Annotated in this window: 62 protein-coding genes, 2 pseudogenes and 1 riboswitch (2 of these 65 only partly in view); of the genes and pseudogenes, 26 read left to right on the top strand and 38 right to left on the bottom strand. The window is 36.0% G+C overall.

Annotation, left to right across the window (positions count from 1 at the left end; translation table 11 throughout):
- The 6 genes from ACQKIM_RS00615 to ACQKIM_RS00590 form a co-directional block, all read right to left on the bottom strand.
- Positions 1-801, bottom strand: partial view of an ABC transporter substrate-binding protein gene (locus ACQKIM_RS00615; RefSeq protein ID WP_427537498.1) — the 5' portion only. 183 nt of this gene lie to the left of the window's left edge; 801 of the gene's 984 nt are visible here — the first part of the coding sequence; its start codon is at positions 799-801; the stop codon falls past the left edge of the window.
- 542 nt (positions 802-1,343) lie between these two features.
- Positions 1,344-2,165, bottom strand: coding sequence for a helix-turn-helix domain-containing protein (locus tag ACQKIM_RS00610; protein WP_427537495.1), 822 nt, complete (start codon positions 2,163-2,165; stop codon positions 1,344-1,346).
- The gene (locus tag ACQKIM_RS00605; RefSeq protein WP_427537492.1) at positions 2,147-2,641 is read right to left on the bottom strand and encodes a DinB family protein; all 495 of its coding nucleotides are present in this window, start codon (positions 2,639-2,641) and stop codon (positions 2,147-2,149) included. The genes ACQKIM_RS00610 and ACQKIM_RS00605 overlap by 19 nt, the downstream gene beginning before the upstream one ends.
- A gap of 16 nt (positions 2,642-2,657) precedes the next feature.
- On the bottom strand, positions 2,658-3,107 hold the full coding sequence (locus ACQKIM_RS00600) for a nucleotidyltransferase family protein (RefSeq protein WP_427537489.1): 450 nt from the start codon (positions 3,105-3,107) through the stop codon (positions 2,658-2,660).
- Between the two features lie 146 nt (positions 3,108-3,253).
- The gene (locus ACQKIM_RS00595) at positions 3,254-3,445 is read right to left on the bottom strand and encodes a hypothetical protein (RefSeq protein WP_427537486.1); all 192 of its coding nucleotides are present in this window, start codon (positions 3,443-3,445) and stop codon (positions 3,254-3,256) included.
- Positions 3,430-3,576 carry a hypothetical protein gene (locus tag ACQKIM_RS00590; protein WP_427537483.1) on the bottom strand — a complete coding sequence of 49 codons (147 nt, stop codon included), beginning with the start codon at positions 3,574-3,576 and terminating at the stop codon, positions 3,430-3,432. Before ACQKIM_RS00590 ends, ACQKIM_RS00595 begins: the two co-directional genes overlap by 16 nt.
- A gap of 258 nt (positions 3,577-3,834) precedes the next feature.
- On the opposite strand from ACQKIM_RS00590, the gene ACQKIM_RS00585 reads away from it, so the two are divergent.
- Positions 3,835-4,635, top strand: a complete 801-nt coding sequence (locus tag ACQKIM_RS00585; RefSeq protein ID WP_427537480.1) for a sulfite exporter TauE/SafE family protein — start codon at positions 3,835-3,837, stop codon at positions 4,633-4,635.
- On the opposite strand, the pseudogene ACQKIM_RS00580 reads toward ACQKIM_RS00585, so the two are convergent.
- The 3 genes and pseudogenes from ACQKIM_RS00580 to ACQKIM_RS00570 all read right to left on the bottom strand — a co-directional run bounded on the left by ACQKIM_RS00580 (position 4,624) and on the right by ACQKIM_RS00570 (position 6,916).
- Positions 4,624-4,982, bottom strand: a pseudogene (locus ACQKIM_RS00580) (YybH family protein). The gene ACQKIM_RS00585 and the pseudogene ACQKIM_RS00580 sit on opposite strands and share 12 nt — an antisense overlap.
- Positions 4,983-5,057: 75 nt before the next feature.
- Positions 5,058-5,927, bottom strand: coding sequence for a DMT family transporter (locus ACQKIM_RS00575; RefSeq protein ID WP_427537477.1), 870 nt, complete (start codon positions 5,925-5,927; stop codon positions 5,058-5,060).
- 29 nt (positions 5,928-5,956) lie between these two features.
- On the bottom strand, positions 5,957-6,916 hold the full coding sequence (locus tag ACQKIM_RS00570; RefSeq protein ID WP_427537474.1) for a proline dehydrogenase family protein: 960 nt from the start codon (positions 6,914-6,916) through the stop codon (positions 5,957-5,959).
- 113 nt (positions 6,917-7,029) lie between these two features.
- Here ACQKIM_RS00570 and ACQKIM_RS00565 point away from each other — a divergent pair, with 113 nt between their 5' ends.
- Both ACQKIM_RS00565 and ACQKIM_RS00560 read left to right on the top strand, forming a co-directional pair.
- Positions 7,030-8,430, top strand: coding sequence for a PLP-dependent aminotransferase family protein (locus tag ACQKIM_RS00565; protein WP_427537471.1), 1,401 nt, complete (start codon positions 7,030-7,032; stop codon positions 8,428-8,430).
- Positions 8,431-8,641: 211 nt separating this feature from the next.
- Positions 8,642-9,133, top strand: a complete 492-nt coding sequence (locus ACQKIM_RS00560; RefSeq protein WP_427537468.1) for an SRPBCC family protein — start codon at positions 8,642-8,644, stop codon at positions 9,131-9,133.
- A 144-nt stretch (positions 9,134-9,277) separates the two neighbouring features.
- On the opposite strand, the gene ACQKIM_RS00555 is transcribed toward ACQKIM_RS00560, so the two are convergent.
- The 3 genes from ACQKIM_RS00555 to ACQKIM_RS00545 form a co-directional block, all read right to left on the bottom strand.
- A complete protein-coding gene (locus tag ACQKIM_RS00555; protein ID WP_427537465.1) occupies positions 9,278-10,105 on the bottom strand; it encodes a hypothetical protein in 828 nt (275 codons plus the stop codon).
- Positions 10,106-10,172: 67 nt separating this feature from the next.
- The gene (gene abc-f, locus ACQKIM_RS00550) at positions 10,173-11,804 is read right to left on the bottom strand and encodes a ribosomal protection-like ABC-F family protein (protein WP_427537462.1); all 1,632 of its coding nucleotides are present in this window, start codon (positions 11,802-11,804) and stop codon (positions 10,173-10,175) included.
- Between the two features lie 348 nt (positions 11,805-12,152).
- Positions 12,153-12,602: a hypothetical protein gene (locus ACQKIM_RS00545; RefSeq protein WP_427537459.1), complete on the bottom strand. Its 450-nt coding sequence runs from the start codon at positions 12,600-12,602 to the stop codon at positions 12,153-12,155.
- Between the two features lie 430 nt (positions 12,603-13,032).
- Between ACQKIM_RS00545 and ACQKIM_RS00540 the strand changes: the two genes are divergently transcribed.
- The gene (locus tag ACQKIM_RS00540; RefSeq protein WP_427537456.1) at positions 13,033-13,893 is read left to right on the top strand and encodes an endo alpha-1,4 polygalactosaminidase; all 861 of its coding nucleotides are present in this window, start codon (positions 13,033-13,035) and stop codon (positions 13,891-13,893) included.
- Between the two features lie 21 nt (positions 13,894-13,914).
- On the opposite strand, the gene ACQKIM_RS00535 is transcribed toward ACQKIM_RS00540, so the two are convergent.
- Entirely contained in the window at positions 13,915-14,433 is a 519-nt protein-coding gene (locus ACQKIM_RS00535; RefSeq protein WP_427537453.1) for a DNA-deoxyinosine glycosylase, read from the bottom strand.
- 18 nt (positions 14,434-14,451) lie between these two features.
- Positions 14,452-15,246, bottom strand: coding sequence for a DUF2268 domain-containing protein (locus tag ACQKIM_RS00530; RefSeq protein ID WP_427537450.1), 795 nt, complete (start codon positions 15,244-15,246; stop codon positions 14,452-14,454).
- A gap of 108 nt (positions 15,247-15,354) precedes the next feature.
- Between ACQKIM_RS00530 and ACQKIM_RS00525 the strand changes: the two genes are divergently transcribed.
- Entirely contained in the window at positions 15,355-15,615 is a 261-nt protein-coding gene (locus ACQKIM_RS00525) for a hypothetical protein (protein ID WP_427537447.1), read from the top strand.
- Positions 15,616-15,675: 60 nt separating this feature from the next.
- Here ACQKIM_RS00525 and ACQKIM_RS00520 read toward each other — a convergent pair whose 3' ends face one another.
- From ACQKIM_RS00520 to ACQKIM_RS00505, 4 genes are all read right to left on the bottom strand, one after another.
- On the bottom strand, positions 15,676-16,413 hold the full coding sequence (locus ACQKIM_RS00520; protein WP_427537444.1) for a polysaccharide deacetylase family protein: 738 nt from the start codon (positions 16,411-16,413) through the stop codon (positions 15,676-15,678).
- Between the two features lie 259 nt (positions 16,414-16,672).
- Complete coding sequence (locus ACQKIM_RS00515) at positions 16,673-17,545, bottom strand: RNA polymerase sigma-70 factor (protein WP_427537441.1); 873 nt, start codon at positions 17,543-17,545, stop codon at positions 16,673-16,675.
- Positions 17,546-17,559: 14 nt separating this feature from the next.
- Positions 17,560-18,216, bottom strand: coding sequence for an FAD-dependent oxidoreductase (locus ACQKIM_RS00510; RefSeq protein ID WP_427537816.1), 657 nt, complete (start codon positions 18,214-18,216; stop codon positions 17,560-17,562).
- Between the two features lie 13 nt (positions 18,217-18,229).
- On the bottom strand, positions 18,230-18,724 hold the full coding sequence (locus ACQKIM_RS00505) for an FAD-dependent oxidoreductase (protein ID WP_427537438.1): 495 nt from the start codon (positions 18,722-18,724) through the stop codon (positions 18,230-18,232).
- Positions 18,725-18,900: 176 nt separating this feature from the next.
- On the opposite strand from ACQKIM_RS00505, the gene ACQKIM_RS00500 reads away from it, so the two are divergent.
- From ACQKIM_RS00500 to ACQKIM_RS00490, 3 genes are all read left to right on the top strand, one after another.
- A complete protein-coding gene (locus ACQKIM_RS00500) occupies positions 18,901-19,203 on the top strand; it encodes a YunC family protein (RefSeq protein ID WP_427537435.1) in 303 nt (100 codons plus the stop codon).
- 187 nt (positions 19,204-19,390) lie between these two features.
- A complete protein-coding gene (locus ACQKIM_RS00495) occupies positions 19,391-20,014 on the top strand; it encodes a DUF2238 domain-containing protein (protein ID WP_427537432.1) in 624 nt (207 codons plus the stop codon).
- A 43-nt stretch (positions 20,015-20,057) separates the two neighbouring features.
- Positions 20,058-20,708 (top strand): SIMPL domain-containing protein, encoded by a 651-nt coding sequence (locus ACQKIM_RS00490; RefSeq protein WP_427537429.1) that lies wholly within the window; start codon positions 20,058-20,060, stop codon positions 20,706-20,708.
- Positions 20,709-20,759: 51 nt separating this feature from the next.
- On the opposite strand, the gene ACQKIM_RS00485 is transcribed toward ACQKIM_RS00490, so the two are convergent.
- Both ACQKIM_RS00485 and ACQKIM_RS00480 read right to left on the bottom strand, forming a co-directional pair.
- A complete protein-coding gene (locus ACQKIM_RS00485; protein ID WP_427537426.1) occupies positions 20,760-21,407 on the bottom strand; it encodes a uridine kinase family protein in 648 nt (215 codons plus the stop codon).
- Positions 21,400-21,957: a histidine phosphatase family protein gene (locus ACQKIM_RS00480; protein ID WP_427537423.1), complete on the bottom strand. Its 558-nt coding sequence runs from the start codon at positions 21,955-21,957 to the stop codon at positions 21,400-21,402. The genes ACQKIM_RS00485 and ACQKIM_RS00480 overlap by 8 nt, the downstream gene beginning before the upstream one ends.
- 292 nt (positions 21,958-22,249) lie before the next feature.
- Between ACQKIM_RS00480 and ACQKIM_RS00475 the strand changes: the two genes are divergently transcribed.
- Positions 22,250-23,026, top strand: coding sequence for a hydralysin-2 (locus ACQKIM_RS00475; protein WP_427537420.1), 777 nt, complete (start codon positions 22,250-22,252; stop codon positions 23,024-23,026).
- 80 nt (positions 23,027-23,106) lie between these two features.
- On the opposite strand, the gene ACQKIM_RS00470 is transcribed toward ACQKIM_RS00475, so the two are convergent.
- From ACQKIM_RS00470 to ACQKIM_RS00460, 3 genes are read right to left on the bottom strand one after another with little or no spacing between them, the layout of a single operon-like run.
- Complete coding sequence (locus tag ACQKIM_RS00470) at positions 23,107-23,967, bottom strand: DUF4097 family beta strand repeat-containing protein (protein WP_427537417.1); 861 nt, start codon at positions 23,965-23,967, stop codon at positions 23,107-23,109.
- A gap of 28 nt (positions 23,968-23,995) precedes the next feature.
- Positions 23,996-24,694, bottom strand: coding sequence for an ABC transporter permease (locus tag ACQKIM_RS00465; protein ID WP_427537414.1), 699 nt, complete (start codon positions 24,692-24,694; stop codon positions 23,996-23,998).
- Positions 24,687-25,610 (bottom strand): ABC transporter ATP-binding protein, encoded by a 924-nt coding sequence (locus ACQKIM_RS00460; protein ID WP_427537411.1) that lies wholly within the window; start codon positions 25,608-25,610, stop codon positions 24,687-24,689. Before ACQKIM_RS00460 ends, ACQKIM_RS00465 begins: the two co-directional genes overlap by 8 nt.
- 158 nt (positions 25,611-25,768) lie before the next feature.
- Here ACQKIM_RS00460 and ACQKIM_RS00455 point away from each other — a divergent pair, with 158 nt between their 5' ends.
- Positions 25,769-26,491, top strand: a complete 723-nt coding sequence (locus ACQKIM_RS00455) for a response regulator transcription factor (RefSeq protein ID WP_427537408.1) — start codon at positions 25,769-25,771, stop codon at positions 26,489-26,491.
- Positions 26,482-27,573: a sensor histidine kinase gene (locus ACQKIM_RS00450; RefSeq protein ID WP_427537405.1), complete on the top strand. Its 1,092-nt coding sequence runs from the start codon at positions 26,482-26,484 to the stop codon at positions 27,571-27,573. The genes ACQKIM_RS00455 and ACQKIM_RS00450 overlap by 10 nt, the downstream gene beginning before the upstream one ends.
- A gap of 55 nt (positions 27,574-27,628) precedes the next feature.
- Here ACQKIM_RS00450 and ACQKIM_RS00445 read toward each other — a convergent pair whose 3' ends face one another.
- Entirely contained in the window at positions 27,629-28,540 is a 912-nt protein-coding gene (locus ACQKIM_RS00445) for a DMT family transporter (RefSeq protein ID WP_427537402.1), read from the bottom strand.
- Between the two features lie 128 nt (positions 28,541-28,668).
- Here ACQKIM_RS00445 and ACQKIM_RS00440 point away from each other — a divergent pair, with 128 nt between their 5' ends.
- Together ACQKIM_RS00440 and ACQKIM_RS00435 are read left to right on the top strand one after the other, a co-directional pair.
- The gene (locus ACQKIM_RS00440; RefSeq protein ID WP_427537399.1) at positions 28,669-30,006 is read left to right on the top strand and encodes a PLP-dependent aminotransferase family protein; all 1,338 of its coding nucleotides are present in this window, start codon (positions 28,669-28,671) and stop codon (positions 30,004-30,006) included.
- Positions 30,007-30,083: 77 nt separating this feature from the next.
- On the top strand, positions 30,084-30,326 hold the full coding sequence (locus ACQKIM_RS00435; protein WP_427537397.1) for a group-specific protein: 243 nt from the start codon (positions 30,084-30,086) through the stop codon (positions 30,324-30,326).
- 50 nt (positions 30,327-30,376) lie between these two features.
- Here the strand turns inward: ACQKIM_RS00435 and ACQKIM_RS00430 are convergent, their stop codons facing one another.
- The 8 genes from ACQKIM_RS00430 to ACQKIM_RS00395 form a co-directional block, all read right to left on the bottom strand.
- Positions 30,377-30,535, bottom strand: a complete 159-nt coding sequence (locus ACQKIM_RS00430; RefSeq protein ID WP_283869956.1) for a DUF1540 domain-containing protein — start codon at positions 30,533-30,535, stop codon at positions 30,377-30,379.
- Positions 30,536-30,822: 287 nt separating this feature from the next.
- The gene (locus ACQKIM_RS00425; RefSeq protein WP_427537393.1) at positions 30,823-32,088 is read right to left on the bottom strand and encodes an erythromycin esterase family protein; all 1,266 of its coding nucleotides are present in this window, start codon (positions 32,086-32,088) and stop codon (positions 30,823-30,825) included.
- Positions 32,089-32,118: 30 nt separating this feature from the next.
- Positions 32,119-32,856: an ABC transporter permease gene (locus ACQKIM_RS00420; protein ID WP_427537390.1), complete on the bottom strand. Its 738-nt coding sequence runs from the start codon at positions 32,854-32,856 to the stop codon at positions 32,119-32,121.
- Positions 32,857-33,567, bottom strand: coding sequence for an ABC transporter permease (locus ACQKIM_RS00415; RefSeq protein WP_427537387.1), 711 nt, complete (start codon positions 33,565-33,567; stop codon positions 32,857-32,859).
- The gene (locus tag ACQKIM_RS00410; protein WP_427537384.1) at positions 33,564-34,475 is read right to left on the bottom strand and encodes an ABC transporter ATP-binding protein; all 912 of its coding nucleotides are present in this window, start codon (positions 34,473-34,475) and stop codon (positions 33,564-33,566) included. Before ACQKIM_RS00410 ends, ACQKIM_RS00415 begins: the two co-directional genes overlap by 4 nt.
- A 141-nt stretch (positions 34,476-34,616) precedes the next feature.
- A complete protein-coding gene (locus ACQKIM_RS00405; RefSeq protein WP_427537381.1) occupies positions 34,617-36,002 on the bottom strand; it encodes a sensor histidine kinase in 1,386 nt (461 codons plus the stop codon).
- Positions 35,999-36,667, bottom strand: a complete 669-nt coding sequence (locus ACQKIM_RS00400) for a response regulator transcription factor (protein WP_427537378.1) — start codon at positions 36,665-36,667, stop codon at positions 35,999-36,001. Before ACQKIM_RS00400 ends, ACQKIM_RS00405 begins: the two co-directional genes overlap by 4 nt.
- 207 nt (positions 36,668-36,874) lie before the next feature.
- Positions 36,875-37,315, bottom strand: a complete 441-nt coding sequence (locus ACQKIM_RS00395) for a VOC family protein (protein WP_427537375.1) — start codon at positions 37,313-37,315, stop codon at positions 36,875-36,877.
- 292 nt (positions 37,316-37,607) lie between these two features.
- Here ACQKIM_RS00395 and ACQKIM_RS00390 point away from each other — a divergent pair, with 292 nt between their 5' ends.
- Complete coding sequence (locus tag ACQKIM_RS00390) at positions 37,608-38,453, top strand: aldo/keto reductase (RefSeq protein ID WP_427537372.1); 846 nt, start codon at positions 37,608-37,610, stop codon at positions 38,451-38,453.
- Between the two features lie 55 nt (positions 38,454-38,508).
- Here ACQKIM_RS00390 and ACQKIM_RS00385 read toward each other — a convergent pair whose 3' ends face one another.
- Positions 38,509-38,892, bottom strand: coding sequence for a winged helix-turn-helix transcriptional regulator (locus ACQKIM_RS00385; RefSeq protein WP_427537370.1), 384 nt, complete (start codon positions 38,890-38,892; stop codon positions 38,509-38,511).
- Between the two features lie 109 nt (positions 38,893-39,001).
- Between ACQKIM_RS00385 and ACQKIM_RS00380 the strand changes: the two genes are divergently transcribed.
- The 5 genes from ACQKIM_RS00380 (at position 39,002) to ACQKIM_RS00360 (ending at position 45,171) form a co-directional block, all read left to right on the top strand.
- Positions 39,002-40,186, top strand: coding sequence for an MFS transporter (locus tag ACQKIM_RS00380; RefSeq protein ID WP_427537367.1), 1,185 nt, complete (start codon positions 39,002-39,004; stop codon positions 40,184-40,186).
- Between the two features lie 148 nt (positions 40,187-40,334).
- Positions 40,335-41,300 carry an ABC transporter substrate-binding protein gene (locus tag ACQKIM_RS00375; protein WP_427537364.1) on the top strand — a complete coding sequence of 322 codons (966 nt, stop codon included), beginning with the start codon at positions 40,335-40,337 and terminating at the stop codon, positions 41,298-41,300.
- Positions 41,301-41,370: 70 nt separating this feature from the next.
- Complete coding sequence (locus ACQKIM_RS00370; protein WP_427537361.1) at positions 41,371-42,945, top strand: AraC family transcriptional regulator; 1,575 nt, start codon at positions 41,371-41,373, stop codon at positions 42,943-42,945.
- Between the two features lie 608 nt (positions 42,946-43,553).
- A complete protein-coding gene (locus tag ACQKIM_RS00365) occupies positions 43,554-43,853 on the top strand; it encodes a hypothetical protein (RefSeq protein ID WP_427537358.1) in 300 nt (99 codons plus the stop codon).
- A 357-nt stretch (positions 43,854-44,210) separates the two neighbouring features.
- Positions 44,211-44,316: riboswitch (SAM riboswitch) on the top strand.
- A 117-nt stretch (positions 44,317-44,433) separates the two neighbouring features.
- Positions 44,434-45,171: a cyclase family protein gene (locus ACQKIM_RS00360; protein ID WP_427537355.1), complete on the top strand. Its 738-nt coding sequence runs from the start codon at positions 44,434-44,436 to the stop codon at positions 45,169-45,171.
- A 45-nt stretch (positions 45,172-45,216) separates the two neighbouring features.
- Here the strand turns inward: ACQKIM_RS00360 and ACQKIM_RS00355 are convergent, their stop codons facing one another.
- Positions 45,217-45,807: a DedA family protein gene (locus ACQKIM_RS00355; RefSeq protein ID WP_427537352.1), complete on the bottom strand. Its 591-nt coding sequence runs from the start codon at positions 45,805-45,807 to the stop codon at positions 45,217-45,219.
- 235 nt (positions 45,808-46,042) lie between these two features.
- Positions 46,043-46,816: a Cof-type HAD-IIB family hydrolase gene (locus tag ACQKIM_RS00350; RefSeq protein ID WP_427537349.1), complete on the bottom strand. Its 774-nt coding sequence runs from the start codon at positions 46,814-46,816 to the stop codon at positions 46,043-46,045.
- Positions 46,817-47,176: 360 nt separating this feature from the next.
- Between ACQKIM_RS00350 and ACQKIM_RS00345 the strand changes: the two genes are divergently transcribed.
- The 3 genes from ACQKIM_RS00345 (at position 47,177) to ACQKIM_RS00335 (ending at position 49,857) form a co-directional block, all read left to right on the top strand.
- Positions 47,177-47,872 (top strand): DUF2225 domain-containing protein, encoded by a 696-nt coding sequence (locus ACQKIM_RS00345; protein WP_427537346.1) that lies wholly within the window; start codon positions 47,177-47,179, stop codon positions 47,870-47,872.
- A gap of 22 nt (positions 47,873-47,894) precedes the next feature.
- Positions 47,895-48,248 (top strand): hypothetical protein, encoded by a 354-nt coding sequence (locus tag ACQKIM_RS00340; protein ID WP_427537343.1) that lies wholly within the window; start codon positions 47,895-47,897, stop codon positions 48,246-48,248.
- A 184-nt stretch (positions 48,249-48,432) separates the two neighbouring features.
- Positions 48,433-49,857, top strand: a complete 1,425-nt coding sequence (locus ACQKIM_RS00335; protein ID WP_427537340.1) for an erythromycin esterase family protein — start codon at positions 48,433-48,435, stop codon at positions 49,855-49,857.
- A 48-nt stretch (positions 49,858-49,905) separates the two neighbouring features.
- Here ACQKIM_RS00335 and ACQKIM_RS00330 read toward each other — a convergent pair.
- Positions 49,906-51,081: pseudogene (locus tag ACQKIM_RS00330) on the bottom strand (DUF4272 domain-containing protein).
- A 28-nt stretch (positions 51,082-51,109) separates the two neighbouring features.
- A complete protein-coding gene (locus ACQKIM_RS00325) occupies positions 51,110-52,387 on the bottom strand; it encodes an SMI1/KNR4 family protein (RefSeq protein ID WP_427537337.1) in 1,278 nt (425 codons plus the stop codon).
- 288 nt (positions 52,388-52,675) lie between these two features.
- On the opposite strand from ACQKIM_RS00325, the gene ACQKIM_RS00320 reads away from it, so the two are divergent.
- Positions 52,676-53,317 (top strand): TetR/AcrR family transcriptional regulator, encoded by a 642-nt coding sequence (locus ACQKIM_RS00320; protein ID WP_427537334.1) that lies wholly within the window; start codon positions 52,676-52,678, stop codon positions 53,315-53,317.
- A 70-nt stretch (positions 53,318-53,387) separates the two neighbouring features.
- Positions 53,388-54,797, top strand: a complete 1,410-nt coding sequence (locus ACQKIM_RS00315) for an alpha/beta hydrolase family protein (RefSeq protein ID WP_427537331.1) — start codon at positions 53,388-53,390, stop codon at positions 54,795-54,797.
- A 48-nt stretch (positions 54,798-54,845) separates the two neighbouring features.
- Here ACQKIM_RS00315 and ACQKIM_RS00310 read toward each other — a convergent pair whose 3' ends face one another.
- Positions 54,846-55,676 carry a MerR family transcriptional regulator gene (locus ACQKIM_RS00310; protein WP_427537328.1) on the bottom strand — a complete coding sequence of 277 codons (831 nt, stop codon included), beginning with the start codon at positions 55,674-55,676 and terminating at the stop codon, positions 54,846-54,848.
- Between the two features lie 85 nt (positions 55,677-55,761).
- Between ACQKIM_RS00310 and ACQKIM_RS00305 the strand changes: the two genes are divergently transcribed.
- Both ACQKIM_RS00305 and ACQKIM_RS00300 read left to right on the top strand, forming a co-directional pair.
- Positions 55,762-56,229: an N-acetyltransferase family protein gene (locus ACQKIM_RS00305; protein WP_427537325.1), complete on the top strand. Its 468-nt coding sequence runs from the start codon at positions 55,762-55,764 to the stop codon at positions 56,227-56,229.
- Positions 56,216-56,803 carry the 5' portion of an MATE family efflux transporter gene (locus ACQKIM_RS00300; RefSeq protein WP_427537322.1) on the top strand. Its footprint extends 753 nt past the window's final position, so only the first 588 of its 1,341 coding nucleotides appear in the window; the start codon lies at positions 56,216-56,218; its stop codon lies beyond the right edge, outside the window. The genes ACQKIM_RS00305 and ACQKIM_RS00300 overlap by 14 nt, the downstream gene beginning before the upstream one ends.

Here is a 56,803-nt window from a genome sequence, read left to right as displayed (position 1 = left end):
TTCCTCAAACTGAAGGAAAATGGCGTCTGGATTTACTTGCGCTAATGTTTCAAGAGAAAGTTCAGCCTGAGCTTTTGTTGTTTTAAGACTTTCAGGAATTGGTGCTCCTAAATCCTCATATAAAACCGGATTTAAGTAAACGCCTGCTGGATAAATATACATTACTCCGCCACGTACTCGAATAACTAATACTTGTTTGTCTATAAGTTGCTCTTTCGATTTAGCTTGTGCATCAGCCACCTTGGTATCATAATCTGCAATGATTTTTTTAGCATCATCCTCTTTACCAGTAAGCTGTGCAAGTAATGTTAGGTTTTCCTTCCAATTTGTAGAGATATGTGAATATGGAATCATTGTTTGAATTTTGTTGAGCTTTTCAGCAGTTTCTTCAGGGAATTTGGAAGTACCTACAATTACATCTGGATCAAGATCAAGAATGGCTTCTGCGTTAGGCTCCATTTTATTCCCCACAAGCTTAGCACCCTCAAATTCAGAAACAAGATAAGAAGGAATTTTACCACCAATTTCAAGTACTCCGACTGGCTTAATACCGAGCATCGCAGCATCCTCCATGGATTCCAAGCTTGCCGCTACAATATTATTCACTTTAGCAGGAAGTTCATATTTTTCCCCTAGATAAGTGATTGTCTGAGTTTTAGTCTCATTTGCTTGTGATTCTGTTGCACTTGTTTCCGCTGTATTATTTGAAGATGCATTGGACTCTTCTGCTTTATCTGTTCCACATGCTGCCAAGGATAAAGCTAATAAAGCAGGTGCACACATTTTAAAATATTTATTCATTTATATTCTCTCCCTACAACTCTCTATTGATAATGATAATCGTTTTCATTATTAAGTCAATAGAAATCAATAATTTAATTGATACTCATTATCATTTACGGATATTATCCTAACAAAGAGAAAAACAGTTGTGAATGGATAATTTCATGAATCACATGGACTTTTGCCGTTTTTACTTCACAAAAAAAGCTATTTCTTTTTCAAGAAATAGCTTTCATAGTGTTGAAAAATTAAATAGTCAAGGGACTCTTTGTGAATATTTAGTCAAAATGAAGGTGATTTCCGTTCCAGGCTACTCGCTTTCCTGTGGGCGAGCGACGAGCCGCTTCCTGCGCTGACGCTCCGTGCAGGGTCTCGTCTGTCTCGCTATCCCACGGGAGTCGAGTAGCCTTGCACTCCAATCAGCAATAGTGTAGAACTTTAAATATTTTCTTCCTTCAAAAGTAAAGTAAAAGATCTTACTCACCATCATTAAATGGATACAATAGTGACACAATTCTATAGTTGTTGTCCTGCATTTTATGGATAAAACCACTTTGACTTTACATAAAGTCACTTATTGCTTTCCGATAGACAGTTGGGGACATTCCCGTACATTTTTTGAAAACCCGGCTAAAATAAAAGCAATCTACGTAACCTACACATTCTGCTATCTCCGCTATCGTAGAATCGTGATATTCCAATAAATCCTTCGCTCTCCGTATACGGTATTCTGTTAAGTACGTGCTAGGATTCATACCCGTATGTTGCTCAAATAAATAAGCAAATCTACGACGCTCTACACCGAATTCCTCAGCTATCTTTGAAACTGATATTTGCTTAGCGTAGTTCTCATGTATATACTGTAAAGCTTGCTCCATAATGTCACTTGCTGTATCAAGAATCTTCACTTTTGCCGAAATAAGGATAGTCTCCAAGAGATTCATAAATAATGTTTTAGATTTCAATATTGCCATATTTCCAGGCAATGATTGACTCTCTATTAATTGCTGGACATAATCTATAATTTTTGTATGATAGCCTGTATCAATTAAAAAATGCTGATTTGCTAAAGGGTATTTGTTGATTTCTTCTATAGGGATATAATAATGGACAACTGCATATTCCCAAATCTGATTACCAATAACCTTAATTTCAATTGGCATTTGGGGTCCTGCATGTATAACCATACCAGGCTCCATTATGTATGGTACGCCATTGAAACTAAAGCTAGCATTTCCTGCAAGTGGAACAACTAGACCACACTTACCAGGGGCAGTTGTTCGCCCTCTATCTACTTGATTAGGCATCATCCTATTTGAAAAAATATCCGTAAATTTCACAGTTGCATGTGCATAGTAGTCAATTAAATGCTTGATATCCATTTTTCAGCTCCCACATTTTTTAAAGCACTTTGGATTTGTGAAAAATGATGAAGATCGTGATCTATTAAACCAGTAAAGTAACTTAATAATGTTAATTCAGAAGCCCCTATTTTCAATGATTGCTGCCATCGTTGGTCTTCTATCTGATGAATTGCACCAATTAGTAAATTTCTATTTTCTAAAAAAATTTCAATCGTTTCCTCTTTACTTTTTAACCGACTTTCCTTTGCGGCATGTGCATTTATTTCTTCAGCATTTGGTCCCTTTGGTAGAATTTCATCAGCCAAAAGAAATGGTAGCCGGTGATGGTACACGAATTCATCCCATGGAGTAAGATGTCCAATTACTTCTGCCACTGTCCATTTTCCAGGTTCAATAGGTAAACGCCATTGTTCCTCCGTCAGTTCCACTAAACCTTCCACAAATTGTAGAGACGCTTCATAATGAATGAGTATTTGATTTTTATCGTGATACAAACGCTATAGCTCCTTCCTAATCGTTAACAATCTGTAGCTTTGGCCAAATAGATGTCCAATTTTTCTGCTGAATTCTGCGCTTATAAATTTCATGCATTAGCGTGTCTTTCTGAAAATACGGTGTAGGAGCAACAATCCCAGAAATTAAATGCTGAATACCATGGGGTGCAGCGATTTGAAGAATTCCATTGGTAAGTCTTATACCAATAGCTGTTGGCGTTTCGGGAAAATGAGCAACTCCATCCATCGAAGAATGATAAGGTTTAGTGTTATTCACTACATGCATTCTCGCTTGATTTTTCACAGACCATGGCTCATTTGGTAATAATTCTCTCAGCTTTTGCTCATACTTTTTTTCATCTTTTTCTGAAAGACTTGCTTTATCAAAATATATCACATCAATATCAGCTAAAGGTGTTCTGCTTTCATAATGATGAAGATAATCCCATACCTTTGAACGAATCAATTTCGCCTTGGCGTAATTGCGTCCGGATTTTGAATTGTGCCCGCACAATTCATTCCTTTGAAAATCCGTGACATCCGCCGGAGGCTTTATCTTCATTCAGTAGGTGTTTGGACGCTCACTAAAAAGGAATCAAAACCTCATTCATCTCACTCTGTAGAGGTGGGAGTCTTCTGCTGAATGAAGATAAATCCAGCACAAATCCAGGAATCTGGTAACTCTAGTCTCTCCACAGCTGCTACTATTTCCATCATCCAACTATCTGCTTCAATTAAGTATTTTAACTCTGCTTCTGTTTTTAAAATCATCGTATCAACCCCAATTTTCAACAATAAATCCATTTCTTTATTTCTGTAGCAACACTGTGTCCAGCAACAGTAATAGGCGCCACTTCTAGATCATATAGACTAGCATGTAAAAAGATTAAAGTTGGATTTTCGATGTTTCCCCATTGATAGACATGTTGCTGCATAATAATTCTCCTCTACATTCTGTTCCGAAATTTTTTCCATTAATTACTATAGTAATGATAATATTTGTTTTATCCAAGGATTGATATTATTTTTGCTCTACGTTATTAGGAATGAGTGAAAGTTGACTTCTTATAGCTATACCTTATAGCAATTAAGAGAAAATACATAAATTTTATTTATAGAAATCTAAAAATAATATATTAGATTTATCAATCAATTCCATCTACCCTTTAACTACAACGCTAAAGGAGATGCTTATGAAAAAATCTTTTATTTTAATTGTCACTCTTATCATTGTAATAGGACTTTTTTATACGAGGCTTTCACTAACACTTGTTAGTATAGGGGTTATTGCTGCTTTTATTGGTACCCTTGCTGGGGGTGGCGGGCTTATAACAATCCCAGCCATGATGCTTGTGGGTATACCTATCCATACAGGCATTGCTACAAATAAATTTTCTACAGGCGTCGCAGCATTATCTAGTATCTTTTTTCTCCTTTATCAGCAGGAGCTTCGTCTAGCTTCTATTGTGAAATATGTCGCTATCGCATTTACTGGAGGAGTTTGCGGGGCACTTTTAACAGTAGCCATGTCAGAGCAGATCATGAATATGATTGCTTGTATACTACTCATTCTCGTATTGTTTCTAACGTTAAAAAGAAAAGAATGGACTGCACAGTCAGATGGAAATAAGGCAAATCATAGCTATACATTATGGCAGCCATTTTTTATTTCGGTATATGATGGTGGCTTTGGTCCCGGCTCTTCAACCTTCAGCATATTACACTATTTACGCCAGCATCATTCTTACATAAAGGCTGTACAGCTTACACGCGTGCTTCTGTTTGGAAGCTGTACAGGGGCATTTTTAGTCTTTTATCAAACTGGTTTTATACAATGGAAATATGCGATTGCAATGGCAGTAGGCTCTATTATTGGCTCTCAGCTAGGGCTATTAGTTTTACCAAAAATTCCTATGAAAGCGGCGAGAATACTACTAACACTAATCATTTCATTGTTGCTAATTCAAGTTATAGTAAAAATCTTAACTACTTAGATGCTCATGAATTAACTTCCATTTATCATTTTCTTTTATAAATATATTTGTTGCTCTTCCGCTACCTGCTGCAAATTTTCCATTATGGTAGCCTTCATAGTGGTATGTATAAATACAGGCAGCAGATTTTTCATCCACCGTCAACCATTGTACATCAGTAGCGGAATATACTTCTTGCTCGATTACCTTCCATGCATGATTAAAATAATTGCCTATGTCCTCTAAGGTTGTGCATGTTTTATCGGTAAACCAATAGACCGCCTGTGGATGCAATATTTCCTTTACATTTTAAAATCATGGGAATTCGTATCTGTAATATATTGCGTTAAAGCTTGCTGATACGTCAAGATAACCCCTCCTTTTTTAACAAAAATAACGGAAAATAAGTCACTATAAAATATTTATTATCTCACCCAAGCGATTCACTGAGTTTCTTCCATTTGAATCTGAGTCGATGGCCTTGGCAGTAAATAAAGGGCTCCCAAAATAAATACAAATCCTCCACATTGAAAGAATGAAATTTTTTCATCTAAAAATAACGAGGATAACACGATGCTACTAATCGGTAAAAAGCTTGTTAGGATACCTGCTCTTGTTGCAGAGATCCTTGCGAGTCCTTGCTGTATAAGAATAAATGCCAGCACGGTTACAATAAGCCCGAAATAGACTACTAACCCCCATTCAGCAAAAGTTACTTCTTTAAAGGCAAAGGAGCGACTTTCTGCTATGGCAAAAGGAAAAAATAGCACAGCTCCAAAGCAGCTTACCATTGTAGCAACCGTAAGTGCACTTACTCGCAAAGAGAGAGATTTGCCCAATATGATAAATAAAGATTCACAACAAATAGCTCCTAAAATAAGTAGATTACCCACTAATGAGATCAAATCTATCGTAGATAAGCTAGTAATATTTATTAACACTGTTCCAAAAACAGCCATTAGTACACCAAGCCCGTTATTTCTCGTAAAACTTTCCTTTAATAAAAGAACTGACAGAACAGCTGTACATGCCGGCAGTGTGCTCGTAATAATACCTGCCTCGATAGCTGTCGTTTGTGAAAGACCCTTGAGCATTAGAACATTAAATAGAAAAACACCAAACAATGCCTGTAGGAAGATTGATAAATAATCTTTTCCTTTCAGCACTGAAAATCCCTCTACTTTCAACCATAAAGGTACTAGAACAGCAGATGCTACAAGAAATCTCAGTTCATTTGCTAAAAATACAGGAAAGCTTTGTATGATGACCTTACCAGCTACAACCGAGCTACCAACAATACTCATCGCCAGCATAACTTTCCCACTTGCCCACATTTGCTTATTCAGTAATCCTCACTATTTTCTAAGATTGAGGGATTTATTATATCTGTTACGGCAAGATATAAATTTTCAGGATATTCTGCAATACGGTGGCATAAGTATAAAAACCACTCAGTTCCATAAGTCAAATAAACTCTGCATGGGTACCCGTTCTTTTTTAATTGCTGTATCAATGCTGGCTGTACACCATATAGCATCTCTATCTCCACATTTGGCTGTTGAAAGTATTGACGCTTCTCCATTTCTAAAATAAGCCCTTCATCATGTGTAGCAATTGAAATTGGATGCTTTGCTTCTAGTAACTGTCCAACAAAATGAAGATAACGTTCGTTTAATTCCTTTGATCTTGCCATCGCAATATCGTCAGGCTCCTGAAAAGCGCCTTTTACCAGCCTTATTCTCCCTGGATATTGTAGGAGCTGTTGAATATCCATCTCTGTACGATAAAGATGAGCCTGCAACGTAATTCCTATATTTGAATATTGCATAGCTATTTTTTTATAGATTTCGATAATGCTGCTCGTCTTGGAGGACTCCTCCATACTAATCATCAATGTAATACCGTACTGCTGTGCTTTCTGTGCTAGCTCCTGTAAATGTGTATAGGCAAAATCTGCGTTTACTGAAAGACCAATATGAGACAAATCAAACGATACAGTTTGATTGAATGAAAGAGCCCCTGTGTCCTCTATAAGCTGTAAAAGTTCCTCCTTCGCCTTTTGACATTCCACAATATCCTTTGTATTTTCGCCAATAAATTCTAATGATATTTGATAATCCTTTGAGACAAAATCCTGAGCAATCCTTATCGCCTCCTGCCTCTTTTCACCAGTAACATAACGTTTTGCCGCCTCCCATAATAACGGATAAAGCTCCGCTGATTGCTGAACGGTATATTTCGTTCGCTCATTTCTTGCTGCTGATCTTAAAGCTTGAATCACTAATTCCTCTGCATTTCTCATCTTTATTCCTCCTCATTGCTATTTGTCAGTACTTTAACATGGTAAAATTGGTAGCTGTAGAGCCACTTTATAGAAACTTTTAAGGTACCAATTTCAAGAGGAGGCGAAATATATTGTTATGGATACCGATTGACCGTTCTTCAGCTATACCTTTAAATCGGCAAGTCTACCAGCAAATTCGTGAAAAAATTTTAAGCGGTGAACTACAAGCAGGCGTGAGACTTGCATCAACCCGTGAGCTTTCTACTCAGCTAAACGTTTCAAGAAATGTCATATTGGAGGCTTATGATCAACTTTTAGCCGAAGGTTTTTTAGCTGCACAGAGAGGTTCGGGTACATTTGTTGCAGAGGGCGCGTCTTTAACAAGAGTATATCCCCCACAAGAAATACAGGAAGTTGATCATATACATGCAAAGAATGATATCATTAATTTTCGCTCAGGAACCCCAGCACTAGATCTCTTCCCTCGCAAAACTTGGGCAAAGCTCTCACATCAGCTATGGAATGATAGCGAATCAACGAATTTGGGCTATGATTTACCTGAGGGTCGTCTAGAATTAAGACAAACATTGGCATACTACTTGAAGAGAACAAGGGGAGTTCATTGTCATCCAGAGCAAATCATCATAACATCCGGTGCTACACAAGCAATGACATTAGTGTCTAGATTACTTTTATCACAAAATGACATAGCCATAATGGAAGATCCTATTACCAATGATATTCAAACAATCTTTACATCCTCTGGTGCTACAATTTATCCCATCCCTGTTGATGAGGATGGGATGAAAACTACTTTATTGCCAGAAAGCATTGAACCAAAATTTATATTTCTCACACCTTCACATCAGTTTCCATTAGGCGGTACATTACCAATACAGCGCAGAATTCAATTAGTCCAATATGCAAGAAATCATCATTGTTATTTGATTGAGGATGATTATGATAGTGAATTTCGCTATGAGGGCTTGCCCGTAAGCTCCTTACAAGGTCTAGATCCAGAGCATGTACTGTATATTGGGTCCTTTAGTAAGATTCTCTCTCCAGCACTACGCATCGGGTATATTGTTTTGCCGACACATCTTATTGAAAAATGCAGGCAGCTAAAATGGTTTACAGATTTACATACACCCTCTTTAGAACAACTTACTCTTGCACGATTTATAAGCGAAGGCTACTTGGAACGCCATATTGCGAAGATGAAGAAATTTTATAAAAGGCAACGTGACTTTCTTATACAATGTTTACATACAGCCTTTTCTACTAACATAAAGATACTTGGTTACTCTACAGGTTTGCATTTAGTTGCTGAATTTAAGGACATTCATTTTTCTCAAGAGATATTGTTAAAAATCGAACAGTTTGGAGTTAAACTATACCCAGTGGAGGATCATACCATTGTAAAGGGAAACTATCATAATCGAATAATTATTGGCTATGGACATTTGAAGCAGAAGGAAATAGAAGAGGGCGTGGAAAGACTACTGCAAGTACTAAATTCAATGGTAAAATAAGAAAAACACCTTTTGTACAATTAATAAGACTAATAAATGAAAAAAAACAGTGAATATAATTTACTTTTATAGGGGATCTTTTGAAAATAGATAATCAATATTATGAATCTAAAAATGAAATAAATACAAATGTATTGAAGAACTTAAAGTAATTTTGGAAAAGGCTATATCGAAACGAAAGGCTTAGAGTTAAAAATAAGGAGGTTACCCTATGCTTGCTACAATTCAAAAACAACAAAATCATTATATCGTCAAGTTCAGTCGCTCATTGCCCCATCCAACGGAGAAGGTTTGGGCAGCTTTAACGGAAAATGATAAGCTTCAAAAATGGATGAATAACTTAGAAATCATCAATCTACAGAAAAATGGCAAAATCCACTTTAATATGAATGATGGCACAGATGACTTTTTAGAAATCCAGATTACAGATTATGTAGTAAAAGAGGTACTTGAATTTGATTGGGGCAATGATACGGTCAGATTTGAACTCTCCCCCATTGACAACGGCTCGGTACTTCTACTAGCAGAATCAATTGGTGAATTAACGGAGCATACTCCTAAAGATTTAGCTGGCTGGCATATATGCTTGAACCTGCTGTCAGACTTATTAAATGGAACGATACATGAGGAATTTCCAATGGAAGAATGGCAAAAACGGTTTACAGAATATAAACAGCTCATAGCAAAGATAGAAAAGATTTAAATTTTTTTTAAGTTTGTTCGAAAAGCTCTTCTTCAAAATCTTCCTCTGGGGTCTTATCTTGATTCAACGGCATTTGTACGCTGAACAATAGGGGTATAAAACAGCCCTCCTAGAGCCCTATACTCTGCTCTAGGAGGGTTTTAATTAATGATAAAATGCTGTTGCTATTTCAAGTGCTTTTAGCGGATCTTTTATGGAATCAAGTGTATAGACAAGAGTTTCATCCTGCCAAACAATTAAATTTCCTGTTTCATAAACATCTAAATGAGCAGAGCCGTTTTGCTTTGGAACTGGGAGCATATGCGTTTTTAAAAATTGTACTGCCTGCTTTGCAAGCTTTACGCCAGCTTCCGGATTGTCTGTTCGCGTATGAGTCGCTATTGCCCATCTCCCCTCATTCCAGCCAGTCCATAACGAACCAACGCCAGCATCCTGATAGCCTTTAATTTTATTGCCAAGATCAACCTCCTGACCGCCATTTTTGCTAAAGTTTTCAAAGGCAATCTGCTCATTGGCTTCTTTTGTACTTCCATATTGCTTCACAGTAAGTCTTGCAAGCACTGTTGCAGATTCTGGATTTTTAAGCTTAATATCATTAATAGGTAAATACTGTTCACTTTCATAAAATATAATTTCAACTTGTTGATTCTCAGCCTTAGTCGTCGCCGTTAGGAAAGCACCTTCTGGAATAGGAAGCCTTGCTGGCAGATAAATAGGAAGCTCTGTTTTAAGCTGGTCCTTAATATTTTTTAAAGCTTCAGCCTGTGTAATGGATGCTACCGTATTTTCGTTATTGCCATTCGTTTCAGGGCTATCATTCTGCTTTTCAGGTGTCTGTTGCTCTTCCTGTTGTTGATTTTCTTGTGGTGGAAGGTCTTTTTCAGGTTGCATATTATTTTTTTCCTCACTGTCAGAGCAGGCGCTGATGATAGTGAAACTTACTAGCATTAATGCAAAAAGTAGTTTTTTCATGACATTGCCTCCTATTTTTAAATGCTTTATTATTTTATTTTTCCCTACCCATTATCGGCTTAAACGTTTATTTTAGTTCATTAATTCGCTTCGTCAGCTCATTAAACTTTTGATCTAGCGAGGCATATTCCTTATCCTTTGTTGTTAAAAAACTCAGCTTCCCTAATATCTCTTGTCTTTCTGTCTCAAGCGTTAAACGCAACGTCTCTTTAGTATCAACTGTTGAGGGAGAATGATCGCTCCATTTTATCTTGATACGCTGATCGCGTAGCTCCCACACACTATCCGTCACCTTTTCAAGAAAATATCGATCATGTGATACTACAAGCAATGTACCCTTGTATTGAGCAAGTGTTTTCTCCAGCTGTTCACGTGATGGTAAATCAAGATGATTTGTTGGCTCATCCAAAATTAGAACGTTTTTATTTTCTAAAATATACGCCATCAGCTTACATTTCACTCGCTCCCCCATACTCATCTTACCTATTGGAGATGTCCAATGGGCTGGAGTAAATCCTAAATGCTTCATGAGATTTCTTACCTTACCGCGCTCTTCAAAGGTTTCTTTATAAAAAAATCGCTCTGGTGTCTGCTCGAGTGGCAAATCAAATACCTCTTGTGTTAAATAGCCAATATTTGCTGCAGGGGATATCCAAATCTCTCCCTCAGCCTTTAACTGACCTAAAAGTATTTTTAATAATGTCGTTTTTCCACTGCCATTGGTTCCCGTTATAGCTATTTTATCTCCAAATTTAGCCGTCAAATTAACATCCTGAAACAGGAGCCGTTCCTCAAAGCACATCTTTAAACGCTTTGTCTCTAGCATCCTCTTGCCCACTCGTTGATTTGTACTTAAAGTAAAACGTATTTCATCTTCTGGGACAACCGCTTCAACCTTATTCTTTGCTAACTCCTTCTCTAATCTTTTTTTCTTTGACTTAATCTGTGAATCCATTCGCTTTGCTTTGACACGATGATACTCCTTAAATCCCTCCTGCTTTGTAGATTGCGTATGTGCCATTTGAGACCAAGATGTTAACGCCTGCATTTGGTCTTCTATTCGTTCAATATTTTTCTGCTGCTTTTCATATGCCCTTTGCTGAGTTAGTCTTCGATGCTCTTTGGCCACCATATAGCTTGAATAATTACCACTATGTTCAATAAGTTTTCCTTCTTCCAATGACCAAATTTTCGTTGCAATCTCATCTAAAAAATACCGATCATGGGATACTACAATAATTATGCCAGTGTAATTTTTTACTTGCTCTATCAATAAAGCCGTACTCTGCGCATCCAAATGATTTGTTGGTTCATCAAGCAAGAGTATCTGGGCGTCTTTGGAAAAACCTTCTGCAAGCCGCATTTTCAGCTTTTCTCCACCACTTAAAGTAGAAAAAGGTACATTGGGAACTCTCCATTTTGCAAGTAAATCAGCCTCACTCGCAGTAACCTCCATCAAATCAAAATTTGCTAGCTCCTGCTCTACATACGCAACTTTTACAGAATGCAGCCAACGTAGCTGTCCTGTAGTAGGCTCTAATAACCCTGAAATTAATTGTAATAATGTGGATTTACCTGCTCCATTTCTTCCGATGATGCCAATTACCTCGCCTTGTTTCACGGTAACTGAAACATTGTCAAATATCACTGTATCGTTTATTTCAAATCGTACATCCTGTAATTGCAAAATTTCCTTCATAGTATATATTCCTCTCCATTCAGAGGGACAAAAAAATCCCTCCAAGATTTTGGAAGGATTAGTCGCAACAATATCATGCACAAATAAGCTCTTTTACAGCTATCTTTGTGATCCATTACTAAAAATGCAGTTTTCTCGTTTTTTCACATAGGGAAAACAAGCACAACTAAGCATCAACAAATGATTATCGACACAAGCTGCAGTTATGGAAAATGGGCAGACTAATCCTATTTTTGAGTCATTGAAAAAACTTTTTCATGTACAAAAATTAAGATTAGTTGTTCATTAGCCACCCATCGTCCCTTCATTTTTCGTTACAATCATTGTAACAAAAGCCAAATATTTATACTACCTAAAACATTCAAAGGAACGAATGCTATTTCTAGTAATGGTACGGAAGCGCCAGCCATAGCGATTGCTCCATCTAAAACCTGCTACAAATTCCCGCCCTACCGCAGTTGGGAAAAACCAAAAACTTCTTCCATTATTCATCCAAATAAACGTATTTCTAAATAGGCAGGATCGGATACCACTTGAGCCTACTTGCCAGGCTGGAATAGGTGGTGAAAAGCCTGGTGGCGTGCTCATTGGCATTTGACCTGCTGGTGGTGGTCCAAAATTAGGCGGTCCAAACGACGATTCAAAATTAGGTTCATTCCAACCCGGGCGTCGGAAGTTCTCCCCATATGGATTATTATAATACAATATAAACTCCCCCCTTTTACTTAAGTCAGTATATGAAAAAGGGCGAATAACTGTTGCACCATTGCCTAGAGAATACATTTTATCTTCATTCAACAGAAGACTCCCACCTCTACAGGTGGTGAGATGAATGCGGTTTTGTTTCCTTTTCAGTGGGTGTTCAAACACCTACTGAAATAGAGGAACTCAGTCTAAGAACGCCACGTCCTGTGGCAATTTATCTGTGCGAAAGCGAAGCGACAGCAACACACAACTGAGTGACCAACATCATGTTGCTGCCGCTACGTTAGCACTACGCTTTCGCACAAAAAAACATCTGTTGGCCCAAAGCCTCCGGCGGATGTCACGGATTTTCATAGGAATGAATTGTGAAGGCACAATTCAAAATCCGGACGCATTGTTTATCTGTGCGAAAGCGAAGCGACAGCAACAATTACGCCAAGGCGAAATTGATTCTTAATCTTCTAACAACCAACTAACGAATCTTGTATAATAAAAGGGAGTTTTTTCAAAGAAAGGGGTACTTATGCGAAAAATCGCTTTTATTATCACTACGATTCTATTATCCTTGGGCATTTGCACCTATTTTTATACTGCTAATCATGCAGCTGAATCTACCAATATTTCAGAAAAACTAGCGGCAGTGAAGGATTACAAATATTATTTAGATAAAGGTAATGAAACAATTGGTAAAGAAATGGCTAAAGTTGACCTAGTCATAGTGGAGCCTATTGAAATGCAACAGTACTATATTGATCGGGCTCAAAGAAACGGGACATTAGTGTATGGTTATATAAATGCTATGGAAGCAGACAAGTGGAATTCAGAGCTTTATAATCAATTACTGGAAGAGGATTTTTTTAGGGATGACCGTGGAGAGAAAATGTATTTCTCAGAATGGGATTCCTATTTAGTCAATATGACCTCTGCACATTATCAGGAGATTTTGCTAGAAGAAATTAAAACTCAAATTGTACAAAAAGGGTTAGATGGTGTTTTTTTAGATACTGTTGGCAATATCAATTCCTTCTTACCTGAAAAAGAACAGCAGGCACAAAATGAAGCAATGCTGTCCTTCATAAAAAAGATAAAGCAACAATATGATGGACTATCGGTTGCACAAAATTGGGGATTTCAAACGCTAGCTGATTATACAGCTCCATATGTCGATTTCATTATGTGGGAAGACTTTACATATGAAGTAGTTGGGAAAGATGAATGGTCATTAGATATGATGAAGCAATTAGTCCAAATTCGTGAAAAGTTCGGTACACAGGTTATGACAATCGGATTTAACGATGAAAAGAAAAGTCGTGCATTGGCTGAAAAATATGATTTTAAATTCTTTTTTAGTCCAGCAGGATCTTACTACAATACATGGCAGTAAAATAACCTCCGACAATGGAGGTTATTTTATGTTAGGTAAATAGGGGCTCATTACTTGCCAATCCTTGAGCTTTTCCTCAAAAGATTTAATATTTTTACCAGGTATAGGGCTAGTCGAGGGCATTTTTTGATACACACGATCACCTAAAACTTCAAAACCAATATGCCTTTTAAAAACATCAAAAGCCTTTGCTCCATTAAAAAGTACTAACTCAATATTAGGATAGTGCTCAAAAAGCATTTGAAAATCATTTGGTTTTTCATTGCGAATGGCTGCATCTAAGCTTCCTTTACGCTCACACGATGCTATTGTATCCCAAAGACCAATATGATTGTTCTTTAATAATTGTAACCTTTGTTCATAAACATTTGGGATTGTTATCTCTAATATTTCCCCAATAATCAACCAAAAGTGGTTGCGTGGGTTACCATAATATTGCTGCTTCTCTAATGATTGTTTACCGGGCATTGAGCCCACAATTAGCACCTTCGTTGACAAGTCAATAACGGGCGGTAATACATTTTTAAGTTCATCTGACACGCAAACCACTCCTTTCTTCTATTGTAACGGAAAATCAGAGCCAATAAGTATCTCCTTCGAATTTTTCAAATGAAGTTTGTTTGATGAATGATTTTTTATATACGTCCTTACAATTTCATAGCCAATGCAATATCCAATCCACTGTGGTAGCTTTCCACCATATAAAAACTCTGTATGTTGTGCCAATCCCTGACTATCCATCTGAGATAAAAAATACTTATTCCATATTTCCAGCATCTTTTCCATCGTGTAATACTTCAACCATGGTGCTAACCATTCGTCTCCATAAATTTCTTCTACTGCACATTCTGCCAAGCCCTCTAAAATTAAAGAATCCAACAAGGTCACTTCGTTTAAAGATTTTTTTAAAAAATGCAGACGACAAACATGATTGTATTCATGTGCAAATAATGCACGAAGTTCCTGTTTTTTAAGTTCCCCAACAAATAAAAAAATGGCATTAGGATAGGCTGCGCCATTTTTATTGGTCATTGTTTGTTCCAATGTTATAGGAAATATATAGATCGGTATATTGGGACCATTCCATTTTTCTTTTAAGTAGTTAAATTCTTCTTGCACAACTAGCCAAACATTTTGACCTTCTAACTTTTGAATAGCTATGTTTTCATGCGGCAAATATAGCCCCTGCTGCTGCAATTCAAATTGTATTTCTTCTGGATTTCCATCATTAAAGATCTCTATTAGACGATTACAAATGATAGTGCGCTGTAATTCATAAAGATTCCGCTTAGGCATAAGCTTTTCAATCTCCATAATTTCATGTAACCACTCATTTGTTGGTATAACTGACATTCTCACACCCCCAACTATAGTTTATGTATCCAATAGACAATCGGCTAATGATGGGTAGATGAGGCAGCATATATTATCTTGTAAGGAAGCCGAAAGGAGGGATAATTTGTGAATCCAGCTGATACTTATAATCTTTGCTGTCAATATCAAGGGAAACGTGTGAAAATTACAGAATCATCCGGAAAAGTACATTATGGAGAAATATCTAGAGTAGATAGAAGACAGGTATGGATTCTACCTGATAGACGATTTGGTGGTTATGGTTTAGGTTTTTGGGGTTGGGGTTTTAGAGGAGCAGCAGCCTTCGGTGTTGGCATCGCATTTGGAACAATTGTTGGGATTGCACTTGCACCACTACTATTTTGGTAATTTAATTATATAGAAGAGAAATAAGCCATATCAAGCAATTGTTGAAATGGCTTATTTCTATTATTGCACTTGCTCTTTCTGCTGTTTGCTTTCTATCAGCTCGGATATCGTGACAAATGTATAACCCTGCTTTTTCAGCACTGGCAATATTTCCTCCAGCGCTTTAATGGTTTGACTGCGATCGCCGCCTCCATCATGGAATAAAATAACATCACCAGGCTTTGATCCCTTCAGCACCTTTTGTGTAATTTTCTTTACACCTGGCTGCTTCCAATCCTGAGTATCCTGATGCCAAGACCACATAACAACTTTGTATCCATCCTTAACAGCGGCATTAATCATTGAATCATTATAGTTACCACCTACAGGACGGAATAAAGCCGGGGAATATCCAGTTATGCTATAAATTATTTCCTTTGTTTGACGCAGTTCCTTCTGCAATTCAGCTACAGAAACTTTAAACGGATGTGAAAACGTATGATTGGCTAACTCATGTCCTTCAGAATAAGATCGTAAAACAACCTCTGGATATTTTTCTGCATTTTTTCCAATAATAAAAAAGGTAGCCTTTGCATCATACTTTGCCAATAAATCTAAAATAGCTGCTGTATACTTAGGATGTGGTCCATCGTCAAAGGTGAGGGCAATTATTTTGTCTTCTGTATTGATATCCCACACAACTTCTCCTGTCTCCTCATAGTAGGGGCGACCTTTATCCGCATACGTTATGAGCTCTGTAGAACATACCGATATGATAAAAAAACAAATGCTTAAAATCATTACATATTTACGTGTCATAGCATCACCTCCCAAGTCACATTCACATTACTCCGTCAACTTACTATTTACGAATTACAATGAATTATACTTGAGAAGGATTGGCGGTTTTCCCCTTTAATTATTACTATAATCTTCTTTTAATCGCTGTTAGAATTATTATTAATTGACAATAAAATCATCCTAATTTAAGTTTGTTTAACAAAAAAAAAGCCGACAATACTAATAAACTAATTAATTCAAGTATGAAAAGAGTTGATTCTTTTCTAAATTATTTCCCTTAAATGTATTTTATCTTGTCAGGATTCACCATATAATAGATGGCTTCAATTTGTCCATGTGCTATTTTAAATCCTATAATAGCCTGAATACTGTTATTTAATTTTAAGGCTAAGCCAGCTGCTGCATTGATATTCATCATATCGAATTGATAATTACTATCCTCAAATTTATGGGTTAGAGCAAATAATAAACGGGAAACCCTTTCACGACCGTAAATAGGATGTAGTGCAGCTGTAGCTTTTCCTCCCCCATCAGCATAATAAATAACATCCTCCTTTAAAATATGAACAAGCTGCTCCATCTTCCCTTGCTGAAAAGCAGCAACAAAATCCGAAACTGTTTTTTCTATTTCTAACTTGTTTGAAACAACACAGTTTTTATTCGCTAATTCTGGCAGCCTTCTTTTAATTCTACTTAAAATTTTCCTGCAATTTATCTCATTTTTTTGTACAATATCAGCTACTGTCGAATAATCATATTCGAATACCTCACGCAAAATAAAAATAGCTCTTTCAATTGGATTTAACTCCTCAAACAACATCATAATTGCCAATGAAATACTAGTATCTTGTAGAATACTAAACAATGGATCTTCTTCATGCATTGCTAATGGTTCTGGAAGCCAAGTTCCCGTATATAGTTCTCTCTTCTTCCTTGAAGATTTTAATAAATCCAAGCAACGATTAGTCACCATTTTGCAAAGCAAGGCTTTCATGTTGTCGGTATTTTTGACTTCCATTTTTCCAAGCTGAGTAAATACATCCTGTACAATGTCTTCAGCATCTGATGCACTACCAGTCATGCGATAGGCAATCGAAAATAACAGTGATTTATGCTCTTTATAAAGTACACTAATTTGCCCATTGTCCATAATTCACCCCGAATTTATTTGTGAAGACTAGCTAAATCCCATGTATAATTTCTTATTCTAGCCCCTAATTTTCCAGTGACCGTGAAATCAATTCCCCATTTTTGGGTCCACATAAAACCACTATTTGGTCCTAAGCTAATACAGAAAAACTTTACAGGATAGGATTCATGCAATATCACTAATGGTACTCCATTAATGGCAGCCTTTAATATTTTACTTAATCTTGTTGCTTGTGGAATGGCTTCTTTACAGGTCATACCATCAGGCTGATTATTTTTATGGTCTACTATGAGAGCACAATCACCGATGGAATAGATATGAGGTTCATTTTTCACCTGATAGGAATGATTTACAATAATTTTATGTTGTTCAGTTAAAGGTAAATCCAATTTTTGAATTACCGGATTTGCCTCAACTCCAGGATTAAAAATACAAGTTTCTACAGCATATTTTTGACCATCTGAGGTAAACAATTGACCATCTTTCCAATAGGATACCCTTGTTTTATGTTTGACCGTTACACCATGTTTATTTAGTTGATTGATTAGCTTTTCGCTTACTTTTGCTGGCGCATCTGGCAAAAGACGATCCTTTGTATCAAATAGGAGGACCTCTACTGAACTCGATTGAACTCCTACTTCCTCCAATTTTTCCTTAGACCATACGGCAATTTCAGCGGCAGTTTCAATACCTGCGATTCCACCACCTACAACAGCTATCTTGCTCAGATTTCCCTAATGCCTGAAATGATTTCATACCTGCTACTAAATCTTCTTTAATCTTTAAGGCGCTGTGTCCATCTTTCAAGGTAAACCCACCAATTTCTTCAGGAATTGATCGAATAATACTGCCAAATGCTAACACAAGATAATCATATGAGACATTGATAGTTTTTTCATTCTCCACCTTAATTATTATTTGCTGTTTGTGCTTATTTAATGTTAATGCTTCTCCTCGAATAAATTCTATTCCATCCTGACAATACTCACTAAATGGCACTTTCAAATTAATATCCCTAATCGCAGCACGAACAAGTAAGACCTTTTTAAAATGATAACTATTTTTATCAATTAAAAGAACTCTTACTGATTTTCCGATTTGACCTTGGAATTCTTTTTTTAGCCCCTCTAACAAATTTATTCCTGCGTAACCTCCACCAATAATAACTATGTTCTTCATCACAACTCCTCCTTTTCCCTTAAAACGATTACATCGCCTCCGTTGTGACATCATTTTCAACATTTCTTATCATTGATGAAATAAAATACACTATGACCTAATCGTATTTTTTATTGAAAATGTCGAACACCTTCTTAGCTCCTGCCATATGTATATAGAGAAAAGGAGTGATTTTGATGGTGACAATAGAGCCTATAATGATTAAGGGGCATTTTTTCACTGCGGTGGTTGTTCAATTACCCAAAACAACACTACTAACGGTTTCAAATGATACAGGCTATATTATGTGTGGGGCTTTAGATGTCGGTTTGTTAAATGACCGCCTGGCTGATCGAAAAATAATCGCTGGGCGAGCTGTTGGCGTAAAAACAATCGATGAATTATTGACAGCTCCCCTAGAGTCAGTGACCTATGAAGCACAACTGCTAGGTATTACCGAAGGAATGTCTGGTGTAGAGGCATTATTAAAAATGATCTAAAGCTATCAGTAGGAGTAGAAGTATTTTATACCTGACGCTTCGCTTTCGGTACAGTAAAGATCTGTTGAATCAAGATAAGCAAAGCGTCAGTTCACACTTGACTAGACGCTTTTTTAGCTGATGTCATATATATGTTTGTATAACATAGCCACGCTTTCCCTATACTTTGGGCAAAGGAGTGTGCATGATGAATAAAGATAGGAAAATACATGTCATCTTATTATTTATAGTAATGATTATTTTTCTGTGGTCTGTAATAAAGCCAGCTTCCTATTTGGATTGGCTAGCAGAGGTAAGTCCTGCCGTTGTAGCAATTATCTTTGTTACTGTCATCTATAATAAATTCCGCTTCACAACTTTTTCTTATTGTATTATCGCTTTTTTATCCATCTTAACGTTTATTGGTGGACACTATACCTATTCAGAGGTCCCTCTTTTTAATTGGATTAAAGAAGAATTCCATTTACAGAGAAATAACTATGATCGCTTTGGTCATTTCTTTAAAGGTTTAATGGCGATAGTTATAAGGGAAATATTAATAAGAAAGACGCCATTAACAAAAGGGGCTTGGTTATCAGGCATTACAATTAGTATTATGGTTGCTATTTCAGCTATCTATGAAATCATTGAATGGTTAAGCACAAAAATCTCCAAAGGTAGTAAAGGATCGAAGGATTTTGTTGGAATGCAAGGCGATCGCTGGGATGCACAATGGGACATGTTTTTAGCCCTTATTGGAACACTTTTAACATTGCTGCTCTTTACCAAATTACATGATAAATTATTAAAAAACATGAAAAATAAAGGATAGCAGGCAGCATAGTTAGTATGAGCCTTTAGAAAGGTGGTTTTCGATGTATTATTCAACTAGTAGGCAGCAAATTCCTTATGCACAGCGTGTCATCATTGTGAATGGTCATGGAAGAGTAATGGAAAAGGCAAGCTATGCACAGCTTCAAGTTGAAGTAAATACGCGAGGGAAAAATGTACAGGAAGCACAGAAGGAAAATGCGATAATAATGAATCGTGTCATGCAATCTCTGTTAACACTTCAAATCCCAAGAGAACATATTCAAACAACAGGCTACACGATTTCTCCTCTTTATGATTTTGAGAATGGTAAACAAGTTTTTAATGGCTACGAAGTAACCAATACCATTACAGTAAAGGTGACTGACACAAATCAAGTTGGCGCCGTTATTGACACAGCTGTGCAAAATGGTGCAAATCGTATTTCCTCCATTCAATTTAACATAGCCGATGCAGATGTCTATTACCAGCAAGCACTTACTTTAGCTCTCCATAATGCCCAAATGAAAGCTAAAACAATTGCAGAAGCGATGCATTTACCTTTACTGCCCCAGCCAATTGAAATTGTTGAGGAACATGAGGGTAGCCCCGTCCTCTATAAATCCATGGCGATGACCGATTCAGCAATTGCTACACCTATTGAACAAGGACAAATGGCAATTAATGCAACAGTACGGGTGAAATTTCAATATTAATGACAAGAGCTTTCTGCCCTTTTGAATTGCAGAAAGCTTCTTAAAAACAATTTAAAAATCAAATGTATTTTTTTCTAGGCAAACTATATCATCCGACGTTTTAACGATAATATCAAAATGCTGACTATATGAATGCATAAACAATTCATATTGAATGCGTCGTTCCTTATGAGACTGCCTTAAATAATCAATATTTGTTCCCCTTTCAAGTACATCTCGACCTGATCTTCTCATTAATTCCGTATCACCATCTGTATAAAAATAAATTTTCAAATCAAATAATTCCGGATTAATAAATGCCGCACTCATTCCCTCTACAATCGTTACTTTTGCTTTTGAAGAAATTAGCTCACTTTTCATATAATGTGTATTTATGGTCAATAAATCTAGACCTTCTCTAACCATTTGAACATCTCTTTCCAAGGAAGGCAAATGATGCGCCGCTGGATGACAAGCTGTCATTTTAAAGTGACGATGTTCGTTTTGATATGTATAACTGATAATTGTTTGCATACGTATTTCCGAACTAACAATATAAGGGTCTGTATTGATATAATTCGTTTCATTCTGATTCAATAGATGTATAAGCCTATTGGCAAACGTAGTTTTTCCTGTTGCACCATGTCCAGAGATACCGATAACGATTGATTTATCTTCCTTTTTGACCCAAGTAACAATTTCTTGTATTAACCTATCCATGCTTCTCCTCTCGTGTCCATATATGTTCTAGTGTCACTACATTTTCCTTAACAGTTAACTGATAGACATCTGGATTACTTAGATTTTTCCAAAATTGAAAATCTACATCCCTTTGATAATGTTTTAATAGTAAGGTAATAATGTTTCCATGGCTAACAATAATTGTATGATCAGCCTCATTTCGAAATATCTCCTCGACAATATTTACGATACGCCTCATCGCCTCCTCGCTGGACTCTCCACCCTCAAATCTTATTGCCATATCTATAAAGGTTGCTTGTAGCCTTTCATACCAATCTGTTAAATCTCTAGTGCTTAAAATCCGTTCTGCAAGGCGTTCATCAACTTCAATATCGATATTTTTCCTTGTACTAAGCGGCTCTATCGTTTGAATTGCTCGTAAAAAGGGACTTGCAATAATTCGCTTAATTTCTTTGTCAGCAAAAAAATCAGCTAGAACTTCTGCTTGCTGAAAGCCTTTTTCTGTTAAATGAGCATCTGATGATTGCCCTTGGGCTTCACAATGCCTGATTACATAGATATGTTTCACAATCAGAACCTCCTAGAGAAAATATGGAAAACCTTCATCCTTATAACTTATCACAGTTTCCAATTTTCTAGAGGATCTTTGTTACAAAATTTTGATACAGCTAGATAATGGTAAGTCTTATTCATAAGCTCCCAACCATTTTGTCTATTTATGTAAAAATAATACTATTTTTGTAAAATATAAAGACAAATATGGTTAATTAAGGTAATATACTTGTGGGTTATAGAACGCATATATGAATTTAATACACATAAATGTGTTTATATAACAACACAAATTAGGAGGTAACATAATGACAATTCAAGAAAAATTATCATTTACAGATTTACCTGCACTAAATTCAAGCCCTGAGAGTGTAAGACAAGCTTTCACAAATAAGTTTGGTACAAAACCTGATGGCATCTCTGTCAACAGTGAGACCTATTTTAATGCTGTTAAACCTGCGATCACAGAACAATATGGTCATCCTTGTTATAAAAGACTAGGTGACTTTAATTATACGAAAGGCGATGGCAAGCCACCTACATCTGCAATCGTTGGGAGCAATGTAGCAGTAAATTATGGAGATGAAGAGGCTACAATGACTTTAGAAGTTCAAGGAAGCTGGCAAAGTGAGCAATCTTGGTCTTCTGAAAGTACGACTGGTCTAACAATATCCTCCAAATTTACAATTGAAGGATTCTTTGAATCAGGAATGGAGTTTTCCGTTAGTACTACTGTTGGGGAATCAAAAACGGAGTCAGAATCAAGAACAGCGACTGCAAGTGTACAAGTAACTGTTCCTCCTAGAAGTAAAAAGAAAGTGACAATGGTTGGTACATTGAAAAAAGAATCTATGAACTTCCGTGCACCAATTTCTGTAGATGGCATGTTTGGGGCAAACTTCCCTAAACGAGTACAAGACCATTATTTCTGGTTCCTTGGTGCAAGCAGTGTATTAAATCAAACAACAGGAGAAATTACTGGCACTATTAAAAATACAGCTGTCTTTGATGTTCATACTGAAATTGGCAAAACAGAGCCACTGACTACAGAAGAGCTTAGCAAACTTGCTGTACTAGCTAAGTAACCCTAAATCATAGCTTGTAAAAAACAAATTAAGTTTTTTACAAGCTTTTTTAATTATCCTCCAACTTCTCAATGGTCAGATTAATTAATAGAAATAACACCTTCCTTGCTAATAGCCTCCACTCGATTTGATGCTTCCCCAATTTTCCACTTTGTTGAATCTCCTTTTACTTTTTTAAAGTCCTTTAAATTAATTGTAATATCGGATGATTCACTTTTAGCTATAAGCTCTAAAGATCGAGGTGCCTTTGAATAGGACAACCTAATATCTCCAGAGCCAGATTCAATAAATAACGCTTTTTCTTCATTCATTTCATTTAATACTATTTCACCGCTCGTTGAGGTAATGTTCATCTGTGGGCTAGAGACACTTGTAATGTAACTATCACCATTTGCAGCAGCTATTGTTAACTCCTTGAAAGAACTATCTGTTATCTTTAATTCACCATCCTGTGACGTAATCTTACCTCTTTCAGCTGATAATTCTTTAATGATTTTTGTTCCTGAATTATTTAAAATCGAAATCTCTTGAGCCGTAATAGTATTGATTGTTATATCTCCATCACTACTATTTATTTCAATTTTACGCAATGTATTAGGTGGTATTGAAATCTGAATAGTACCCTTTTTTCCAATGCTAATATTTTTTAAGACCCCGTCATCTGTATCAAATTGATGTATGCTTATTTTATTGCCATCCTTTTTGATGTCCACTGGAGCATTCTGCTTCTTTTGCTGCTTACCATCAACAGCAATCGATAATTTTTTAGATGTAGTGCCCACTAATTCTACATTCCAAGACTCATTATTTATTTCTAATACATCAATTTGCTTTGCATTAAAGGATTGCTGGTTTGCATAGTCTTGTTGTCCACTTGCTTTTAAAGCTACTACCACAGCAATTGAAATAATTAATAGTGAGGCGATAATACCCTTTTTCACTTGATCCCTTCTTTTCTAATGATAGATTTTAAGTTAAATCCACTTTATCGACCTTTCGATAAGATAGATAGCCAATTAAAAGTCCTAATCCACACAATAGAATTGGCACAGCTATAATTTGAAATAGACTAGATGATGTCACTCCATCAGAAACAGTTGCATTAATGACAAATCCAATAAGTACAGCTGATGTAATGGTAGAAGCGATAGATTTCTTTCGCATACCAAAGTACAAAGGTATTAAGCTTACGCCAGCAGTCATAAAAGCACTCATAAAAGTAGATGGCATTGTTGCCAACATATCTTGTACGTCCGCTGGCTGCTGAAATAGACCCATCATCGGATTCAGAAAATAAATTAGTATATTAATCATGAATACAGCACTAATAATACTGACAAAACAAAAACCAAAAACGAGCGCCAGCTTGGCCAGTATAATTTTTTTTCTTTTCAATGGGTACGTAAACAATAATTGAACAGTCTTATTTTTATATTCATCTATTACCAAGCGGGATAGGATTACACTTGAAAAAATAATAAATACAATACGAATTAGAATATTTGTTAAGGACATAAATTCCGTATAATTTAAAAACTCCCCTTCGCCTTCTCCCCCTTGAGCCATTAGAGCAACAGCTACAAAAATGCTGATAATAGAAATCAATAAGCCCTTTATATAACCAGACATTCGATGCTTTTTCCATTCAAGTTTTAGTAATTTAAGCATGTGGATGCCCTCCATTAATTAATTGTAAGAAGTAGTCTTCTAAATGCTGTTGTTGCTTTTCAAGACCATTGACAACTATACCGCTGAGAATGAGTTCTTTATTAATTTGAGACTGTGAAACATTTTGCTCAAAAATTCGAATACAGTGCTGATTGACCACTTCATAATTTCGAATTTCAAGCTTATTCTCGAGAACTTCAATTGCTCCCTTCAAATCGTCTATCTGGATTTCTAGATACACCACGTTTTCTTTACGAATGTCCTCCATTTTAACTTCCTTTAATAATTTTCCATCATGAAGAATGCCAATAGTGTCTGCTATCGATTCAATTTCTGAAACGATATGACTTGAAATTAAAATGGTGATACCATACTTTTCTTTTAGTTGTATTAAAAGCTCTCGTATATCTTTAATGCCAATTGGATCAAGACCATTGATGGGTTCATCTAAAATAAGAATTTCAGGATTTGTCACTATGGCGCGTGCAATTCCTAACCTTTGCTTCATTCCCAATGAAAATTCATGTATCCTTTTATTTTCTACGTTATTCAGACCAACGATTCTAAGCGCCTCCTTTACAGCCCCCTTATCATTAACACCACTATACTCACAGTGAAGCTCTAAATTTTCCTTGGCTGTTAATCTTTCATAGAATTCTGGGTATTCAATAATGCTCCCTATTTTCTTCAAGTATTGATAAGAGGTTGTAGAGATTGGTGTATTAAAAATCTTTATTGCACCTGATGTTGGCTTTACTAGGTTTAGTATCATTTTCATAATCGTTGTTTTCCCAGCACCGTTCGGACCTAAAAAACCATAAATCTCTCCTCTTTTAATGTTCATATTGACGTTCGAGACAGTTTCCGCTCCCTTATAGCTCTTACATAATTGATGTATTTGAATAATGGTTTCCATTTTATCTTCTCCTTACTGTTTTAGAATTCATTACATTAAGCTTAATCAGTGAAAGTAAAATCAAAGTAAAGTCAATGGAAAATAACAGTAATTTTTTTACTAGAGGAAGGATATACAACTCAGAAGCTGTTATGATGAAATTGAAATGAGGGATACAAATGGAAGATATAAAAATCCTAACAGTAGATGACGAAATCGGCATTTTGAAACTTTTGAACATTACACTAAGGAAAGAAAATTTTACTAATATTGATTCTGCCTCCACTGGAAAAGATACGCTACAGCTTATAAAGGACAATCATTATGATATTATTTTGCTGGATATCATGCTTCCAGATATTAGTGGCTTTGAGCTTTGCACAGCGATTCGTAATCATACAAATACACCTATTATTTTTGTTAGTGCTCGCTCCACAGATTTTGATAAATTAACAGGGCTGGGATTAGGGGGCGATGATTATATAACAAAACCCTTTAATCCTTTAGAAGTGGTCGCTCGAATAAAGGCTATCCTTAGACGTCAAAAAATGTATGAAAATGCTCAGCAACAACTAGAGGCAAAATTTGATTTTGGTTATTTTACACTTAACCCTGCGACCGCCACACTCATTGTTAATAATTTGCCTGTAGAATGTACCGCAAAAGAGCTTGAGCTACTACAATTCTTTTGTAAAAATCCTAATCGTATTTTTACAACCTCTCAGCTTTATGAACTCGTCTGGGGCAATGATGTGTTTGGGGAGGAAAAGACTGTAACCATCCATATTTCAAAGCTGCGGAAAAAGCTTGGAGATGATACGCGGAAACCACGAATTATTGTGAATTTAAGGGGTATAGGCTATAAATTTATCCCTCCAAAAGAGGAAGCCATATGCGAATAAATACACGTTTTACAATACATCTTGCGTTAGGTATTATGCTGTGGATGCTAGTAAGTGGAATTTGTATTCTAATAGGCATCGAAGGAATCCTGCCGCTCTTTAAGGAAAACGCTAGTGAGGAGTATGAAAATTTATGGGTACTATGGATTTTTGGATTTAGTACTGTCTCCTGTATAGCTGTATTTGGATGGTACTTTGGTGGTCCTCTTGGCTTTATCATGACCTGGATTCAGCAATTATTTGAGGAAAAGTATACACAGCCCAAAGGACTTACCAACATCTATAACCGTAAAGGAAAGCTCCGTATGCGTTATCTGCTCTATCAAGAGGTCCTTCAGCATCTACAATCCTTATCAGGCAAATTAAAAGCTGCCGAGACAGAACGAGAAGAAGTGGAACAAGCAAAGCAAGAATGGATTGCAGGTATTTCACACGATTTAAAAACGCCATTAACCTATATTACTGGCTACTCTACGCTATTATTAAACGATCAATACGAATGGTCTAAGGAGGAAGCACGTTCCTTTATTCAAGAAATTGCAGATAAAGGAAGGCATATGGAGGAACTGATCCAAGACTTAAGTCTCTTTATTCAACTTAATCACCCAAATCAATTACCATTGCACAAAACAAATCAGGATATTGTGGAATTTACCAGAAGAGTTGTTGCCACTATTAGTAATAATCCACAGGCAAACGACTATATTTTGCATTTTCAAGCAGATACACCTGCCATACAGGCTGAATTTGATGCTAAATTCATGCAAAGAATTCTACAAAATGTTCTTATGAATTCCATTATCCACAATCCTCCTAACACAAATATTTATACACATATTTTCGATCACCCTGAATATGTAAATATCCACATTGTGGATAACGGTGTAGGTATGCCTCCACAAATGGTCGAAAATATATTTCAACAATATTATCGTGGAACGACAACTGAATCTTCCTCTGAAGGAACTGGGCTTGGCATGGCAATCGTGAATAAACTCGTTCAAGCACATAATGGAACTATTTCTATAGAAAGCCAGCTCTCAGTGGGAACAACCTTTCATATTACCTTACCTAAAAAATAATAAACCCACCTCTTGGCTGCGAAAAGCATTAAAGAGGTGGGCGTATATCATCTTGTCACGAATTCCCCCTCCTATTCCCAAAATAATTGGTTCCGATAACACCAACAACAATGCTGACTCCACCAATTAAATGGTAAAGATGAAAAGCTTCCTTTAAAAAAATAACGCCTGCAAGTATAGTAATGAATGTAGCTAAATTACTAAAAACGCTCATTTTAGAAGCTTCCAAAATTGATAAGGAATAATTTGATAAATAGGATGTCACAAGTGACGATAAAATACCTAAATAAACAATGGCAATAACAAAATCACCATGCATAAAAGGCTGAAAAAATTGAGGAAGTGTTTGATTGATTACATGATTTCCTATTGCTACCCCATTGAAAATAACAAATCCACAAAATGTCATCATATAAGTTAGCATTATTAAAGGGTACTGCCTTGTAAGCTTTCTTGCAAAAACGTTATAAAACGATACTGCCAATGCAGATAATAAAATAAATAAGCTACCTATTACATTCCCTGCGCTTGCACCCTCATTGCTCATAAAAAGCATAAAGATCACGCCCGCAACTGAAAGGCCAATGAAGAAAAGCTGCAGATGTGATGACTTTTCCTTTAAAAGCACACTGGCAAGAATTAATGTAAAAACAGGAATCGTTGCTTGAATAATACCCGCCTCTGAGGAAGATATTTTAGCAAGCCCAAGAACTTGAAACGTAAAAAATGCAAGTGGATACAATATAGCTAGTGGTAAAATCCTAATTATATCCTGCCTACCTATTTTGAAATGATTTTTTGTAAAGCTCATAAAAATCACAATGCTGATAAAAGCGATGGAAAAACGATGGGCCAGTGTATCTATTGGACTTGCTACTGTTAATGCCACTTTTACAAACATAAATGACAATCCAATAATAAAGGCATAGCTGATAGCCGCTAAATAGGCTTTTCTTTGTGCTGTCATAGCGATTACTCCTTTTTTAAAATTAATAAGCATTCTGATCAACGTAAAGCTATCATAATAAAAAGTAAAAGCTTACACGATATAAAAAATACCCATATGTACCGATACAGATGAGTAGGAGGTAGTTTATGCTTAAATATGAGATTATCTATTCCAAACTATTGAATCAAATACAGCTGGGGGCTCTACAGGCTGGGGCAAAGCTTCCTTCTATTCGACAGTTATCTCAGGAATTTTCCTGTAGCAAGAGTACTATTTTGACAGCACTAAGAAAACTGGAAGATCAACATTTCATTTATGCCCAACCGAAAAGTGGATATTATGTTGTAGATCATCAACTTCCCTCTACTCCTAATACGAGCAATGAAATAGATTTTGCCACATCATCGCCTAGCTGGCATGCATTTCCGTATAAAGATTTTCAGCATTGCATCAATAAAGCTATAGATACCTACCAGGCAGATTTATTTCGATATGGCACACCAAAGGGATTACCTTCGTTAATTAGAGAGGCTCAAAAATTGTTAGAAACTTATCAAGTATTTACAAAGCAAGAGAATATCTTTATTACATCTGGTGTTCAGCAATCTCTTTTCTTACTAAGTGTTATGCCATTTCCTACTAATCGGACAACCATTCTAGTTGAACAGCCTGGCTACCATTTATATATGGATTATCTAAAAACATATCAAGTTCAAGTCGTTGGCATTAAAAGGACTTCTAAAGGAATAGACCTTCAGGAATTAGAAAATATTTTTAATAAACAGGACATTAAGTTCTTTTATACAATGCCAAGACTGCACAATCCTCTAGGTACCTCCTATAGTAAGAAAGAAAAGGATGACATTCGTAAGCTCGCCTATAAGTACAATGTTTATATCGTTGAGGATGATTATTTGGCAGACTTCGACCTCAACACAAAATCCGATCCATTATTCACAGATGATATGGAGGCGCATGTAATATATTTAAAAAGCTTTTCCAAAATCATGTTTCCGGGCTTACGAATTGGTCTTGCTGTTTTACCGAATGCACTTATTGATAGTTTTCAGCGTCATAAAAATACCACTGATATAGATAGTTCAATGATTTCACAGGCTGCTTTAGAGCTATATCTAAAAAGTGGAATGTTTGAACGGTACCAAAAGGTAGTTAGTGAGGCGTATACGCAGCGAGCAAATGTACTTCAACAATCTATTACGAAATATTTACCTGATTATCAAGCATCCGCAGAAATTTGCATGCATAGCCATATTGTATTACCAAGGGAAATCAATACCAATAAACTCATACAGTATTTAAAGCTAGAAGAAATCTATATAGACACCATTGATCGCAATTACTTAAATGGATTTTACCGCGAGCGCATTTTAAAGCTCAATGTATCCAATGTAGAGGACTATAAAATTGAAAAGGGCATTCAAAAAATAGCTCATGCCCTCAAACATCCACAAAACCATTTTTAATGAAACAAAATATTCATGAAAATTCATAACGAGGCATATATATAGACATCATAAATCGGTCTAACAAGGAGGATTCCATGCAATCTGAAAAAATGCGACTTAGGAGGGTACAACACCTTGCTTATGAAATCATGGATGAGATGAACAAAGGCAAGGAGCTTACACAGTTGGAGATTTTAATCCCTATTATTGATAATTTATCGCGAGCAATAGGGGATTTAACAGATTCATATGGAAAATATTCATTAGATTATGTAGAAGAAAAGGTAAAAAATGCGCATGCACTTTTATTTCAAAAGGAAAAGGTAGATGCCTATTAAAAAGCAAATCGGATAAAGGGTAACCATATATATGATTACCCTTTCAACCATTAATGCGTTTCAGGTTCAAATGTTTTACAATCAGTTTCTTCGCTATTCGAAGCTTGTTGCCCCTTCTGGCTGACAACGTAAATTTTTTCTGCTGTACATTTATTTCCAGAATCCCAAAATGTGCAGTTATTGACTTCACATAGAATTTCTTGTGCCATCGTCTCACACCTCCTCTTTGTTATCTTTAACAAATTAGAGATAAACAATACGTAGATCAATTATGCCTCGGCATAATTGCGTCTGGAATCGGCTTTGTACTTACACAAAGAACTCCTTTTCGATTCCGTGACATCCACCGAAGGCTGTAACTTCTTTCAGCGGGTGTTTGGATACCCTTTGAAAAGTAGCTTAAATTCGCATTCATCTCACCACCTAAAAGATGGAAAACTTCTGCTGAAAGAAGTTACACAAAGTCATACGTCTATTTGCAGGTTGCTAACATGTACTAGTCAATAATTTTCGTTGGTGTTGCTTCTTGTATAATGATTATGCCATCATATGCATCAGCGGGCGTCATTTTTATTGTATAGAGCATTTGGGTAAGCTTGTACCAAGGGCGAAAATCATCTCCTATATTCCCCATTCTTTGTGCTTCAGAAAGGATGTTTGCAAGCTCTTTAGATTTTTTAGCATGTTCAAAATCTACATAGAAAATATTGTCTTGGACATCACTAAAAGCATCTACTAAAGCATTATGATGTTCAATTGTGTAATTTTTCCTTTCACCAGATCCTGCATTTTGTGCCTGAAATGAATTTTTTACAAAGTCAGTCCCAATAGCGAAATAATCATCCTGATACACTTCATCTAAATATTGCCCCATTGATTTATATCCTGCTGTATTTGCAGAAGTTTTCTCTATATGCCCATTATGAGCAGACATTAGTACTTTACTATGACCTTGAGCCGCTTCAAAATCAACAATCCACTGCAAGTTGTCAGCTAAATATTCATCACGAAGATTCATATAATCACTGTCATTTAAAAATAATTGAGTGCGCTGCTTCATGATTTGTGCGTATTGAGCAGCAAATATATAAGTCTCTTTCGATGATTTTTTTATATAAGCATCTTTATTACTTTGCAAATCCGTTATGATGGCGCCTATATTTTCTTCAAGCTCTTTTAGCTGACTATTTGTTAAATCTCTCATAGTCTTATTTGTCACATCTTCAAGCTGTGCCTTATATTGTGCAGCCACTTCACTATTAACTATTTCATAATAATCTAACAAACCTTTTTTACTATAATCATAGCGCTGCATATCGTTACCATAAAAATAGACTTTATCTTTCTCATCAGCTGTCATATTATAATCGTGCATCCATTGCACAAACTCAATCATTTGATCGGTTTTATAAATACCATAATCAAGTGCTTTTACAGCTTCCTCAGCAGTACCCGTACCAGTTAAAATAAATTGGTTAATTTGCTGAGCTCCTCCAAAATCTCCTTCTAAAACAAAGACACGAACATTTTCATTTTTAACTAAAGCCTGAAATATATCCTTCTTTAATAATTGGAATTCAACGTTTCCATGAGTGGCTTCTCCAAAACCAATTACTTTCACACCATCTGGAATATCTATAGCATCTATAGCAGAAGTATATGTGGAAGCATCTTTAATGGCTTCTCCCTTTCCGCAGCCCGTTAATGCTAGCAAAAGAAAAAGTACTGAAATGAATAAAAAACTCCTTTTAACAAATATCATTTATAAAATCTCCCTTATTTTATAGAAAATTTATACAGCTTTTCGTTGAAAATATAAATAACCTCCAAGGAAAAACAGTAAGAATCCTCCACCTACAACTGTTATTAATTGCTCCCAAGGCACGAAAAATATATCATCTGTACTACCACCTACATACATCATAGCGAATGGCTGTGCCCAAGGATAATAAGGCCCAATAGTCTTAGAATTAATGGCTAATATAGAAGGTAATGTACCAATTACATTGACTGCAAAGGGTGCAGCAAAGCTCTTAAACATAATGGACATCCATAATTGTAGTGCTACTAATGGAAGCGTTGCTACCCATCCGCCAAAAATGCTTTTCCATACAATCTCCATTGGAAAAGGATCTACATAGCCCTCTATCATGCCTACTGCAATCATAGAACATAAATATAATAATTGCATCGCCATCACCAGAAGCATTATTAAAACGTACTTAGCTAAAAATACTTTCCCTCTGGTCACTGGTAATGCTAAAAGCTGTTTCCAACCACCAGATTGATGCTCATACCTACAAATAATGCCAGCAAAAACCCCTGTAATTAACGGTAAAAATAATAATGCATACGTTAAATTCATTGAAAATAAGGGGAGATACCAATTATTTATAGGAAGGCCTTCCATATCCGATTCTAAATTCGATGTTAATCCAATAAAAAGTCCAATGATGGGCCCAGCTAAAATAATTGGTACCATTTTTGACTTTCGCAGTTTAAACCATTCAGCGCTCACTATTGACCACATTTACTTAACATCCCTTCTAGCGAAATCTATCATTCCGACAATATACAGCAAAACACCTATGCCTATTCCAAGCATGACATTCATAAGGGGCTCATCCCATTCATTCATTAAAGATGGCCATTTCCAAATCATCCAATCAGGTAATACATATGCGGAATAGGTAAAAATCACGCCAAAGATACCGATCGTGATAGGAATCCCCTGATTATGAAAAACACTTGCAATCCAAAGCTGAAGTGCTAAGATCGGCAATGCAGCAAAATATGGATAAAATCCAAATTTCATAATCTCTGAATATGGGATGCTATCGCCTAGATCTAGAGATAATCCATAGGCTAATGTCAATAACGTTAAAAGTGTGGAGGACAACAGCAATAATATAGCTAGCACAGAGAATTTAGATAAATACACCGTAAATTTAGAGACTGGCAGTGCGATTAATTGCTTCCACGCATTCGTTTCATTTTCAATGCTCGCCATAAAAGAAGTTAAAATAGCAATACCTAGCACAATTGCAAGTGGTGTAAATGAATGAACATTTAATAAATAGAAGCCCCAATCGTCCTCACTTTGCTCTAACAAATAGTCCTTTCTCACACCATAATTCACCATTTGTAAGGCAACCACTCCTATTGGACCTAGAGCTGTTAAAAACCATAATCCTTTGCGTTTAATTTTCAAAAAATCAGCAGTTAATAGTTTCCCTATCATATCAATTGCTCTCCTGTTGTCATTTGTAGGAATATATCCTCTAATGAACGCTTTTCTTCCTCTACTCGATAAACCAAAATGCCTTCTTGTACAAGAATTTGTACAATATGTGCTACTTTTTCATCTGAGCATTCATCTAATGAAATGAGCCCTTCCTTATGTTCTGCCTTTATGCCATGAGCTACTAATGAACGCCAGCCCTTTTCAGCGTCATTAACCTTAATAAATACCTTTGGCTGAGCAGATTTACGCATTGCTTCAATGGAATCTTGAAAGATCATTTTTCCCTTTGATACGATACCTACTTGTGTTGCCATCTGATCAATTTCTGATAATAGATGACTTGAAATAATAATCGTCATTCCATATTCAGAAGGTAGTCGCTTTAATAGGTTTCGAATTTCTATAATACCAGATGGATCAAGACCATTCGTTGGCTCATCTAAAATTAATAATTCAGGATTATGTAGCAGTGAAGCAGCAATACCAAGTCGTTGCTTCATACCTAATGAAAAGCCCTTTACCTTTTTATTAGCGGCATCCTTTAATCGAACAATTTCCAATACTTCATCAATGCGTGATTTCGGTACACCTAAAATCTTTCTTAAAGCCTCTAAATTTTCATAGGCTGTTAAATGGGGATAATAGGAGGGGTTCTCTACTAATGAACCGACCTTTGCCAAAATATTGATTCTATCCCTCGCTACATCCTTTTGAAAAATTTTGATTGTCCCTGAGGATGGCTTCATCAGCCCAAGAAGCATACGTATAGTCGTCGTTTTACCTGCTCCATTCGGACCTAAAAATCCGTATATTTCTCCTTTACGAATTTTTAAATTTATATTTGATACAGCCTGCTCTTTTCCAAAATTTTTTGATAAATTTTCTGTTTGTACGATATATTCCATTGTCCTCACCTCTGTAATTATCATAAATTTTGAAGTTTAAAAGCAGGTATGGACCAAGTTTAAATTTTGTTTAAAAAAGTCAAAAAAAAAATCTGTGGACACGAAGTCTCGCAGATTTATTTCTAATTTTTAGTTGCCACTCTATTTCACTTTATAGCGCTTTATCTTGATTTCTGTACCAGATTCACTTGAGCATATCTCCCAATCTAAGGACATGCCTTTTACCATAATATCAACGATAGATAGACCAATACCAGCACCTTTGGCATTTGATTCATTTTTCATGCCATTTCCGCAATCCCTAATGATAAATGCATCATAGTGCTCTGTTGACTCTGTTTTAACGCCAATATATTTTCCACTATTAGCATGGCGTAAAACATTTTGAAATAAATTATCAAAAATACGCCCAAGCCAAATTGGATCAACCTGCCATTCATTATTCTCAAACGAATATAGCTCAATATCAATGTCAAAGCCTTCCTTCTCGAATACGGGATACCACGTAGACATTTGCTCACGAACAAATCGTAAGACATTGATTTCCTTTACTTCATATTTATATTTACTTGCCATCAGCAATGTATAAGACATTAGATTTTCTATTAAAGCATCGATGCTTATGATTGATGTGTCCATTGCCTTAATTGCCTGTCGTCCTTCTTCTGTAAGCTCCTCCTTACTAAGCGAATAGGATTGAGCTCTAATTTTTGTTAAAGGGGTACGTAGGTCATGTGAAAGATTAGCAATCAGCTCTCGCCGTAGCTGCTCCTCCTTCAGCTCACTATTTTTGCTGACCCTAAGTTCACAGACCATTTTGTTAAAGCTTTGCTGGAGCTGACCGATCTCGTCCATCTTTTTTGTATCTATTTCAACAGGTAGCCCATCAACATCACGAATCTCCATCGCTTCCTGTAGATGCAATAGGCGCTTTCGAATACCTTTGAAAAATAAAAAGGAGACTACAATGAAAAATAAAATAATCGCAATAACACCGAAAAATAAAAAAGTTCCATATGTTTCGTAAATATGTTTAAGTGGTGGAGTGAATACATCTCTAGGAATCTCAAAAACGATAAATCCATTTGATTCATCCTCACCTAAAAAAGCAATAATGGTGAATGGATCCCCTCCATAGCGTTCTTTAATGAACTTTGTAGTAAAAGCAGGTGTCCATTTTGATGGTAGCTGTTCCATTACATTTAATGTGGTAAGCAATGTACCGTCCTCACCTACCCAAAACATTGATGCTTTAGGATATCTCTCCTGCCATTTTTCAAAGTGTTGAGAAACTACTTCATTCGTAAAGTTTTTTATACTTTTAGCTTCAGTATGCCATTTTTCCTCCACTTCGCTTGTAATTTCAGCTTTCGTTACTATATCTCCATGCTCTTTTTTAGCAACCTCTAACACAAATACAGCTAAGATGAAATAAGCTATTTGAACAATAGAAATGGCTAGTAAAATAATCAGCATATACTTAGCTAATAGGGATCGTAGAAATTTAAACGGACGAAAAATTTTCATAGCTTCACCCTATAGCCAATGCCTCGAATGGTTTCAATAATTGTTGGCTTGGCTGGATTTATTTCTATTTTTTCTCTTAAGTAGCGTATATGCACCATTAATGTTTTATCGCCCTCTATATAGCTTTCACCCCATACACCTTCATAGAGCTGCTCCTTTGTTAGGATTTGATTTAAATGGCGAATAAAATATTGAAATAAATAGAATTGCTTGCCTGTTAATTGAATTTCCTCATCTGACTCTGTATGAATGATTCGCATTTCTTTTGTAAAAATTTTAAGATGCTGAAGCTCCAGTACATCGTCGTTCTTTTGATATCTTCTTAACAATACTTCGACGCGTGCAACAAGCTCATCAGGATGGAATGGCTTTGTTAAATAATCGTCAGCAAAGTTCAGTCCCTCTATTTTATCCTCTACCGCAGTACGCGCTGAAAGCATTAAAATGGGAATTTCCTGATTTTCTCGCTTAATTCTTTTACCAATTGAAAAGCCATCTAACCCTGGTAGCATAACATCTAATATCGCGATATCCTTTAATGCTATATGCTTGTCAACCTCTTCACCTGATTCAAGCCATGTTACCTCGTAGCCTCTCTCCATTAAATCCCTCGCAACCCATTGACCAATCTCTTTTTCATCTTCTATGTACAGTATACGAAACAAGGCTCATCCTCCCAATCTATCAGAAAAATTATTGTAAAGAACCATATTTTGCATTATACATTTACCCTTAGATTAAAGACACTATAATTAACAAAAATCGGAATTAGCCCAAATAGTAGACTCTCAAAATCTTTAAGGACTTACCAGAAAACATAACAAAAAGATAGCAGACTAGATATTCTAGCTTGCTACCTCTGTATCAGATCATTATTGAATAATCAGCATATCATTTTCGTCAAATTGCCACATATCACCAAAAGCTACTTCCCAATAGTAGCCGTTTGGATCTTGGAAGTAGCCACTATAGCCACCCCAAAATACAGTTTCTGGTTCTTTCACAATCTTTGCCCCAGCCCTTTTAGCCAATTCAAATATTTGATCTACCTCTTCTTTTGATTTGCCATTATAAGCAAGAGTAATGCCTCCAAAGCCATGGCCGATTTCTGGTGGATTGGCCTCATTGATATCTTTGATCAAACGTTCAATTGGAAATAGCGATATTTTTGTTCCTCCATTATTAAAGAACATAACATCGGGATTTGTCTCCTCTCCGTATACCACTACTTCAAAGCCAAGCCCCTCTCGGTAAAAGTTAAGTGATTCCACCATATCCTTAACACCCAATGTGATTAAATTTAAACGATTCATTATAATTTCTCCTTTAAAAAAGATTCTATTACTAATTTCTATATTAAACCTAGAATCCCTGTTAGTTCATGTTGCTTTTATCAGTAAAACATCCATATTTATATACTTCTTCATTTTTCCTATAAATGCAAAGGATATACTATATAAAAAAATTTTCTCCTCATAACCATTGTCAGCTCTCAAAAGTTACCTCTACGTTTCTATGACACGAAAAAGTGCGTACTTTTTTTTGCCTAATCGGGACATCATAATGAAATAGCAATCAAGTCATCAAACAATTGGAGGCATTAAAATGATTAATCATTTACAAGATACAATCACATTAAATAACGGTCTACAAATGCCTGGTATGGGTTTGGGCGTATTTCAAGTAGAGAATGAAGCTACAGCGGAGATTGTTAAAAATGCCATTGAGGTCGGGTATCGAAGCATCGATACTGCCGCTATTTATGGCAATGAAGCAGGTGTAGGGGAAGGTATTAAACAGGCGCTAGCATCTACTGGCTTGCAACGTGAAAATCTGTTTATTACATCAAAAGTATGGAACGATGGATTAAGCTATGAGGAAACTATTGCTGCCTATGAAGAGAGCCTACAAAAGTTAGGTTTAGATTATTTAGATCTTTACCTTATTCATTGGCCTGGTAAAGATAAATACGCTGAATCTTGGAAAGCTCTTGAAGACCTATATGAACAAGGCAAGATCAAAGCAATTGGCGTATGTAATTTTACTGTGACACACTTGGAAAACTTATTATCATTTGCTCGTATTAAACCTGTAGTAAATCAAGTGGAGTTCCACCCACGTTTACAGCAAATGGAGCTTCGTTCATTCTGTGACAAGCACCAAATTCAGCTTGAAGCATGGGCACCTTTAATGCAGGGCGGGCTTCTAGATGATGAAACTATTTCAAAAATAGCAGAAAAATATAAAAAATCAAATGCTCAAGTTATTTTACGCTGGGATGTACAAAATGGAATTATCACTATTCCAAAATCTGTGCGTAGAGAACGCATGATGCAAAACGCTGATATCTTCGACTTTAATCTAACAGATGAAGAAATGACTATCATCAATGCGATGAACCTTGAACAACGTGTCGGACCTAATCCAGATGAATACGACTTCGCTCTATAAGCATTAAAAAAGGAAAAGAGACTGTCTTGTGTTTGACAGTCTCTTTCTCCCCTCATTAAGATGTTTGCTGCATTGCTATATCGTCGTCACGTTGTTTTAAAATGACATCTTCGCCTTTATCCTGTAATACTTCAACATGTTTTTCACCCCAAGTGCAAAGCATGTTCAGAATAGGTTCCATTCCCTGTCCATAGGGTGTTAATGAATATTCAACCTTTGGTGGCACTTGATTAAAGACCTTGCGATTGATTAATCCAGCATGCTCTAACTCTCTTAATTGATTTGTAAGCATTTTTTGTGAAATCCCTGGAATCAATCGTCGAAACTCATTTGTTCGAATTTTACCGTGGTGGTTTAAATGACAAAGAATAACTGGTTTCCATTTACCACCAATGACTTCGAGTGTAGCTTCAACACCAATATTATAAATTTTTTGCATTGTAACCTCCCGTAATATTCAAAAGTAACTAAAAGTACTCTACATAACTTTTGGGTATGTATGAATATTACTACACATAATAAAAAAAATCAAAGGAGAAATTAGTAGTATGTCACAATCAAAAAAGCCAAGTGCTAAATTAACATTACTGGCACTTGCAATCAGTGCATTTGGTATAGGGTCTACTGAATTTATTAGTGTCGGGCTTTTACCATTAATTACAGATGACTTTGGTATATCTTTAAGCACAGCTGGCTTAACCGTTTCTATATACGCACTTGGTGTAACTGTTGGGGCTCCATTATTAACAGCCTTAACATCTCGTCTTAGTCGAAAAACAGTTTTATTGCTGGTTATGACTATTTTTATAGTTGGTAACTTAACTGCAGCTATAGCACCTAATTTCTCTATCCTGATAATAGGACGCATTATTTCAGCATTAGCACATGGTGTGTTTATGTCCATCGCTTCTGTTATAGCAGCCGATGTAGTTGAACCAAATAAACGAGCAAGTGCTATTGCCTTCATGTTTACAGGCTTAACATTAGCTACTGTGACAGGTGTCCCACTTGGTACATTTATTGGACAAGTAACGGACTGGCGTATGTCATTCATCTTTATCGTCATTATTGGGATTATCGGTTTAATTAGTAATGCTCTGTTAGTACCCAGTCAATTATCGAAAGGTAATCCAATCTCTATCCGTGATATCGGCAAAGTATTAGGCAATATTCGAATGTTATTAATACTTTTCATTACAGCAATTGGATATGGTGGTGCCTTTGTTGTTTACACATATGTTTCACCAATTTTAGAACAATATATGGGGTATTCGCCACATGCAGTCGTTATTATTCTAGTTGTCTATGGTATTGCCGTAGCTATTGGTAATACATTAGGCGGCCATTTCGCTAATCAAAATCCGCTTCGTTCAATCTTTATTATTTTTGTTGGGCTTGCCTTGGCGTTACTGGGCATTGGCTTCACTCTCGAATCACCAATTATCGGATTAATCATGGTACTGACAATGGGACTATTTATGTTCATGAATGTTCCAGGATTACAGCTATATGCGGTACTACTTTCTGAAAAATATATACCATCAGCTATTTCAATGGCCTCAGCTTTGAATATTTCTGCTTTCAATATCGGTATATTTTTAGGTTCATATATTGGAGGCTTTATTATTAGCCATCAATCGTTAGCGCATACGCCCTTGTATGGATTCCTAATGGTTATGCTTGCAGCGATTGTTACACTTTTATGGCTATTTTTCGATAACAAAAAACAATAATTCCTATACTTCATTTTGTATAAGAAAGAAGTAGAGAATGTGTATTGTTTGTTGAAATGATGTGTCTTATAATTTAGTAGAATTAATCGAGAATGATTATCATTCTGAATTACTATTACCTTTATTAAAATTATAGGAGTGAATGGCAATGCATAAGGTTCAGCACTTTTCGTTAGCATTATTTGGTTTAGTTATACTGACGTTTGTATTAGGAGCTTGTAATTCGAAGGAGACCCCAAAGGAGAAAGCTGATGTTGCTAAAGAGGATCAATCAACAGTGGAAACACGGACTGTGGAAGATGAATTTGGTGAGGTAGAGGTTCCTGCAAAGCCTCAGCGAGTAGCAGCAATTTATTTGGAGGACTATCTAACGGCCTTAGAGGTAAAGCCCGTTGTCCAATGGTATCACCCGGCTTGGGGGAAACAGGATTATCTCAAACTGAATGCACCAGAATTTGATATTACAGGTAGTATGGAGGCGTTATTACAAGCCAAGCCAGATTTAATCATTGTAGATGGTGCGGCTGATAAAGCAAAATATGAGGAGTATTCTAAAATCGCGCCTACTTATCGCTTAAAAGAGGAAATCATTACAGATCCACAGGCAATAGTTAAGACAATTGCTGATGTCTTAAACATTCCTGATAAGGCAGATGAGATTGTTAATAACTATCAGCAACGTATTACGACTTTAAAGGCAGAGTTAGATAAGTCAGTCGGGGATGAAACAGTTGCTGTTGTCCGTTTAAATGTAGCCGATAAAACATTAGCATTATTTGGCGTTAAAAATCGATACACAGGCTATATTTACACTGAGGCAGGACTTACTCCTCACCCACTAGCTCGTGATATGATGGAATTTCAAGAGGTACTTTCAGAAGAAGCTATACCTAAATTAGATGCTGATCATATTATTCTTTTCCCTTCTAATGGAGCATGGGAATCTGAAGAAAATCAGGATGCAATTAAATGGTTAGATAGTACGCTCTGGAATACAGTCCCAGCAGTAAAAAATGGCAACGTGTATATTGCTGATCGAACATATTGGCAATCTGGAGCTATTACTGCAAACCTGTTAAAATACGATGATCTTGAAAAATGGTTCGTAAAATAATTCTAAAGAAAGCTCTTTTAGGGCTTTCTTTGCGTTGTTTAAAAACACTCTCAAGGAAAGGTAGAAAGATATGAGCAGTTTAACGCAAATATTTCAATTACAAGAAATTTCATATTCTATTCCACCAGCAATGTGGCAATTACATCATAGTGATCATTATATTATTCTTGTGGTTATTAGTGGCTCTGGAAAGCTAAATAGTAATCAGGAAACCATCCATCTTACTGAAGAAAAGTGTGTGCTCATTCCTCCTAATCAAAAAATAGATGTTTACAATGACACTGAGACGCTGTGCTTTTATCAATTAACATTTAAAATCATCCAACTACAAGATAGTCAGACGGGTTGCTTTCCTATTTTTACACGCTTTCAAGAACTGCGCTGCCATCCTTTTTCTCAGTGTAATAATCTGTTAGAAAGCATTTATCGATACCGTCTAGCAATGGATGAGCTATCATTATTTGAGCAGCATATACGCTTCCAAGAATTTATGCTGTTCATTTTGTATCAAAATGTACCTAATCAACAGCAGAAAAATGACCGTCAGTCCGTTGAGCAATCCATAAAATATTTACAAAAGCATTATGAACGGGATTGGACCGTGGAACAATTGGCAGAATTAGCGACTGTCCCACGCTGGAATTATTCTCGTATATTTAGGGATATTACTGGTCAAACCCCACTAAACTTTTTAAACAATGTTCGTATTGAGAAAGCCAAGCAATTACTAATAACAACGAATGACCGTATTTTTGAGATAAGCCAAACGGTTGGATTCAACAATGAGTATTATTTTAACCGCCGCTTTAAAGAGCGTGTTGGCATCTCTCCTGGACAATATCGTCGTAGCCAAAATAATAACCCTCGTATATTCGCACCGTTTTTAGAGGACTTTTTAGTGGCATTAGGAATTACACCCATTGCCCAATTTAGCCATTCAAAATGGGGCAAACAGGATTATCTAGGGTTACAAGAAATACCTGATATTGATATTGAAAACGGACAAATGGATCAGCTTTTTCATTATAAACCAACTTTAATTATGCTAGATGAAGGGATAGAGCGTTGGGAGGCTTATCATCAATTAAATCAATTGGCTCCCACTTATCAACTCTCACACCCAGGTGAGGATTGGCGTACTACATTGTTCCAAATAGCTGATTTAACAGGTAGAACGGCTATTATGAAGGATGTCATTAAGCAATATGAAGAAAAAGTGCAGATGGCAAAAAAAATGCTTCAAAAATCAGTATATGGACATAGTGTAGCCTTTCTTCGTATCTCTGCAATCGGCATTAGCCTCTATGCAGGACCCGAATGCGGCTATACGGGACCCATTCTATATCGTGATCTCGGCTTAACACCCCATCAGTCTGTATGGAATATTCCACCTCATACACGAAAAAAACATCTAACATTTGATCAGCTTATACATTTAGATGCTGATCATTTATTCATTACCTTCGACAAGCAACATTCAATTTTTGAAGGAGAGGAACGAGTATTGTTAAAATCCACTACCTGGAACAATCTCTCAGCAGTGAAAAATAACTGTGTCTATGAGGTTGATTTCTTAACATGGATGAACTACGGCATTCTCTCCCATAACAAAAAAATAGATGATGTTTTACGTGTTCTTGGATAAAATAATTGTGAAAGAAGGCTATTAAGAACGAAGCCTTCTTTTTTGATCGGGTTTCCTCCACTTTTAATCGGCTTGAGCTATACTTTGATCGGGTTCCGTTCTTTTTTGATCAGCTTGGGCTTCTCTTTGATCGGGTTCCATTCTTTTTTGATCAGCTTGGGCTTCTCTTTGATCAGGTTCCGTCCCTTTGATCGGTTCGGCCCCCTCTTTGATCAGGTCCCCTCCATTTTTGATCAGCTTGAACTCTTTTTTGCTCAGGTCCCTCCATTTTTGATCAGCTTGAACTCTTTTTCGATCTGGTTTCCTTCACTTTTGATCAGCCCAGGCTCATCTCTGATCAAGCTCCATTATTTCCAATCGACTTAGTTACCTCTTCCTAGCTCATCCACTGTATTGTTCTGCTTCATTTGATAATGCCCTCCTTGATATCTAGAAACAGTGAACACCGAAAGTCTTTGCTGCACATAAGATAGGGTATCAGCTAGTGGATAGGAGGAATTAAGCTGTATTACAACCACCCTTATCCATATTTCGTCTATCCTACCTATTATCCAGAATTGGCAATAGTAAATCATCCAGCTCTTCACCAACCATCTAGATATTTAGCTATGCCGACAAATACTAATCCTTTTCCCGCTGTAAATACAAATAAATTAAAAATTTCTGCCAAGCGAGTAAAGGGAATTATGCAGCAAGCTCAGCTACTTACAGATAAAATTGATGGATCAGAACAATTTGCACATGATCTTATGGATGCTGCACAGAAATCAAATAAATCGGAGGTTGAAAAGTTAATCATTTCAACGGGTATTACTATGAAATTTGAAACAAACTATACACCTGATAATATTCGGATAGTATTTACAGATAGTGAATGCTGCAAGCTTACGTTAGTTTTAAGCTGGTGACAGCACCTTTTCTACAAGAGGGCTCTTTTCATAAGAACCCACTTGTATACTTAACTTTCCCCTAAGAGCCTCTAATCAGCGTGGCTCTTTCCCTAACAAATGCTTAACCGTATTAGTTGGTTTTTCTGGTACCCTAAAGACATTGTTTTTACGCTAACTAGATCAGCATCTCCCTTAATGTATCAGTTCCAGATCAATATAACGAACAGGGCGATTAAGAAGAGTTATTAACAACTGGATATAGCCGCTCTTTTTGTATGTAAAATATTAACCATGTATCCCTATTGAACTTGTAAACTATAAAAAAATATGCTAATGTATTTGTAATCGTTATTTCTGAAAATTCTTATATCGCATTTCTTATCAAGAGAGACAGAGGGATTGGCCCTATGAAGTCTCAGCAACCAGCCTCTGGGTATGGTGCTAACTCCAATTGGCAAAATATTTGCCTTGAAGATGAGAAGACCTACATCAGTTGCTTTGCACAAGAGTCCTCTTCTCCAAGAAGGACTCTTTTTTGTGGTTGTGATTGAACAAGAAGGAAATAACTCAAACTATTAATAGGAAGCAGGTAAATACGATGACTAATGAACTTTTACAAGCAGTGCAGCTATTGAAATCAAGAAAATGGGTAGATTTAACACATACATTTGGACCAAATTCGCCTCACTTCTTTATGTTTGAGGACGCAAAATTTGAAACCTTATTCTCTCATGATGATGGCTTCTTTGCACAGCAATTCACTTTTCCCGGACAATACGGAACGCATATTGATCCCCCTATCCATTTTGTAAGGGACACACGTTTTTTAGAAGAATTAGATTTAAAGGAATTAGTGCTACCATTAATCGTGATTGATAAATCGAATGAAGCCGATCAAAATAATGATTTTACCTTAAGTGTTCAGGGTATTCTTGACTTTGAGGCTGAGCATGGGGAAATTGAAGCAGGTACATTTGTTGCCCTACGCACCGATTGGAGTAAGCGCTGGCCAAATAAGGAAGCATTCAATAATAAGGATGCTGAGGGTCATAATCATATACCCGGTTGGGGATTAGAGGCTTTACAATTTTTATTCAAAGAACGAAAAGTTAGTGCTATTGGTCACGAAACTTTCGACACTGATTCAGCAGCAGATTTTCGTAAAAATGGTAAGTTAGACGGTGAATATTTTGTACTTGAGCAAGATACTTATCAAATTGAGCTTTTAACAAATTTAGATCAGTTGCCACCAAAAGGGGCTGTCATATTCAATATCGTACCAAAACCAGAAAAAGCATCTGGATTCCCCGTTCGTTCATTTGCCATCCTACCTTAAAAATAAATAAGGGTCTCATTCACTTCACTTAGAAGAATCAGACCCTTATTTATTTCTTTTTTTGAAAAAATAATAAATGATCAACATTAATATGATGAAGACTACAATTAGATAAATACTGTAATGAGATAAATAAAATCCTACATAGCGCCATTTCTCACCTAGTACTTTTCCTAGTGTAATAAAAGTAAATGTCCAAATAAATGCTCCTGCATAAGCAAAAAAAGCAAATTTCCTATATGGATAGTTATTAATGGCAGCTATATATGCGGTAAGATGGCGTACACCTGGAATAAAAAAACCTATCAGTAATAAGACTGGGCCTATTTTTGTAAACAATTTTTTAGTAAAATCAATTTTCTGTTTAGTAATATGAATCTTCGGTCCGTATTTATGCAATAAAGGTAGCCCGAACCGATAACCTATATAGTAACTTAAGGTAATGCCGCCTATTGCCCCTATGGCTGCGCTGAGTAATGCCGGAACATGTGCTAGTGTTTCGCGATATACACTATATCCTACATATGTTAAAAATATTTCATCAGGAATAGGCAACCCGACAATCCCTCCAACAAGGATAAGAATAATGCCAAAATACCCGTAATGTTCTATAAGAGATTGTACATGATGTGCCATAAATTCATCCCACCTAAAGCATTATTTATCGTTAGCTTTATCATACTCAATGTAGTTAACATTATGAGTTGTATAGCCTCAATCATTTTTCATTATTTTGCTAAAGAAAGTTTTTTCCTTTGTCATTTAGTGTCAAAAAACTAATAGCTCTTCCTTTAAACTCTAGTAAATTTAGGTTACATGTCATTCCTTTAAATTTACTAAAAATATTATTTGTTTTCAAATAATGACTTTCTTAAATTATTTGTAGCTCCTGTAAAGCATGATATATGCCATCTTCAATGGATTTCTTCGTTATATAATCAGCACTACTTTTCAAAGCCTCACTTCCATTACCCATTGCAATCCCAAGACCAACCTGTTCTAACATATCTATATCATTATCACCATCGCCAAACGCAAGTGCTTCCTCAGGGCTCAATTTGAAATAATCAAGTACAGCTTGAACAGCAATCGATTTGGAAACATCAGATTGCAATACATTTGTAATATATGGATGCCATCTTCTAAATTTTAAATGAGGAAATTGTGCTATATATTTTTGCTCAGTATCCTCATTAGCATATAAACACATTAAATAAACCTCCTGCTCTACAATATTTTCATGGGCTTCTGGAAATTTGGATAAAGATAATGTTTCTTGCAAGGCTTTTAGAGTCCTCGACTTATGTACGTTATTCATAAATAAATGTTCTGTAAAAAATGAAAGACTCTGTTTATTCTCTTCAGCAAAAGCTTGAACTGCTTGGACAAAAGTTTTGTCAATTGATATTTTATGTATCACCTGATCTTGATGCTTAACATACGCTCCATTAGCGGTTATAAATGTCTCTATTCCTATGCTTCTTAAACTTTGACACATTGATAATGGTCTACCTGTAGCAGCAACAATGCGAATTCCCCTCTGTTTTAACTGATGTATTGCCCTCCTCGTACTTTCCTCAATACAACCATCTTCATAATTAATAAGTGTTCCATCTACGTCAAAAAAAACAATTTTACAATCCATCTTGTACACCTCATCTTTATTCATCGGCTAAAATAGTCGTAAATACCCATTATCGTAATTTTAATTCTTAAACCTGGTTCGATAACGGCAGCAACATTTGTACGTAATTTGACAAATTTAAAATAAATCATATAACTTCTGTTCACTATACCGATAAACACTATTGCGAATACATATAAAAACATCTGCAAACAAAAAAAGTATTAATTTTTTCATTTTAATAATTCTAAAGGAGTATACCAAAGAACACAGAATTGATAAAATGAAAGATAATAAATTAAATACATTGAACGATAATACCCATCGTATAAATAGAACAAAAGAAACAACAATTAATTAAGAGTAAAGGAGTTGATTCTTATGGCATTTAACATTTACTACTATGAAAGTAGTGTGGATTGTAAGTTTTGCAAAAAGCACTTTACCACATATAAGGTACGTCCTAATCGTTATAAAATTGTTGAGGAGCAAACAGATTTCATGCCAGTCTATGAGGGCTTAAATCCATTGTTATATGAAGTTGCTGTTTGTCCGCATTGTGGCTATGCCTACCATAAATCCATGACAAGAACGTATGGACCTTTCATGCTCCTTATCGATGAACTGTATATTAAAGAGCTTCAAAAACCTATGAACATCTGTCAAGAGCGGACAGTTGAAGATGCCATTATAAGTTTTAAGCTTGCTTATTTAGTGTCCAGAGCTTCTATGGAAGAATCACTTCTTATGGCGAATTTCGCTTTAAAAATAGCCTGGTTATATCGCTTAAAAGAGGATCAGGAATCAGAATTGCGCTACCTCTTTGCGGCAAGAGACTTTTACAGTAAATCATTTGCATCCAATCAAGAAGGCAGTGAAAGAATTCAATTTTTACACGCAGAATTAAGCCTGCGACTTGGCGACATTACTGAAGCGAAAAAAGGATTCTCTCGATTAATAGCAGATCGAAATGTTTCCAATAAATATCGTAAATTGGCTCGCAATCGCTGGGAGAATTATAAATATGATGAACAGCCAGTCATCTTAAACGAAGATATTGGAAAAATCATCAATTGAAAGGATAAGGAGAGGAATTACTATGCACCAATTTGCAAAAAAAATTGATGTGCGAGAGGAAGATATTTTTTCGGAACTACATCACTTTTTACTTAGAAAAAATAATCGCTATTTAACAAATGATGAGGTCGTTGCATTAACAGGGGTTTCCTCTGAGCTGCTTTATAAATGGGTGAAGGCAGGAAAATTAAAAAATTCAATTTTTCCTAATCTAGGCGCTCCTTGTGAACGATGTGGTCAAATTACACAGGCAAAAATTTGTATTAACTGCTCATCAACAATCGTTAATACATTAAAGCAGGAAGAAAAGGATCGCGCATGGTTTAATCAAATACAACGCAACAATCACAGAGTTAGCACATATCACTATAAATGAGTTAATTACAGCACCTCCACAGTGACTTATCGTTTCGATATCACACTTTTGGAGGTTTTTTAATTCTATCTTCCTGATTCAAGACATAAATCCAAATTTAAACAAAATTTAAACAGAAGCCCCCTTAACTTTAAACTTACCTGCGTATAATTGGTCTCAATCTATTGTGAGGGATTGATGGACAATGACAAAAGGAAAAAGAAATAAAATACTATTATCATTCAGTATTGCATTAACAAGTTTTATAGCGTTTAACGGGGATGCAAATGCAGCAGTGGCTGCTCCAAGAATAGCCGAACAGACGAGTTTAGAGCAGGCATCAGAAGTGAAGCAAGCTCGTACATCCAATGAAGCCCTACAAGACTGGAAAAATTGGGTGAATGATCATGCGTATAGTTTAAATTCTATTCAGCCTGAATCTTTTGAATCAGAAAAAATTGCACCCAGTAAATTTGAAGATTTAGAGATGCTAAAGCCTTTATTACACGATAAACGTATTGTTTTTTTAGGGGAAAGCTCGCATGGTGTTGCTGAGTTTAGCCTAGCAAAAACACGTATCATTCAGTTTTTACACCAAGAAATGGGCTACAACGTCCTTGCCTTTGAAAGTGGAATGGGAAACGTTATGAATGCTCAAGGGAAAATTGACAAGCAAGCGGCTCTGCAGACGATGAAGGATGGGATTTTTGGCGTATGGTGGTCAAAAGAGACCCTACCGTTATTTGAGTATGCTAAGAAAACCCAAGCTTCAGAGCAGCCTCTAGTGTTAGCAGGCTTTGATATTCAACAACAAGGTGCATTTACAGATGGGGGCTGGCTACAAAATAATCAGCTGGCTAAACAGTTCAGTGAAGTAGAGAATCAGCTTGTAGATTGGAGCTATAGCAAGGATTTAAAAGGATATCAAAAGGCCAAACCAAGCATTATCGACGTGTATAAACAAGTAAAATCACAAGTACAGCTTAAAGAGAAAGAGTTAAAAGCAGCTTATCCGAGCGAGCATCATATTGTAAAGCTTATGGAACGTACATTAGCTGACCGCATTCGCTTAGCAGAAGAGTATATAGAACTATCTATTCAATCAAACAACGAAATTGAGCAAAATAAATATGATTCATTTTTTAAAACTATGGAATGGCGTGATCAAGCCATGTTGGAAAATTTACTTTGGCTAGCAGAGGAGATTTATCCGACTGAAAAATTTATTGTTTGGGCGCATAATGACCATATTCGCAAGGCTCAATCTAAAATAATGGGTTCCCCTTATGCGTTAAATTTAATGGGTGAACGTCTACCAGACATCTATAAAAAGTATAGCTATGTACTTGGCCTGTATATGGCAAGTGGAGAAAATGCAAGCAATGCACGTGAAACTTGGTCTGTACTACCTCCAGTCAAAGGATCTACTGAGGATATTCTTTCCTCAGCAAAAAAACCTTACACTTTTATTGATTTAAGAAATCGCCAAAACGAAAGAGGAAATTCATGGATGTTTGAGCCACGTATATCCTATAGTTGGGGAGTTATACAGGAAAGCTTTGTTCCTCGCGATCAATTTGATGGCATTCTTTTAATTGATAAGGTAAGTATTCCAAATTACATCAAGTAACAATAGATTATACATGTAGCAAACTAGTTTTAACTAGTTTGCTAATTTTTATGTATCCATCGAAATCGTATCCCAGTTTTCATTTTGATGACCAATCAACCAGAATAAGCCTCTGCGTCTTTCCATAACAATACTTTCATTCATACCAGCAGGAGCCGTTCGTTCTTGTATACGACTATCTACGCAAGCCCAGTGCAATCTGTATATCTTATCGGCTTCATCCAATATTACTTCCTGGCTACGCATTGCAGTTTGAAGATAAAATTGCTCAAATGTTTCGCAGTTAGAAATAACTTGTATAGCATACTCACAATCACATACTTCATCAGGAAAATCAAGTTTGTCAACAAACCCAAGTGCCCAAATTAGTGTCCAATAAGCTTCATATTGCCATGAAATATTAATGGCTTCCTGTGCGTTTGGTTGCTTACTATATAAAAAGGCTCTTTCATTGTCAGTTAGAATGTCTTCCACCTCATATTTACGCAACATACTGATGAAAAAGTCTCTTGATTCCTCTACATTTTCTCCTTGTGCCACATCACAAGCAAATTGAATAACAATAAGTAAGGCTACAGCTCTCCTAGCAATATCCTCTTTGGCTTTAAACTGACAATCCTCAATTGGTGGAAGTTGCGGGAGTTAATCTGTGTATGGAATACCTTTCTCTTTTAAATAAGCTATCACTTTATTCTTTCTTTGATGACCTTCCTCTGATGTCACCTCTTGTCCCCTCACCTTTCGTGTACAAGCATGAGGTCTAAAGTTGGATGGTCCCGATTGCCCATCAGGATAAACAATAACTACTCCTTCTTTGTCTAGTAAGGTACCATTTGGTACAAAGCCAATACCCCCTATTACTGATAGTAGATTCGTAAATAATTGCATCTGTTCATCCTCTATCTCTTTTTCAGTTTCAATGGAAATTACTGTATTTAACACAGAAATTTGTGTTAAAACCAATTCTTTTAAATTGTCATCTTCAAAAGGCATACTATTGTAATAGCCCATCATGCCAGGAATATTATTGGCAAAGTATTCTGGGCTTGTATCTTCTGACATCACTCTAATCATTAATTTGTATTTATTAAATAATGCTTTGGACTTTATGAGAAACTCATCTTCATTTTTTTCAATAGCAAAACCTTTACTAAAAACATCGGAAATCTTAAATTCAATATCTTCGGTATTATTCATGGAAGCGAATATAGTGAAATAGTTCAATCATTTCTCCCTCTTTCAATTATAGATTTCACCAATAATCCAAGCCTTCTAGAGCTTGGTTAAATAGCTGTTTATGTTTTCGTAGTATTTCATTGTCCTTCCAAAATGCAAGCAATGGCAGCCATTTCTCCTTATTTGGTGAAGTTGTTGGCATAATTCCTTGCTGCATCATTTTACATACTGCTCGTATAGCTGTTAGGCGCTCTACTTCACTGCCACTCAACCACTCAAGTAAAGTTTCTCCACTCGGCTGTGATTCTACTAAAAGTGTATCCCATCCATCGATTGGAAAGGAAACAAAGGATTTCATCCAAGTTATCGTTTTTGGGCTGTGAAAATGACGTAGTCGATGTAAAGCTGTATAGGAATCGATTTGCTCATTCTCGATATCTTGAAGAACAAGAGAAAGCCCCTCTTCTTCTGATAGACAGTAGGCTGTTAAATAGTCTCGAATCGAACTAGGCATATCATTTTGGTCTTTCCAAAGTGTCCTTACCCAATCACTTGCCTCTGTTGCACAAACCTTTACTAGCACCTTACACCATGTTTCCTTATCTGATAATCGCAGTGATTGTTCAATTTGATTTCGAAGTGCAACATACACCTTTCTGGAATCTAACCGTGTAAATGCTTCTTGAACTTTTGCTTCTTTCACACTATGCATCGATACATATATGAGTAAGAAATCCAAGTGATACATAGCTTGGTTCCATGTTGTAGTTAAATATTGTTCAAACCACTTTAGCCAGATTTGAGAGTTGTCCAAACTTATATCCAAGCCATCCTCACTACAAAACTGTCGATGCTGACCACAATCTACTCCTATACATCCTAAAGTCGTAACCCTCTCTATATAATCATTAAAGCTCCAGGCAAGAAGGTCAAACTCACCTTCCTCATGACTCCAATACCAAACAGAACCATCCTCAATCTTTATAAGAAGCACATCACCATTGCCAGCCGTATGATATTGTAGGTATAGTTGTTCATCTGCATTATCACTGTCTCCACCAAAATCAGGGAATTCGAGTTCTTCCAAGCTCCAACCAAAATTACCTAGAGGTGTGTCTTCCAGCTCAATAGGAAGTAGTGCCTCTTCAGGTAAAGACCAATACACCCCCACTTGTCGAGAACAATGAAGTAATACATTACGGAATTCAGAAGGAATCGGAACGCCAAGCCGCATCTCTACCATTGAAAGCTCTTGCTCAGTCGTTACAGGCTTTATCTCAAGTGGACGTGTCCAAGCTCCTTGCTGTTCAAGTTGTTTTAATAATTGCTTCCATCGTTCAACCCATACTTGCATGACTGTTCCTCCATATACAGAAAAGTACTTTTGGGTAAAGTGCTACATTTTTTCCCCATTAATGTATCGTCAGGAGTTCATTTACTTATTAGGAGTAAACTTTAATTTACCTAAAAACACTCGGATCTTACCTCCGTTTAAACTCAAAATATATGCTAAATTGCTTACCTTTACTAGTTCTTTTCTAATTTTCTTAAGTGATGCTCACAAATAGTATATTGTTGACAATTTGGAAAACTGTCTCTATCATTATAAATACATTCGAATGTATCTATAAGGAGGTATTTTATGGCCAGAAATAAATATCCAGAAGTAACGAGAAAAAGAATTATTGAATCAGCTGTTAAATTATTTACAGTAAACGGTTGGGATAATGTAACGATTCAAGAGATTGTAGATGATGTGGGAGATATTACTAGAGGAGCCTTCTATCATCATTTTAAAACGCGCGCTGATGTTATTGATGCCATCACAAAGGAAATGCTGACAGCAAATAATTATTTTAACGACATATCAGATTTAAAAAACTTAAATGCTTTAGAACGTTTAAGACAAGGAATTTCCTTTTCAATTTCTCAAAGCGTAAAGGAAGAAGATTTATCCACAATCCCTTTTAAAATGAATTCTGCTGAATTTGTTTATAGTCGCATCACGGAAGGCGTACAAGTTGTTGCACCAGGTATTCAAAAAATTATTGATGAGGGTAATCAAGACGGTTCACTGCAAGTTGCTTTTCCCAAGCAAGCAGCTGAAACCTTTACAATGCTTTTTGATATTTGGATGAATCCTGAAATATTTCGTGTAAGCCGAGCTGAATTTATTCAAAAAATTGAACATTTAAATTTGATGTTCAAAGGAATCGGTATGCCATTTGTGAATGATGATTTGAAAGATGTTTTTTTAGCATTATTTGATAAAGTTCAGGAATAGTAGACTACTATATGTAGTTTATTATTTTAATTTTTACATACATTCGTATGTATGTCAAAGGAGATAAATGATGAAAACTTTAGAAGTACTATTTACAATTATTTTAATACTCTCAAGCATCTCACTGATTTTGAGACAACGTGGGGTAACTAAAATAAATCTATTTGTGATAGCAACCAATTATATTTTGTTAATAGGGACAATTATGACAATTGGTGCTAACTGGCGTATGATTCCTGCTTATATTGTATTGCTGTTATTAACACTGCAGGTTTTTGTGAAGCCCAAAAGTACAATGGTTTCAAAGAAATTAAGCATGAAAATAATAAAAATTTCAGGTATTGTTGTAGCTGCTTTTGCAATGTTCACATTACCAAAGCTATTTCCAATCATGTCTTTTCCAGAACCAACAGGAGAGTATTCAGTAGGAACACAGACATTTCACCTTATCGATAAAAATCGCAAAGAATTTGTCGTACCTAACCATCAGGTGAATCGCGAATTGATGATTCAGGTTTATTATCCTGCTGAAAAAGGGACAGGACAGCCTTCTCCCTACTTTGAACATATGGATGCGTTAACAGAGCAATTAGCAGCAACACAGGGATTTCCTTATATTGCTACAACTCACTTAGGACTAACGAAAACCCATTCTTATCAGGATGCGACGCCTATAAAATCCAAAGAAAAATTTCCACTTCTATTATTTGCACATGGCATGAGTTTATATAGTCGCCAAAATACCTTCCAGTTAGAGGAATTAGTGAGTCATGGCTATATTGTTGTTGCTCTAAATTTTACAGGTGACGCGACAACAACCATATTCCCTGATGGCGATCGTGTTGATTTTACACCAATTGAAAACACAATTACGTTCTTGAATAATCGAATCAAACTTTGGGAGCAGGATACATCATTTGTTTTAGATGAAGTCATCAAAGGGAATTTTGATAAGAAATTCCATGCAATTGCCTCACTAATTGACTATGACAATATAGGTATGTTAGGTCACTCTTTTGGTGGTGCTACTTCTGCTCAAATGCTTGTAAAGGACAATCGCATTAAAGCAGCAATTGATATGGATGGTGGATTGTTTGGTGATTCAATGCCATCAAATGGTCCTGAAAAACCATTTATGTTGATGAATGCTGAGGCATCTATTAACTTTATGAAGGAAGCATATAGCAAGCAACCAGGTAATCGTGATGAATTGTTTGTAGAATCTTATCTAAGAAATAAAACAATTGAAAAGCCTAGTGTCTACACAGCTATTATTCCAAAAACAAATCACGGAAGTTTTACAGATTTAGCAGCCGTTTCGCCGATTATTAATGAATCTGGTGCAGATGTAAATGCAATCTATAAATTAATCAATGAATTATCACTTGGCTTTTTTGATAAAAATTTAAAAGGAGTCCATGAAAATAAATTAAATGAAATACAGAAGGCACATCCGGAAATAAACTTAACTTTGCACTAAGGCATATGAAGAAGCTTGTTAATTTGGGTGTTGATAGTCAAAAATGCTTCAACACCCTTTTTTTATTTCCACCATAATTTTTGTTACATATTCCTCTTCACGATTTTTAATAACTGCATCATAAATATATTCCTCATAAACGTATTGCCCTAATTCATAGCCCTTTTCGCTCATAACCTTAAATAATCGCTTGTAGGATTCACCAAGTGTCGTGGATGGTCCAACATGGTATCCCACAATAAAATCTCCTTCAATCGCCTTGAAATAAGGATGTCCTTCCTGTGGATGAGGTTGCTCAATATACAAGTAACTATAATTATCATAGTTACCCGCCAGCACCTGCTCCCTCCTTGTAATCCCCCCAATTGGATAACCAGTGTCTAATTGGGAGCGATCCAACTCATCTATAAAATCAGAGACAGCCTTAACAAATTGCTCCTCCGTTGAATCCTCAATATTTCGACTTAAGTACAACGTTGCCTCTGGTAAATGCTCAATTGTAATGCTATCAAAATCAAGGTGCAGAGCCTCCTCTGTTAAATCAATCTTGACATCAATAATGCCTTCAATCAGCTCCAGCTCTCTTCGTTTTTTGGCAACAATCTCCTTTTGCTGATGCATTAAGTCTAGAAAATTTTCAGGAGATTTTTCAGCCATATATTTTTGAATTTCCTTTAAAGACATACCTACTGCCTTTAACAGCTCAATGACACTAAAAAATTCATATTGAGCAATGGAATAATAGCGGTAGTCCTTATTATCCTTCATGATGGGCGATAATAAGCCAATTTGATCGTAATAAATAAGTGTTTGTTTATTGACCTTACAGATTTTCGCAAATTCACCAGTTGTAAAATATTTTACATTTTTGTTAAACATTTTTAAGTTTCTCTCCTTGACTATATAGTAACTATATACATTAAATTGTAGCTATTCACAATAAAAATAGAAAGGTTTTGACATTATGTTCACGGAGATACGTGACATCACAGCTTTAAACAAAGAGGAAATTTTAACATTACGCATCGCAGATAATCAGAAAAACTTTATTGAAAGTACGGATCAATGCTTAGCAGAAGCTGCAATCGATAAACGCTTTATACCTGTTGGCTTATACAGAGAGAATACGGCAGTCGGCTTTGCTATGTATGGTATGTTCCCTCATATGGACAATTCAGCACGCGTTTGGTTAGATCGTTATTTTATTGATGAGCGATATCAGCACAAAGGATTGGGGAAATGCTTTTTACAGCAGCTTATTAATCATCTGGTAGCTACATATGGCTGCCAAAACATTTATTTAAGCGTTTATGACAACAATCTTGCAGCCATTCAGCTATATAAAAATTTTGGATTTGTTTTTAATGGGGAGTTGGATGACAAGGGTGAAAAGGTAATGGTCAAGGAGGTGCAAGACCATGACAACCATTAATCCAATCGAAACAAGACCTCTAAAGCCTCTGTTTTTATCATACCTATTCCCAGCTATGGTCGGTATGTTGCTAATGTCAGTAAATATTTTAGTTGATGGAATTTTTGTTAGCCATGGTGTTGGACCTACGGCTTTAGCAGGTGTAAATATCTCTGTTCCTATTTTTTCTATTCTCCTTTCCATTTCTCTTTGGATTGGAATGGGTGGAGCTACACTATATTCGATTTCTCTTGGTGAGGGCAATAAAAAGCGAGCACATCAAATCTTTACATTAGCATTCACAACAATGATTGTTGTTGTTCTAACACTGATTCTACTACTTCTGTTGAATCTAAAAGAAGTCTCCTATATATTTGGGGCAAGTGATGCTACTTACCCTTATGTTCAAGAGTACCTACACATTATTTTAATCTTTGGTGTGTTTTATACAATTGAAAATTTACTAAGCATTTTTATTCGTAATGACGGCAATCCAAAACTTGCAATGATGGGTTTAATCACTACATCTGTTTTAAATATTATCTTAAACTACATCTTTATTTTCGTATTCAATTACGGTGTAACTGGCTGTGCA

The organism is Lysinibacillus sp. NPDC047702 (assembly GCF_050272555.1).
Classification (GTDB): Bacteria; Bacillota; Bacilli; order Bacillales_A; family Planococcaceae; genus Lysinibacillus.
The sequence above is the reverse complement of the archived record's forward strand: the minus strand, read 5'-3'. Positions and strand labels throughout refer to the sequence as shown.

Excerpts from the sequence above, each read along its gene's own strand:
- ACQKIM_RS00500 (WP_427537435.1), top strand. The coding sequence starts at position 18,901 with ATGGTGACAATAGAGCCTATAATGATTAAGGGGCATTTTTTCACTGCG.
- ACQKIM_RS00385 (WP_427537370.1), bottom strand. The coding sequence starts at position 38,892 with ATGCAAAAAATTTATAATATTGGTGTTGAAGCTACACTCGAAGTCATT.
- ACQKIM_RS00475 (WP_427537420.1), top strand. The coding sequence starts at position 22,250 with ATGACAATTCAAGAAAAATTATCATTTACAGATTTACCTGCACTAAAT.
- ACQKIM_RS00585 (WP_427537480.1), top strand. The coding sequence starts at position 3,835 with ATGAAAAAATCTTTTATTTTAATTGTCACTCTTATCATTGTAATAGGA.
- ACQKIM_RS00355 (WP_427537352.1), bottom strand. The coding sequence starts at position 45,807 with ATGGCACATCATGTACAATCTCTTATAGAACATTACGGGTATTTTGGC.
- ACQKIM_RS00395 (WP_427537375.1), bottom strand. The coding sequence starts at position 37,315 with ATGAATCGTTTAAATTTAATCACATTGGGTGTTAAGGATATGGTGGAA.
- ACQKIM_RS00490 (WP_427537429.1), top strand. The coding sequence starts at position 20,058 with ATGTATTATTCAACTAGTAGGCAGCAAATTCCTTATGCACAGCGTGTC.
- ACQKIM_RS00350 (WP_427537349.1), bottom strand. The coding sequence starts at position 46,816 with ATGGATTGTAAAATTGTTTTTTTTGACGTAGATGGAACACTTATTAAT.
- ACQKIM_RS00325 (WP_427537337.1), bottom strand. The coding sequence starts at position 52,387 with ATGCAAGTATGGGTTGAACGATGGAAGCAATTATTAAAACAACTTGAA.
- ACQKIM_RS00445 (WP_427537402.1), bottom strand. The coding sequence starts at position 28,540 with ATGACAGCACAAAGAAAAGCCTATTTAGCGGCTATCAGCTATGCCTTT.
- ACQKIM_RS00375 (WP_427537364.1), top strand. The coding sequence starts at position 40,335 with ATGCATAAGGTTCAGCACTTTTCGTTAGCATTATTTGGTTTAGTTATA.
- ACQKIM_RS00365 (WP_427537358.1), top strand. The coding sequence starts at position 43,554 with ATGCCGACAAATACTAATCCTTTTCCCGCTGTAAATACAAATAAATTA.
- ACQKIM_RS00340 (WP_427537343.1), top strand. The coding sequence starts at position 47,895 with ATGCACCAATTTGCAAAAAAAATTGATGTGCGAGAGGAAGATATTTTT.
- ACQKIM_RS00410 (WP_427537384.1), bottom strand. The coding sequence starts at position 34,475 with ATGGAATATATCGTACAAACAGAAAATTTATCAAAAAATTTTGGAAAA.
- ACQKIM_RS00530 (WP_427537450.1), bottom strand. The coding sequence starts at position 15,246 with ATGTCAGTTATACCAACAAATGAGTGGTTACATGAAATTATGGAGATT.
- ACQKIM_RS00570 (WP_427537474.1), bottom strand. The coding sequence starts at position 6,916 with ATGAGAAATGCAGAGGAATTAGTGATTCAAGCTTTAAGATCAGCAGCA.
- ACQKIM_RS00560 (WP_427537468.1), top strand. The coding sequence starts at position 8,642 with ATGCTTGCTACAATTCAAAAACAACAAAATCATTATATCGTCAAGTTC.
- ACQKIM_RS00595 (WP_427537486.1), bottom strand. The coding sequence starts at position 3,445 with ATGGATTTATTGTTGAAAATTGGGGTTGATACGATGATTTTAAAAACA.
- ACQKIM_RS00370 (WP_427537361.1), top strand. The coding sequence starts at position 41,371 with ATGAGCAGTTTAACGCAAATATTTCAATTACAAGAAATTTCATATTCT.
- ACQKIM_RS00305 (WP_427537325.1), top strand. The coding sequence starts at position 55,762 with ATGTTCACGGAGATACGTGACATCACAGCTTTAAACAAAGAGGAAATT.
- ACQKIM_RS00555 (WP_427537465.1), bottom strand. The coding sequence starts at position 10,105 with ATGAAAAAACTACTTTTTGCATTAATGCTAGTAAGTTTCACTATCATC.
- ACQKIM_RS00455 (WP_427537408.1), top strand. The coding sequence starts at position 25,769 with ATGGAAGATATAAAAATCCTAACAGTAGATGACGAAATCGGCATTTTG.
- ACQKIM_RS00505 (WP_427537438.1), bottom strand. The coding sequence starts at position 18,724 with ATGAAGAACATAGTTATTATTGGTGGAGGTTACGCAGGAATAAATTTG.
- ACQKIM_RS00450 (WP_427537405.1), top strand. The coding sequence starts at position 26,482 with ATGCGAATAAATACACGTTTTACAATACATCTTGCGTTAGGTATTATG.
- ACQKIM_RS00320 (WP_427537334.1), top strand. The coding sequence starts at position 52,676 with ATGGCCAGAAATAAATATCCAGAAGTAACGAGAAAAAGAATTATTGAA.
- ACQKIM_RS00590 (WP_427537483.1), bottom strand. The coding sequence starts at position 3,576 with ATGCAGCAACATGTCTATCAATGGGGAAACATCGAAAATCCAACTTTA.
- ACQKIM_RS00420 (WP_427537390.1), bottom strand. The coding sequence starts at position 32,856 with ATGTGGTCAATAGTGAGCGCTGAATGGTTTAAACTGCGAAAGTCAAAA.
- ACQKIM_RS00405 (WP_427537381.1), bottom strand. The coding sequence starts at position 36,002 with ATGAAAATTTTTCGTCCGTTTAAATTTCTACGATCCCTATTAGCTAAG.
- ACQKIM_RS00415 (WP_427537387.1), bottom strand. The coding sequence starts at position 33,567 with ATGATAGGGAAACTATTAACTGCTGATTTTTTGAAAATTAAACGCAAA.
- ACQKIM_RS00430 (WP_283869956.1), bottom strand. The coding sequence starts at position 30,535 with ATGGCACAAGAAATTCTATGTGAAGTCAATAACTGCACATTTTGGGAT.
- ACQKIM_RS00425 (WP_427537393.1), bottom strand. The coding sequence starts at position 32,088 with ATGATATTTGTTAAAAGGAGTTTTTTATTCATTTCAGTACTTTTTCTT.
- ACQKIM_RS00335 (WP_427537340.1), top strand. The coding sequence starts at position 48,433 with ATGACAAAAGGAAAAAGAAATAAAATACTATTATCATTCAGTATTGCA.
- ACQKIM_RS00460 (WP_427537411.1), bottom strand. The coding sequence starts at position 25,610 with ATGGAAACCATTATTCAAATACATCAATTATGTAAGAGCTATAAGGGA.
- ACQKIM_RS00515 (WP_427537441.1), bottom strand. The coding sequence starts at position 17,545 with ATGGACAATGGGCAAATTAGTGTACTTTATAAAGAGCATAAATCACTG.
- ACQKIM_RS00575 (WP_427537477.1), bottom strand. The coding sequence starts at position 5,927 with ATGCTGGCGATGAGTATTGTTGGTAGCTCGGTTGTAGCTGGTAAGGTC.
- ACQKIM_RS00315 (WP_427537331.1), top strand. The coding sequence starts at position 53,388 with ATGAAAACTTTAGAAGTACTATTTACAATTATTTTAATACTCTCAAGC.
- ACQKIM_RS00360 (WP_427537355.1), top strand. The coding sequence starts at position 44,434 with ATGACTAATGAACTTTTACAAGCAGTGCAGCTATTGAAATCAAGAAAA.
- ACQKIM_RS00390 (WP_427537372.1), top strand. The coding sequence starts at position 37,608 with ATGATTAATCATTTACAAGATACAATCACATTAAATAACGGTCTACAA.
- ACQKIM_RS00540 (WP_427537456.1), top strand. The coding sequence starts at position 13,033 with ATGCGAAAAATCGCTTTTATTATCACTACGATTCTATTATCCTTGGGC.
- ACQKIM_RS00380 (WP_427537367.1), top strand. The coding sequence starts at position 39,002 with ATGTCACAATCAAAAAAGCCAAGTGCTAAATTAACATTACTGGCACTT.
- abc-f (WP_427537462.1), bottom strand. The coding sequence starts at position 11,804 with ATGAAGGAAATTTTGCAATTACAGGATGTACGATTTGAAATAAACGAT.
- ACQKIM_RS00485 (WP_427537426.1), bottom strand. The coding sequence starts at position 21,407 with ATGGATAGGTTAATACAAGAAATTGTTACTTGGGTCAAAAAGGAAGAT.
- ACQKIM_RS00440 (WP_427537399.1), top strand. The coding sequence starts at position 28,669 with ATGCTTAAATATGAGATTATCTATTCCAAACTATTGAATCAAATACAG.
- ACQKIM_RS00465 (WP_427537414.1), bottom strand. The coding sequence starts at position 24,694 with ATGCTTAAATTACTAAAACTTGAATGGAAAAAGCATCGAATGTCTGGT.
- ACQKIM_RS00345 (WP_427537346.1), top strand. The coding sequence starts at position 47,177 with ATGGCATTTAACATTTACTACTATGAAAGTAGTGTGGATTGTAAGTTT.
- ACQKIM_RS00520 (WP_427537444.1), bottom strand. The coding sequence starts at position 16,413 with ATGACACGTAAATATGTAATGATTTTAAGCATTTGTTTTTTTATCATA.
- ACQKIM_RS00495 (WP_427537432.1), top strand. The coding sequence starts at position 19,391 with ATGAATAAAGATAGGAAAATACATGTCATCTTATTATTTATAGTAATG.
- ACQKIM_RS00310 (WP_427537328.1), bottom strand. The coding sequence starts at position 55,676 with ATGTTTAACAAAAATGTAAAATATTTTACAACTGGTGAATTTGCGAAA.
- ACQKIM_RS00610 (WP_427537495.1), bottom strand. The coding sequence starts at position 2,165 with ATGGATATCAAGCATTTAATTGACTACTATGCACATGCAACTGTGAAA.
- ACQKIM_RS00435 (WP_427537397.1), top strand. The coding sequence starts at position 30,084 with ATGCAATCTGAAAAAATGCGACTTAGGAGGGTACAACACCTTGCTTAT.